Below are 57,671 nucleotides of genomic sequence, written 5' to 3' on the forward strand. Positions count from 1 at the left end.
TGGAAGTATTGACAGAAATAAAAAAAAGGGAAGTAATAAAAAACATTCCGATAATTATATTTTCAACCTCGATACCATTAGATATAAAAACCAAAATAAGAGATTTAGGAGCCATAGATTTTTATACTAAGCCTAATGATTTTAAAGTTCTGAAAAATCTACTGAAAAATTTGATATAAAAAAACCTGTACAAAAACAGGTTTTCTAAAATCTGTATGACAGATTACTGCGGAATTGAATCTTTTCCGGTTTTGGTTGTTTTCATTTTATGCTTTTTAGCCGGATTCGTTTTTGTTGAATCAGTTTTATAAGTTGATTTTTTTTCAACTTTCGATTTCGTGGTACGATTCACAATTGTATCAGGCTTAGATTTAGCTTTTTTTGTTGTTTTAGTGGTTTCCTGGGCAAAGCTAAATCCCATAACTGCTAACATGACGATTGTAATAAGCATATTTTTCATAGCATTGATTTTTAATTAATTATGAGTTTTAAAATCATTTAAAGCTCAAATTTTATAAATATCAAAACTTAAATTTTATATAATTTTACATGAATTTTATATGATTCCCATTTTGTAAACATTTATTATTATGAAAGACATTATAACTTTGATTCAAATAATAAAACACCATGAAACTAACTGACAATCAAGAACCTAAAAAGTCTAAACAGGATTTTCCTGTGGTTGGTATCGGCGCGTCTGCCGGTGGATTGGATGCTTTTAAAAAATTATTAAATGCCATACCAGTCGACTCCGGAATGGCGTATGTTCTGGTACAGCATTTATCGCCGGATCATCCCAGCAATTTGGTTGAAATTTTATCACCACATACTAAAATACCGGTACATGAAATTATCAATGATATTAATCTGGCTCCAAACCATGTTTATATCATACCGGAGAATACGAATTTAATTGCAGAAGACGGTATTCTGAAAATACATCCCAGAACCCGAAACGAACGAAAAAATGCTTCAATCGATATTTTCTTTGAATCATTAGCACAAGTTCATAAGAGTTTTGCGATTGGTATAATTCTTTCAGGAACTGCTTTTGACGGTACTTTTGGATTAAAAAAAATCAAAGAACTTGGCGGTGTCACAATTGCTCAGGATCCGGATACAGCTGCTTTTAAAGGAATGCCCCAAAGTGCTATTGAAGCTGATACAGTCGATCATATACTGGCGCCTGAGCTAATACCGCAGCAATTGATTCAGATTCAAAAAAGCTATAAAACTAATCATGCCTACAGTGAACAAGATCATTCGCTGAAGAATGAAGAGGAAATTCTAAACCTAATTACAAATCTCATTTTATTAAGGACCGGAAATGATTTCAGTAATTATAAACGTCCCACAATACGACGCCGCATTGCCAGAAGAATGGTTATCGCCCGCAAAGATACTTTAGAAGATTATTACTATTATCTTAGAAATGACAAAACAGAACAAGATTTACTTTTTAATGATTTTTTGATTCCGGTTACGTATTTTTTCCGGGATACGAGTGCTTTTGAGTCTTTGACCAATTTAGTTTTTCCGCAGCTGATTCAGAATATATCAAATAATAATTTACGTATTTGGGTTGCAGGATGTGCCACCGGTGAAGAAGCGTATTCTATTGCCATAAGCATTCATGAATTTCTTATCGAAAAAAATAATAAGGATATAAAGGTTCAGATTTTTGCTTCGGACGTTTCTGAAAAATTCATTTCAAAAGCCCGAACTGCTATTTATTCTGTACAGGATGTGCAACAGGTTTCGCCCGCAAGACTGCAAAATTATTTTACAAAACATGACGGATATTATCATGTTAATAAAGTAATACGGGAAATGTGCATTTTTGCGGTACATAACTTTATAAAAGATCCGCCTTTTGCCCGTATTAATTTAATATCCTGCAGAAATGTACTAATATATCTTAATCCGTTTTTGCAAAGTAAAGTATTGAACTCTTTTCATTATTCGCTAAAAGAAAAAGGGATTTTATTTCTTGGAAAATCAGAAACCGCAAACAGTGCGCATAGTTTATTTGAACCTATTGGCATAAACGAAAAAATATATGTTCGTAAATCTGCCTTTACACATTATGTGCCTGAAGCTTTTAAACCATTAAACTTAATTATAAACAGTGAAATCGAACCCTTTGAAAAAAAGAATTCGCCTGAAACTGATTTTAGAAAAATGGCGTATGATATTTTATTTTTACAATATACGCCGGCAAGTGTTATTATAAATGAACAGCTTGAAATTGTGCATTTTCATGGAGATACGAGTTTCTATTTATTGCCTTCGCCCGGAAAACCCAATTTTAATATTCTGAAAATGGCGCGTGAAGGGATAAGTTTTGAACTTCGTAATGCTATTTTGAAGATAAAAAAATATAAAAAAAATGTTTTCAAAGAGAATCTAATTGTTAAAAACCAGCCTTATACAGCTTCGTTTGAAATCGTTTCAATTCCTGATGACGAAGAGCATTTAATGATTCTTTTTTACAAAAAACCGCTTGCTAATTTAGACGGAGACAAAAACATCAGGAAAAGTTCTAATCAAAACCGAATTGTTGAACTTGAAAATGAATTGACCCAGCTTCGCGCAGATATCAAGCGTGTAACCGAAGAACAGCAAACGGCATTTGAAGAACTTCAATCTACAAATGAAGAATTGTTAAGCAGCAGTGAAGAGTTGCAGGCGATGAATGAGGAACTGGAAACCTCAACTGAAGAATTGCAATCTAATAATGAGGAATTAATGTGTGTCAATGACGAATTAGTAGATCGTCAGGAACAATTGATTTCGATGAGAAATTATTCAGAATCTATCTTTAAAACGATTCGGGAACCTTTATTGATTATCGACCGGGATTTTTTTGTAAAAAGTGCCAATCCTTCTTTTTACAAATACTTTCAAACCACAGAAAAAGAAACCGAAGGACATTCTTTTTTTGAAATTGGGGATTGCCAGTGGGATATTCCGGAATTTAAAGATCTAATCGTCAAAATGCTGGGAGACAGAGCATCTATTGAAGATTTTCAGGTTCATACGATGTGCAAAGGAATTGGCAAAAAAATCATGATGGTAAATGCCAGACGAATCCTAAATGCAAAACCTGCCGGAATGATTCTTTTGGCACTGGAAGATATCACTGATGTTGTTACGGCAAATGAACAGCTCACGATTAAAAATCTGGAATTACAGAAATATAACGAACAGCTCGAAACATTTAGCTCTGCTGCAAGTCATGATTTACAGGAACCGCTTCGTAAAATTCATATATTTTGCCAGCGAATTATCGACAACGAAAAAAACCTGTCAGAAACAAGCAGGCACAATCTTGACCGAATGTTATTTGCGGTAACTAATATGAGTCAGTTAATTGCTGATCTTATCGATTACACCCGAATAAACTTTGTAGAAAAAGAGTATAAAAAAACAGATCTGAATGTGCTCTTAAAGAAAACAATGTCTGATATTAAAGATGTTATTTTAGAAAAAAATGCTGTAATTGAGATTGCTGCATTTCCGCAACTAAAGGTAATACCCTATCAAATACAGCAGCTTTTTAGCAATTTGATTCTCAATGCTGTTAAATATACAAAAGAAGGTGTTGTACCTCAGATTAAAATTGAAACGCAAAAACCTTCAATTGATGAGATACTGGAAATTGGAGGGAACAAGGATATTAATTATATTAAAATTTCTATAACCGATAATGGTATTGGGTTTGATCAGGAATTTGATGCTAAAATTTTTGAACCTTTTTATCGCTTGCACAGCAACAACCAATATCACGGCAGTGGACTTGGATTGACTTTAGTAAAAAAAATTGTAGACAATCATCACGGATTTATTACAGTGAGAAGCAAGGTAAATGAAGGAACCGTATTTTATATTTATTTGCCTGTGCAGCTATAAAATAATCAACGTAAATGAAATCAAATGGAGAAAATAGAGACAAGCAATTTTAATAAACTTATTGGAATTTGGGTAACCAAAGGAACTGTTTCACCTGAAAATGAGGAACTAATAGGTATTGATACGTATGAATATATTTTGAACGGAAACTATATCCTGCACAAAGCTGATGTAAAAATGGGTAATGAAAGAAGCCAGACTTTCGAAATTATTTATTTGGGAAATTCTACAGAAAGGGCAAAAATGCAATACTATAATTCTAAAGGCGAAAATGGTTCTATGACGGGTTACCTGTCTAAAAATATTTTTAAAATTAGAAACAGCACTATGAGATTTGAAGGGAAATTTAATGAGGAGAGTACAGAATTAATTGGAAAATGGTTTATCAAAGAAAATGATAAATGGATCAACTTCATTGATCTTAAACTTAAAAAGCAAAAGGAATCTGTGTAGAAAAAATGCCTCAATTTATAAGGCAAAAAAATACACCTGACATACGTTTATATGCCAGATGTACTTACAAATCAACCTTCAATTAAATTCTTATTTTACGGTGTATACGATATGGTTTGCTTCACAAAGCCTGAAATACCCTAATGCAAAATTGTTCGTATCAGTAGTATTGATAATATTTCCTCTGATATTGCCCGGTACTGCGCCAAAAGGGTTCGAATTTGCTGCTTCTAAAATTAAATTCATATAATTATAAAAGTTTTTAGAAATACCACGATGTGTGATATCAAGAATTTTTCCTGGCTTTAGATCTGTATCCGTAAATTTTTCATTTATTTCATTTCCGTTAATAAATTCATCACTTGTCACGGTGTATTCCGGATAAGGCATAAAATCAGCTTTATAATCTGTCAAATAATAATTAGCCTGATCCGCGGGATCTTTATAATAAAATGTAACCACAAGAAGATCCGGTCCTGTTATATCAGCCATAAATTCCTGATCTATTTTTTCAATTGGCGTTACAGAAGTTAATTTTTCAGTGGCTGTTAAACTTTGTCCGTCTACATCTACAAATAATTTATATTCCATATTAAGTACAGGAACAAAATTAGTACAGACATATAAACCGGGCGCAGATTCATTAAATTTAAAAATATTCCCGTTACTATTTTCAACTCTTACCTGTGCTCCTGAAACTTTTGGTACTTCAGCACTGTAATAAGGGGCCATTCTGGTTATTTTTATCGTTTGTTCGCTGCCGTCAGTTCCTTTTTCCCAAATTATTTCAGCATCAATCACTATTTTAGGATCTCCAGCTTCTAAATCAAGCTCAACAAGCTTATCACAAGACAAAAAAAGCAAAACGAAAAGAAGACTGAATAAAGTAAATGCTTTACTTTTAAAATTGTATTTTTTTAATCTCAACATGGTATTAAAATTTAAAATTATAAGAAACTCCGGGAACTAATCCGTAAATAGAGAGTTGTCTGGACTCATTCGCTCCTGTATTATCATTTTGTGAAAACATCATCGATGCAGCATTTTGCCTGTTATAAAGGTTATAAATGCTAAATACCCAATAGCTTTGCCATCCTTTCTTTTTATCCGGTTTAGGTGTGTAGGTTGCACCAACATCTAAATGGTGATATGCAGGAAGTCTGTTAGAATTTCTTAAGGTATAGTTGGGTATATTTCTTCCGCCAAATTCATAATAACCATTTGGGTACGTTACTGGCTGGCCTGACTGCAAGGAGAAATTAGTATTAAAAGACCATTTAGGACTAAGTTCATAATTTGCGGTAATATTCAGGTTATGCAATTTATCATATCCTGATAAATACCATTCACCGTTTGCAATACCCGGTTCTTCGGCTGTTCTTCCCGGCGTTTTTTGTTCTGCTTTAGACAAGGTATAAGAAACCCAACCGGTAAAACGACCGGTATTTTTTCTAAATAATAATTCCATACCATATGATCTGGCTTTTCCGGTCAGGATATCCTGTTCAATATTATTGTTCCCCAACAAATTTGCACCATCAATATAATCGATACGGTTTTTAATGTTTTTATAAAATAATTCTCCTTCAAAGGAGTATTCACGTTCTTTAAAATTTTTGAAATATCCTACTGCATATTGATCCAGCATTTGAGGTTTTGTAAAAGGTCCGCTTGGTGTCCAGATAGTCATAGGTAACGGAGCACGCGTGTTAGACAGCATATGAATATATTGCGCCATCCTGTTGTAGCTTGCCTTTACAGAAGTTTCATCATTAAAAGCATATGATAATGCCAATCGTGGTTCAAAATTATTAAAACTGCTGATCGTTTTTCCTTTTCCATAATATTTGCTTCCGGTTGGTGTTGCTTCTTCATAAATATGATATAAGGGATTATATACTACTGCTTCTCCATTTTCATACGTACTGATCGTTTCGTTACCCAAACGATAAAATGTACTGTAACGAAGTCCGTAACGAAGATTCAGTTTTTCTGTAACCTGATTTTCAACATCCAGGTAGGCAGATGTTTCTAAAGCATATTTTTTATCTAATTGATTATAATTAAATTGAGAATCAACGCCATAAGGCTGTACAGTTCCCGGATTAAAATCATAATATAAACCATCAATACCATAGTTAAGTTTAAAATTGTCTGATATGGTGTGGTTCCAATTGTATTTTAAGCCATAATTACTGATTTTACTATCCCATTCAAATTTTTGAAATGGTATTTGCAGATTAAATTTATAATCACTGTAAAAAACAGAAAGATTCGTATTTAACTTGTCTGAAAATTTATGTTTCCAACTCACCGTTCCCATCGTATTACCGTATGTACTGGCAAAGAAATTATTGATATCAAATAAATCATTACCCATATATCCGGAAAAAGCGATTGTATTATTTGCTCCCAGACGGTAATTGAACTTCGCATTAATATCATAAAACATTACAGAACTCTTAATATCAGTAAGTTTTAAAAACAAATGCGCATAAGAAGCACGTCCGGCAATAATAAACGAACCTACATCTTTTTTTAAAGGGCCTTGCACTAAAAGTCGGCTTGAGATAAGACCAATACCACCATTTACTTTGTAATCCGTGAGATCTCCGGTTTGCTGGCTAACATCAAGAACGGAGGAAACGCGACCTCCAAATTTAGACGGAATCCCACCTTTGTATAAATCTAATCCGCTGACAACATCTGCATTAAAAATAGAGAAAAATCCAAACATATGAGAATCCCCGTATACCGGAGCACCATCTAAAAGAATTAAATTTTGATCAGCGGCACCACCACGAACATTAAAACCGGATGAAGCTTCACCTGCATTCGTAACACCAGGCAAAGTCAGTAATGATTTTAAAGGATCCGGTTCACCCATCGCTGTCGGCAGTCTTTTAATCTCAGCCATCGAAAGTTTATTAACACTCATTTGAGTATTCTTTACATCAACTGCCTTACTTGTGGTTATAATTACCTGCTCTAGTTCCTGACTGTCAGAATCCATGATAAAATTTACCCTTGCATCATCCGTAATTTCAATTTGCTTTTCTTTATTGTTTAGCCCAATATAACTAATCACAACAGTATAAGTTCCTTTATCCAATTCTAAAGAAAACATCCCGTTTTTGTCTGTTATAGTACCGGCGTCAGTTTCTTTGATGTAAACATTTGCACCAATAACAGCTTCTCTGTTGTCGTCCAGAACTTGTCCGGTTAACCTACTTTTTTTTTTAGTTGTAGTGGTTTTAGATGTTTTTTTCTTTACAAAAATATTATTGCCTACTATCGAAAACTGAATATTTGCAATTGTATTCAGGTCATTTATAAGATCTTCTATTTTGATATTTTTATAGCTATGTTTTTTTGTAAAGTATTTTTGATCTGTATTTATTTGATCTGTAAAAGCAAATTTAAAGTCGGTTTGATTTTCAATTTGCTTAAAAAACTCTTTTAATGTTAGCGTTTGATCTACCGTTACGGTAATGTTCTGGGAGAACACAGACAAACTGAATAAAAAAAAGCATGCTGAAATTATATGCTTCATGAAATTTTGTATTTTTGATTATTATTGAATGTGATAGTGTATACTATCCTGAATATGGGAAGGATGTTTAGTTTCGCGGCTAGGACATCCTTTTCTTTTCTATTGAAAAGTAATCTGTTTTAAATTTTCATTTACTTCATAGTTTAGGTTATACATTTCTGATATTAACTGGATTATCGTTTTTAAATCTTCTTTTTTATTTATTCTCATCGTAATTCTCTGGTGATAATATTCCTGAGGAATGGTCACATGATAGCCATAATTAGCCTCAATATAAGTGCTTACAACACTTAATTTTTCATTCTCAAAATCTATAAACCTATTAAAATCAGTTACTAAAGCAATTTTATTGTTATAGGTAAATTTTTCGCCCGGTTTTAATATCCATTTTTTGTTTTGATCTTTTACGCTCATCTGAACACTTCCTTCAAAAAGTTCCACTATTACACCTTTTTCATCTTGTCCTACTACAGAAAAAGAAGTCCCTAATACGGTAGTCGTAGTTTCGTTGCAAAAAACCTGAAATGGATGTTTTTTATCTTTTTTGACTTTAAAATAAGCTTCCCCTTCCATTTCAATTTTTCTGTGGATTTGAAAATTATTTGCATAAGCAATTTTAGAATGTGGGCTCAACTCTACCTTCGAACTGTCTGGCAAGAAAACTGTTTTTATTTTTGAAGTCTTATTTTCAATTACATTCGAAGCAAACTGAATTGCTTCATCTCCAGGAGTTCTGTTAAAGTAAAGTCCGGTTCCAACAAAAACAAAAATTAAAACTGTGGCTGCAGCTGCATAATGCCAAACCTTAAATTTCTTCTTTTTTGAAGGGAATGCTTTTGATTGAAATTCTTGCCATGAAAACTCCTTCTCATTATCTGAATGAGAAATGGGAGTTTCACCCCAGATTTTTTTTAACTCTTCTTCTATTTTCTTTTCGTCCATATCTTTTGAGGCTAAATTTTTTGACAATGAAATCCCTGTTTATTAAAAACACCATAAACCATTTCTTTAATATCCCTGTTGGTTTCGATTTTTAGAACACGATCGTTATTCTCTAAATCAAAATTCATGATACAATCAGAAATGATGAACTGCAGAAGCACTACAATAAATTTTGCATCTTCCTTTGTGGTAACATCAGTTTTATAAGACTCAATATGCATTTTATGTTTCCGTTTATTAGTATAACAAACGAGAACACAAAAGTTCCTAATGCTCTTCGATTTTTTTTCGAATAAATTTACTGGCAAGATAAATATGATTGGCAATTGTCTTTTCAGAAAGATCTGTTATTGCTGCAATCTCCTTATAGCTAAGGTTTTCCAGTTTATGTAAAGTAAATATTTTTTGCTGCTGTTCCGGAAGAAGATTGATGAAATTATGTAGTTTTTCTCTTCTCTCTTCAAAAATTATGGTATCTGTATCCTCAGGTTCCATTTTTTCGAACTCCGGATCAAGCTGAATTATTCTGTTTTCTCTGTTAACATGATTCAGAATGATATTCTTGCAGATAGTAAACAATTGTTTATCAAATAAAACCTCTTCGTTCAGTAATTCCCTTTTGTTGTAAAGTCTTAAAAAAGTTTCCTGAACAAAGTCCTGCGGAGTCAAAACAGTAAAATCAAATCGTTTGGCAATGTTTATCAGTTTATCGTAGTACTTGAGATACGCTTCCTTAAAAGCCGACTCATTACCTTTTTTTAAACTTAAAATAAACTTCTTGTTGTCCATAACGTCAATACGATGATTAGTCTTAACTTAAATTACCTAATAATATTGTATTTTAAATTGGTCGTTAAAACGTAGACTTAGTTACCTTTTTTTGATAAAACTTTAAGGCGCAAAGAACAGAAATTTTATTTAAAGATAACCGAACCTCAAAAATATTGTGCGAAAAAATCACATTTTTGCCTTTAACATTTACTTTAAAACAGGTTCATTTTTGATTTTTTTGGTACAAAAACTTAATTCTTTTTTTGCTATTTTTGATTCCTTAAAAAATCTAAAACCCATCAAAAATAGCCCGTTAAAGCCGGAAGCATTTTTTAAAAACCCGCAAATGAAACAAAAATTTCTACTATTAATTTTAACGGCACTTTTGGTTTCCTGCAAAGAAAGTTCAGGACAAGAAATTAATCCTGTAAAGCCTGACAACACAAAACAAGAAGCAAAAAATACAGTATCTAAAGTGGCAGATTCATTAGAAACAGCTGTTTATTTTATAAAATCAAAAAAGATAGCTGCTCCAGATGAACTTAGAAAATATATAAAAGAAAAAATCGAAAGTGTAGAAAGTATTGATTTTACAGGAGATAAAGTTGCTGATTATATTTGTAAAACTGCAATAGACACGTCTGGAATTGGAAATGAATACTGGATTTCATCCGAATACAAAACAATAAAAAAAGTAAAATATTACGGAGATGGTTTTCAGTATCGCTGGTTTATAAATTTAGATAATGACCCTGAACCTGAAATGTTTGAAACAAATGGTGACGAAGATGGTGCAGACTACACTATTACAGATCAAAATTTAGTAACAGGAAAAGACAAGACCTTGCTTTATATCAATCCGGTTATAATTGAAAACAATAAAAAATATTGGGGTTATTCGTGGGACGTAAAAAATATAATGGCACGAAAAAAAGGAAATAATATTGAGTTATTCTGCTCTTTAAGCCATCAAATAATCAGGGATGGAAATGAAGAATTTGATCCTGAATTCCAAAAAATAATGCCGGCACTGTTTTTTACCGGACATCACACGCAAGAAAGCGGAAACCTCGTTATTAAAGATGAAAAATGGTTAACATTACAGGAAATTATCAAACAAACCAAAAGATAATCTCATAACTATAAAATTCAAATCCCATTTATAACAAATGGGATTTTTTTTTGGTTCTTCTTCTTCTTCATTAAATCTGTATTTACAAAATACCGGACTTATCGTGTTTAGGATTATAAAGCATTGCTGTACACAAGCAGTTTTTTCTTTCTTTATTAATTAATATCGGGCAATTGATACACGACTCGCAATTCTCCCAGAAAAGTTCATCAGTCGTTAATTCAGAATAAGTTACGGGTTCAAAACCCAGTTCGTGATTCATTTTCATCACAGCCAGACCAGTAGTAAGGCTGAATATCGCTGCTTCAGGGTATTTTTGACGGCTTAATTCAAAAATTTTTCTCTTAATGTTTTTTGCAAGTCCAGTATGTCTGAATTGTGGCGCAACAATCAATCCGGAATTAGAAACATATTTACCGTTATCCCAGGAAGAGATAAAAGAAAAACCTGCCCAATCACCATCTGATGAAAAAGCAATAACAGCTTCACCATTTTTCATTTTTTCTTCAAGTAGTTCAGCAGGTCTTGCAGAAATACCTGTTCCGCGCGCTATAGCAGATGATAATGTTACATCGCAAATTTCTTTTAACCAGAAAACATGGTTGATATTAGCAATTTCAATTATAAAATCAATTGATTTGTCTACTATTTTATTTTGAATGGATAAGGTTGTTTTTTCTGAGAATGAATCCCGTATGTAAAAATCTTCAGTTAGTTGTTGGGTTTTCATATTGATTTACTGTATTTCCGTTTTTATTATTAGTAAATATCCAATCTGCGGCATACAAAAACATAATTTCCAAATTACATACCATACTACCATAACTATCAACTTATAAGTGCCAGAACCTATTCTACATGATTTTTTTGGGAATAATAATTATTTATCTCTCTTTATCTTCTTATCAAAATGATACGTTTTTATCATTTTGATGCAGTTTTCAAAATTCTATTTCAGAAAGAGAAACATGCTTTTTTGCTGAAATTTCAGGCATTACAATACTTATTTGACTTTATAATTTATAAACTTATCCAAAAATAAAAACCTGATAATGATAGTTTTACAACTTATACTGGTCATCATAAGAAACAATGAATGGTATTTTTGCATCGGTCTGATAAAAAGCTATTTACACAAGCAATTAATTAGACATCAATACATTAACTTTTGAAATATGATAAATAAAAAAATCACTCGCTACTTTTATATCTTGTTTTTAATTCCGTTTTTTTCACAGGCAGTCGCCCAAAACAAAGGAACCAAAGCAAAAGATAAAAGTAATGTTTACCTGGATTCTGTTAAAAAGACATTTGTCAAAAATAATATGACTGCACGTGTTGATAGTTTATGGATGAGTGAATTAACGAGTTTAAATAATTTTAATGCTCTTTCATCTGATATTGAAAATAGTATAACAGATAAAAAAGTTGACTTAGAATTACCTACCGAAGTGCTTAAAGCGAGGTTAGCTGCAATGAATTCTAAATCTCCGTTTAATATTGAATACAATCCACAACTTGAAAACGTTATAAAGTCGTTTCTTAAATACAGAAAAAAATCATTTGGACGATTAATGGCGATTTCTGAATATTATTTTCCGTTGTTTGAAGAAGCATTAACTAAAGAAAATATTCCGTTAGAGATAAAATATCTGGCTGTAGTTGAGTCTGCATTGAATCCAAAAGCAGTTTCAAAAATGGGAGCTACCGGACTTTGGCAATTTATGTTTCATACCGGAAAACAATACAAACTAAAGATTGATTCATATGTAGATGAGCGCCATGATCCTCTAAAATCAACTGAGGCTGCAGCAAAATATATGACGAGTATGTATAAAGCTTTTGGCGACTGGGACCTGGTTTTAGCCGCTTATAATTCAGGACCGGGAAATGTTTCTAAAGCAATTAACCGTTCCGGCGGACAAAAAAATTACTGGAACATCAGAAAACAGCTTCCTAAAGAAACACAAGGCTACATTCCTGCTTTTCTGGCTACTATGTATCTTTATGAATACCATGCAGAACATGGCATTAAGCCTGAAAAAGCATTGGTAAAACATTTTGCTACTGATACGATAATGATTAAAAAGAAAATGAGCTTTAAACAAATTTCTGATTTAATAGATATTCCAATTGCACAACTCGAATTGCTAAATCCATCTTATAAACTAAATGTTATTCCGGTTTATGACAATCAAAATCATTATTTGAGATTGCCTCAGGATAAAGTGGCGATTTTTACTTTAAATGAAGATAAAATCTACGCTTATGCAGCACATCAATCTGGTTTGCGTGAAAAACCAATTTATACTTCTACAGCAATTGCGGCAAAAAGTACAAGTTCTAAAAGCACCACAACATTTGAAAAAACAAAGTATTACACCATAAAAAAAGGAGATACACTGGGCAGTATTGCAAGAAAATATGCTGTTTCTGTCTCTGACTTAAAAAAGTGGAACAAGATAAACGGAGATCTGCTTGCGTTGGGTAAAAACCTAAAAGTAACAAAGTAGAGTAAAATACAGGAACCAACAATCCAATTTCTTTCCTTGTAAACTTTTCCCCAAAAGTTTCCCTGAATTTAAATCATAAGATTATAAAAAGTTCCATAAATAACCCGACAGTCCAATATATTTGGAATATACTGTCGGGTTTATTATTTTCTAAATGCGATACTGTGATTATTTTACGAGTACACTTCGGTATCTTGGTATATCTTTTAAGACAATACCGGTACCTCTAACTACAGCTCTCAAAGGATCTTCTGCAATATAAACGGGTAAATCTGTCTTTTGGGATATTCTTTTATCAAGACCACGCAGCATTGCTCCTCCTCCTGCAAGATAAAGTCCTGTATTATAAATATCTGCAGCAAGTTCCGGTGGTGTCATAGAAAGTGTTACCATAATAGCATCTTCAATTCGCAGTATTGATTTATCGAGTGCTCTTGCAATTTCCCTAAAATTAATCCGTACTTCTTTAGGTTTACCCGTAAGCAAATCCCTTCCGCGAACCATAATATCTTCCGGCGGATATTCCAGTTCTTCTGTAGCTGCGCCAACATCAATTTTTATCATCTCTGCAGAAGCATCCCCAATATATAAATTGTGTTGTGTACGCATGTAAAACAGAATGTCATTGGTAAAAACATCTCCGGCAATTTTTATAGATTTATCACAAATTATTCCTCCAAGGGCAATTACCGCAATTTCTGTAGTTCCGCCTCCAATATCTACGATGATATTTCCTTTTGGCAGCATCACATCAAGACCAATCCCAATAGCCGCGGCCATAGGTTCATGAATCAAAAATACTTCTTTCCCGTTTACACGTTCGCAAGATTCTTTTACAGCTCTCATTTCGACCTCAGTAATTCCACTCGGGATACATACAACCATTCGTAATGCGGGGGTGAAAAAATTTTTCTTTAGTTCCGGTATGTTTTTTATAAACCAGCTGATCATTTTTTCTGAGGCATCAAAATCTGCAATAACCCCGTCTTTAAGCGGTCTGATGGTTTTAATATTCTCGTGTGTTTTACCTTGCATTAAACTTGCCTCTTTACCTACGGCAATAATTTTTCCGTTTCTAATATCCCTGGCTACAATCGATGGACTGTCTACTACAATTTTTCCGTCATAAATTATTAAAGTATTCGCAGTTCCCAAATCCATAGCTATTTCCACTATCATAAAATCAAATAAGCCCATAATATAGTTTTGTTTAAGAACGTTGATTATTGTTGTTTTATTCTCTATAAATAACAATAATCGAATGTAGCCATAAAAAATTCTTATTTATCACAATATTTAAGTTATTGTATATCAGTACATAAATTCTATTAAATACTAACATTTTTGAATAAAAAAACAATCCTAAATTTTTCTTAAAGAAAAAATGAACTATTATATATCTTAATAAATATAAAATCATATAGTCAAAAAAAAGCCCTTTCAAATAGGATTGAAAGGGCTGATTTTTAAAAAACAGTAACTCGTTATTGCTTAATAAAAGATTTATTGACAATAGTATTTCCCGTTTGAATACGTAATAAATAGACTCCTTTTACCAGATGGCTGCAATTGTACGGAATATCAATTCTACCAATTTCATAAGTCTGATTTGCAATCACATTTAATTTGCGTCCGTTAATATCAAATAGCGAAATCGTCACCTTTTGCAGCTCAGTTTGCATAAACGAAATATTTATGTTTCCTGATGTTGGGTTTGGATAAATACTCAAATCAACTTGTGTATCCAGAATTGAGTTCACAGAACTTAATGTTGCTGTTGCCGTACAAACAGGTGTTGTACTAAAAGCCATTGTTGCTGCTGAGAAGTTTGTAAATGCAGGATTTATATCGACATTAGAAACATCATTAGCGCCTTTACCATCACATTCTGCCCTGCCATTTCTCCAGTAAGGAAACTGAAGATAAACACCAGCAGTAGAACAGCTTCCTATTTCTGCATCACCGCCCACAACAACTGATCCTCCAAAATTTCCGGCAAATAACATTGCATTACCTTTAATATTTGCTGTATTTGCTACAGAGCCGCCTTCCATCCAGGCATTTCCTTCTACAATAGCGTTACTTGATAAAGTAGCATTATAAACACACGCATTGTCCCTTACAATTGCGTTTCCGTTTATAGTTCCTCCATCAACCATTGCATATCCATCTATACGCGCATTTCCTGATATTGTACCACGTCTTACAATTGCATACGGTCCCACATAAACTGAGGCTGCAACACTGGCACTGTTAGATACCCATCCTCCGCCGTTACTATGAATACGTCCGTTTGTTTTAAGGAATTTTCTAAAATCTGCCGCCGGTTGAAAACCTTCAGGATTTGCATTTGCAATTTTTAGTTCATAAGGATATCTTCTTTGTTTAGGATAACCAACATCCATATTATAATTTACATGCACTTTTGGAGCTGAAAATACGACCAAAAAAATTTCTGATTCGGTAGTTGTATTAAGTTCAAATGATGCTTCTCCATCCGTATTATACATTGGGCTGTAACGTGATACGGTACCATCTGCTTTTGTCGTAACAAAACCATAACGCCATCCTGCCTGAGTTGGGTTCACCTCAGTATGACCTTTAAATTTTATACTTACTTTTTTTTGCGTTCCGGTACACGTTGGATATAACGGGATTATATTCATTCCGTAATCCTGAGGCGCCCAGTCATTATTCGTATAATATTGATCTGTTGTACCCGCTACTTTGGTAAGTAAAGTATATTGCCTGCTGGTATATCGAGGCATATTGTTTTTTATAAGTGTATGGGTATTTCGAATTGTTTTTCCAAAATTACTCGTTGCATTTATCTGCGAATTCCATTGAATCGGGTAATCAAATGCAGGTTGTCTTTGAGCATATCCCCAAAGATAATCGTTGAGTTGTTCCTGAGTAAATCCTTTAAGTCTTTTGATGGTTTCAAGAGGATGTTCCTGATTTTTAGATTCAGCCCACATTCTTCTCGTAAAATCAAAACCTTCTTTTTCCTGTACATAATACATCAAATGGAAGTTCGTGTAATGATGACGATTAGACGACCACATAAAATGTCTGGTTTGTATCCATCTGGTTAAGGTTCCGTCTATTTCTGCCCATTGCGGATAAGCCTGAGCACGCATAAAATTAGCATGTCCTTCATAAAATGGACTTGCCCAGTCATAACCGGCAAAAGCAGTTCCGTTACCCGGATTTTCCTGAATACTCATCATCATTTGAAGCGTATGGGCAAACTCATGCGATAATGCACCGCCATCTCTGGTTGCCTCAGGATGCACAAACATAGCACCAATAGTATTACTAAAAGAACTTGCCTGGGCAAAGGCCTCTAAACGCGGATCTGTAGAGTTCCAGGTATTCATCATCATGATAATGATTTTGTACTTGCCAAAATTTGTTGTTGCCGCATTATTGATAAATTTTAAATCGTTAATATATCTCTTAAAACTATGTTCAAGAGTATCTGCAACAGATTTAGGCGTAAATCTCAATGTTGCATCAGCATATGCAGCAGGATTAGTACCTACTTTATCGCCCCAATAGAGCACGAAATTTGTCGACTCGTACTTCCTGGTATTCGATACATTGTTATAAAATTCATTGTTGGGGTTACTCCATTCTGTAGGTGTGAACAGCGTTTTTTGTCCCATTGCAAAATAACTGCAAAGAAAAAGGACGACTTGTAATAAAAGTTTTTTCATATATTAATTTATTTGGGGGTTTAATTATTTATCAAAAAAAATCTTCTTTCATGCCTTAATTTAAAAACACTTTATAAAATCACATTCCTACTTTGCAAAACAATTTGCAAATACAATCTTCATTAAAATGCTCTTCAATTATTCTTTAAAATTTATAAAAATCACGTTTCAAAAGTTCCAATTAACCTTTAAATGTAAATGCAACATTTAAAAATAAAAGTTGCGAATATACGTATTAATATGAATAATAAAAGAAAAATAAATCGACTAAGTGCAAATTAATACGACAAAAGGTGATTATTCAAAAAAAACTGGAATCAAACCGAAGGATTTTTAAAATAAATTACCATTGCAAGAATGCATTTAAAAAGAAGAAAATTTTAAAACACATGGTATAAATACCTACTAATTATGCAACTCTAAATTATTTTTCTGTAATAAGAATGTGATAGTGCTGCGGTAAATTTGTAAAAAGCACATTTTAGAAAAAGTAATTTCATTCGTATTCCTCAAAGAAGAAAAGACTGATTACCGGATCTAAAAATAGAATTAACTAAAAAATAGCGTTATGGAAAAGCAAAACAACAACGAATATGGTCAGACAGACCCTGATTTTATTGATCAAAATACGCTAGTTGACGGAAATAATATTCAAAGCGAAGATCAATATACACACAAAGCTCCTACAGAACAAACAACTGAATTTGGAGAAAGCGATCCAGATTATATAGACCAGAATACACTGGTAGATACTGATAATTATGCCCGCGACGAAGATCCTTACCAATATAAAGAAGGATATATAGAAGATCTTAAAAATCTGGGAAATGATTTTGAGAACAATTCAAACATCAGTTCTGAAAAAACTGAAGATCAGCATAAAAACGTGTCTAAAGATTCAGTAACCAACACTGATAAAAAGAATAACAAACCTGACCAAACTCAGGAATAATCACATTATAATTGATTCAATATAAAAAAGGCATACGTTAAGTATGCCTTTTTTATATCTTAAAAGTCTCTAAAAAACGATACTATCAGTTATAGTTTCTATAATTTGTCTTTTTGTAAAACTCCTAAGAAACTTAAAATCCTTACATTTACGCCGTGGTCAACGAAATCATGTGCAAATAAGTAATTTAAGCACCGTAAAGCCAGTTAATTTTAAGCAGTCAAGATGGAAAAACATACTGTATCAGTAGCATCGTTACCCTTAGATGATAATACAATACCGAATAGTCAAATAAAAAAAGCTGATTTATTACCAGATCCGGAATCTCAGCTTGATTCTATGGAAATGAAAGAAAAACCCATCTTGGATTCGAGTATTCCGTTTAGAGATTTGACAAATGCTGCAACTAAAAAAGAAAGTTTTGGCCGATTAATTGATAAACTTGATGTTGAAAAAAACTTAAGATATCAAAGAACTGTAGAAGATACCTATTGCAACGTATACTCTTATGATTATTGCTATTTTTCTAAAGTATATCTCCCAACAGTTTGGTGGACACCGGAATCTCTGGAAAAAGTATTACAAGGAGAAGAAGTTGTACCTGTTTTTGAGCAAACCGTAGACCGCATTTATTCCAGTGCGATACACGATTGGTTCTTAGAATGGGGCGTTAGTTTTGGCTGGGAAAGAATGTTTACTGTAGATGAAATTCAAAATAAGGTAAATGAAAATGGCGGAGTTGGAATAATTTGTGCCAAAAGAAGAGAAAAAGGACTTTCCGGACATATCGTTCCCGTTGTTCCTGAAACAAATTTACATAAAGCATATCGCGAGAATGGTGTAGTCGTTTATCCCTTGCAATCACAGGCAGGAAAACTAAACTACAACTACTTTGCAGAGGTTAGAAAAGACTGGTGGAAAGACGAATTATATTCCTCATACGTCTTTTATTATCACGAATAAAAATACAATTATCCGAATTGCTGAAACATTCAAAAAAAAATATTGATTATCAACAAGTTAACTACTTGGAAATAACATAATAAAAAACTACTTTTGCAACTTAGAAAAAACAGAAATAGCAAAAGTGGTGATTTAGCTATTCTCGTGCTTAAATTATTGATACAAAAGTGATTAATAACGCTAGTAGTTTTATAAGCCTTTTATAAAATTTTACTTCTTAATTGAACTTTCAGTCGATAAAAGTGCAAAAAATCTAAAATATAAATTCCTATATTTTTAAAAGTAAACGAAAACTTTTATAATGGAGGCAACAATATGCTTAATCCGTTATAGGTTTCCTGTCTCTGATTTTAACAGATTGGATTTTGTATTTCCGAATAAAAATAACTTTAGAATTAAATAACCTTAAAAAAGAAAGTAAGTATAAATGAAAGACAATCAGACAAAAAAATATTATTGGGGAATAGGATTGGAAAACGAAACCTACATGCAATTTGAAGAATCCCTAATAGTTTCTGGTGAGTTTATACAAGAAAAAATTGGTTTTGAGAAATACAGTATTGATTATAGAAAGTGTTATAAACCGGAAAGCTTAGCTCCTATTTTGAAAAAAGCTTTTGATATAAACGAAAACTATAAAGTAAGCCGAATGATGAACAGTCATTCGCTTGAAAAACTGGATATCAATTATCAGCACAAAACAATTGCGCCAATAAAGCCATTAATCGATACTGAAACTGGTGAAGTAAGCGCGCAACCTACTGAAAATCCTGAATATTTAGGAAAATCTATCATGGAACTTTTCCTTGAAGATCAGCCTTATAATATTCAAAGCATGATTACCCAAAGAAATAAAACGATGGGTTCTGTACATTTTGATGGTGATTCTATCGAGTTTGTTACCAAATATTTTGAAAACAGAACAATCGCTGAATCCTGCAAAGAACTTAAGGCTACAAAAAAATTATTCCTTGATAAAATCAATGAATCGTCTGTTTTAAACGGAAAATTAAATTTTCCGGATTACAACAACGGGCTTAATATGTTCATGACAAATCAGGAAAACCTGGTTTTGTTTAATAACGGAACATATCATTTTCATATTACTTTACCATCATTAACAGAAGACAGCAGGATTGTAGATTATAATGAATTTGAAAAAACACATGCCAATGCTATTTATTTGCTGCAATGGTTTGAACCTTTCTTTATTGCAACTCTTGGTAGTCCGGATATTATGGGCGTAATAAGTGACAAATACAGTCTGGATAAAAAATTCACTCTTGGATCAATGCGTAACGCCATGTCACGTTATATAGGTGTAGGAACTTATAATAAGGCAATGCCAAAAGGTAAAATCCTGACTTATAATGTAGATGATTTTAGAAAATTACTAAAATTCGAAAAGGAAGAAAATATTTGGTGGCGTGATCAGATCGAAGCAGATATGGAGTATGAAATGCTTTCTGAATTAGGTCTTGACTTTAATCAGGAAAAAATGTACCAAAGTGGTTTTGAATTCAGAAGCTTTGATGAGTTTCCGGCAGAATACCTTAATGATGTACTTTTTTCTATTATCCTAATTTGTGAGCATTCTTTGAATCTTCCAGATGTACAATGGGCGCATGACAGCAAAGCCTGGAATAATCTTGTTTTTAAAACTTTAAAAATGGGATATTCAACAGAAATTAATGCGGAAGAAAAACAGGAAGTTTTAGATTTATTACAATTATTAAATCCGTCAGACGCTAATTACAATACACTTAAATCAGAATTTGAAGCGATGGTTTTATTAGATGAATTTTTCTTTAAAATCCTGGCCGTTTTACACGATATGTACAAAGACAACAACATTTGTCTGGATGCTATGTACGGACAAAAAACAAGTTCTCCTCCTAAATGGGACAACTTTAATAAATACCAAACCGAAAGACATTTACAGCAAATAGGTTCTTTCTGTGACAATTAGAAGTTTAAAAAAAATGTTATTATAAAACAAAACATCCCATAAAGAAAGGTTCTTTATGGGATGTTTTTATTTAAGAAATATATTAAGCTACCTCTTCTACTTTTAGGATTTCAAGTTTTAGATTTCCTTTTTTAGCTGGCCATTCTACAACATTACCTTCTTTATATCCTACCATTGCTATCCCTTCATCAGAAAGAATAGAAATTCTGTTTTTACTTACTTTATTTCTTTCAGGACCTACAAACACAACCGTTTTTTCTTCATTGGTTGTACAATCTTTATAAGTTACTTTTCGATTTACAGAAACAATATCTTCCGGTAAATCTCTTCTTAGTACCTGTGTGGCTTTTTTAAGTTCATGAAGCAATAATACTTCTTCTTCTACTGTTACTTTTTTTCTTCTTACGTGATCTTTAATTAAATCGTATATTCCTGTTGTTAAAATAATATTTTGTACTTGTGACATAACTTTCTGTTTGCTTCTCCTTTTTCATAGGTAAGATAATAACTCATCATTGCATCGTTTAGAGCTCTTTTGTGATTTTTGATTGCAATGATATCTTATCCCAATGAAAATTGAAGATTAAATAAATGAGCAGCGTGAATGAAAAAATCCCTGTCCAGAGTTTTGACAGGGCTTAATAAATAAACTCTTTAGAGCTTTTTAAGAAAGTATCGTCATGCAAATACAATAACGTGCCCATAAGGCGCATCAACTGATTATTTGTTAAATAAAAATTTGAAATCGTCATTATTATATTTGATTTTAATATTGCGCAAGATAGCCCTTTTTTATTGAAAGAAAACCCCCTAAAAAATACAAGCATAACATTATAAGACAAAATATAGTAGAGTTTATAAGTAGAAAAACAAAAAGAGCAGTTTTATAGCCGCCCTTTTTGTTTTTTTTAATTTCAAGTAGCAAGTTGTTGAAATTATCTCATTATCAAATTGCCTAATTATCTAATTAATTTCTCAAGGTATTATTTTATCATTCCTTAATTCAGTAAACAAATCAAAAAAAGAATCTTTGGTGTCTTTATAAGTCGTAAAACCCAATTTTCTGCTTCGCGACATATCTGTCATCACCTCTAAAGGTCGGCCTAAATCCAGATCTGTATGCCATGCAGATGCCAATTGTCCCAAATCACCTTCTATCAATTGATGTTCTTTTGCAATTGATTTCCAGATATAAGCTTTTTCATTTAATACGGTTTCAAGCGGTTTTATTGTTCCGTTATATCCTTCAAATTCAATTTCAAACCATTCTGCTATTTTTGGCCACAGCCATTTCCATCTAAAAACATCACCGTTTGTTATATTAAAAGCTTCGTTGTGCGCTTCAGGATTTGTTGCCGCCCAGATAATTTGTTCTGCTAGAACCTTAGCGTCAGTAACGTCAGATATCCCGTTCCATTGTGCCTCAGAACCCGGCCATATAAACGGAGTTCCCTCCTGCTTGCAGATACTGGCATAAACCGCCAATGTTGTCCCCATATTCATGGCGTTGCCAATAGTTTTACCAATTAATGTGTGCGGTCTGTGTATGCTCCAGGTAAAACCATCTCTGGCAGCAGCTTCATAAACTTCATCTTCTTGTGCGTAATAAAAATTAGGCAAGTCTAATCTGGGCTGTTCTTCTCTCAATGGAGTTTCCGGTAAAGTTCCGGTTGTAGCATAAGCATCAAAAGGTCCTAAATAATGCTTTAATCCTGTAACTAATGAGACATGTTTTACCGATTTTTTAGAGGATAATGCGTTTAGCAAATTTCGAATCAGGGCACTATTTATCCTTATATTTTCTTCTTCGGAATCATTTCGCATCCATGTTGTAAAAAAAACATGTGTGGGTGCAACATCGATTAAAGCTGCATCTAATGATTCACTGCTTAATAAATTGGCAGCAATAGGTTTCAAACCTTTTATATCATTTTTGGGATTACGGGAAAGTCCAAAAACAGTCCATCCGTTCTCCAAAAGTTTCAAGGCAAGATTACTTCCTGCAATACCGGTTGCGCCTACTACAAGGGCTATATTTCCGGCTGTTTCCTGTATTGGTAATTTTTGAGAATTCATACGTATTTTATTTTTTTCAAAATTACTTTACAAACCATGTTCAGAAAGATGATCTGAAACAAGAAATTCACTTGATCTAAGTCAATTATTTGGGATCAAAAATTAAATTCTTTTTAAGACGGCTGAGCGTTTCAGGTGAAAGTCCAAGATACGAAGCCAATAAATTTTGCGGTATTCGTTTCATCAAATCGGGATTATTTTCTAAAATATGCCTGTATTTTTCTTCGGCAGTGTGCGTATGTGAACTGATTAGTCTTCTCTCCTTTGTGATTAGGCTATTTTGAAAAAGCAGACGAAAATACCGGTCCATTACAGGAACTTGCAGCGTTAGATTTTCAAAATCTTGTCTCGTAATCAGTAAAACTTCTGAATCCTCCATGGCATCAATACTGTAAAAAGAAATTCCCCCGCTAAAAAAACTACTCATATCTGATGTCCACCATCCTTCAGGCGAAAACTGATTGATATGTTCATTGCCTTTATCATCCACATTATACGCTTTTAAAAGTCCTTTTGATACAAATGTCAGATAATTGCAAACATGACCTTCAACAACCACAAATTGTTTTTTCTTTACTTTTTTAGGCTTAAAAAAAGTTTTGATCAGTTCTTTTTCAACTTGTGTCAACGGGACTTTCTCTTCAAGATGTTTGAAAATTATATCGTACATTTTAAAATATTTACTTTATAAATTGTGAAGTATTACAAAGATATGTTATTTATTTTTCAACTTTCGTAATCCTTCAATTACAAATGGTTGCATACGATTTGGGTTCTATAATTAATTCCATAATTAATCCATACCAAAAGAAGATTCAATAATAAGGGAAGATCAGGTATAAATACTTATGCTGTATGTACAAAATATCCTTATTTTTATGCTATTTATACATTCTAACTCACACACGCTAAAATGAAAACATCTCCTGAGAATAAACCAGTAAAAGTATTGGTAAATGGCGAAATTTCAAGTAAAAATAAGATAAATAATGCAGGAATCGTAGTTCTAAATAGTTATATTACTTTACTATTTGAAAGACTTCAACTAACTCAGAATAATAAGTTTACCTGTTTAGAAAATCAAAAAAATGCGGTACAGTATTTACAATATATTGCAACCGGATCAACTGAAACTCAAGAGGAGAATTTACTGCTAAATAAAGTACTATGCGGTTTGTCTCTTACAGATAGTGTACCCGAAAAGATTGAACCATCAGATGAAAATAAAAGCCTTACAGAAGGATTAATAAGTGCCATGATTTCTCATTGGGAAGCAATTGGAAAATCTTCCATAAACGATTTTAGAGGCAGTTGGCTTATTAGGGACGGATTACTTTCAGAATTAGATGATAAATGGGAACTTGTAGTAGAACGCAGGGCTTATGATATGTTAATAAGCAGATCGCCATTTTCTTTTTCAGTTATAAAATATCCGTGGATGAATAAACCTTTGTATGTAAAATGGGTTTAATAAAAACTATAAACCAATAACAGTTATGCATTTGACTATTCTTGAAAAACTATGGAAACGCGCTTTGTTTCCCTCAGATCTTCCTGCCAAAAATGATACACAAAGCTGGAACGAAGAAATTAAGACCTTGTATTTATTAGGAATTGGTATGGAGGAAACGCTACAGTTTTTATACTTTGAAAAACCTGATTTTGAAACTTTTAAAACCTGGATCAATAGCAAACAAAAAAATAAGAATGTAACAACTGAAGATAGTTCAGATCAAGTGCTCTCAGAACAAGATCTCGAATTTTGGGCAAAAAACGGATATGTTATTATAAAAAATGCCATTTCTGAGGAAGATTGCAAAGGAACACAACAAGCCATTTGGGATTACCTGGAAATGGATCCTGACAAAAAAGAAACTTGGTACAAAAGACATCAGGATCAAAAAGGATTAATGCTCAATTTTTCTGATCATGGAACCTTAAATAAAAACAGGCTTTCGCCAAAGATAAAAAAAGCATATGAACAGCTTTACAATTCATCCCGGATATATAAAACGATAGATAAAGTAAGCTTCAATCCTCCTGAAAATAATGAATTTACTTTTTTAGGAAGTTCGCTTCATTGGGATACCAGTTTAAAACAACCTATGATTTTTGGACTTCAGGGACTACTCTATCTTACTGATTGTGGCACTGATGATGGCGCATTTCATTGTGTTCCGGGTTTTCATAACATTATAAATCATTGGCTCAATAGTCTTGAACCGGATGAAAATCCTAGAGATAAAGCCGTTAAAATGCTGAAACCTGAACCAATATTGGGTAATGCAGGAGATTTTATTATATGGGACAATAGATTACCGCATTGTGCGACACCAAACAAAGGTGAAAAACCAAGAATGGTTCAATACCTTACTTATTTGCCGGATGATTATAATACATCCGGTGAATGGCTTTGATTTTAGTATTTTTTTATTACATTTAAAATTCCTAAAAAACAGCATAATGCAATATGGCATAAGAAATATTTTCTCAAAAATAGTCATCATCATGATGCTGTTTCTTGTATGCCTGCCTTGTACCGCTAAAAGAGAAATTAAACTGGTTTTGGATATTCCGGTAAACGAATTAAAAAACAACCTAAATAGTGATTCGTCTGTTTGCCTTATAACAATAGATAAAAACACTAAAAAGGTTTCAGGTTTACTTCAGGATCACGATGTAAAAACTTATCCTTCTCGTTTCGCTGCTTTTCAGTACATTACTATTACTCTTACAACACCCATAACTTCTATTTGGGAAAAAAAGGCATTCAAAATTATTCCGGTTTATTTATTACATGAACAATATTTGATTTGATTTTTTAATGGTAATCCACATATACTTCAATATTATTTTATTGAGGTTTTTACGTATTTCTTATCCTTAAATTTTAAATCAAAATGAACAATCAAACCTATTTATATGGCGGAATGTTTACCACGGCATTGCGCTGGGTAGCCGGCTGGACTTATTTTTCTGCTTTCTGGAGAAGGCTTATATTAGAGAATAAATTAAATCCTGATGAAGCGGGATATATCGGAGAAAAATTCAATCATTTTCTTCCTAATGCATTGGGTATAAAACCTATTATAGAACATCTTGTTTCTAATCCGGAAAGTCTTTGGTGGGCAATGGTTTTATTTACTGTCATCGAAGGAATTGTTGGGTTACTGTTTCTGTTGGGGCTTTTTACCAGACTAATAAGTATAGGTGTTTTTAGTCTTGCATTAGGTATTTTGCTGGGTTCAGGATGGCTTGGAACTACATGTCTCGACGAATGGCAAATTGGTGTTCTGGGCGTAGCAGCAGGTTTTACGATCTTTATCTCCGGCGGAGGAAAATATTCTCTGGACGAATATTTTATGAGGAAAAACAAATCTTTTACTGCTAAAAAAGGATTCAGATTTCTGGGTTCCGGAGCTTTGCCTGTAAAAGAGCAAACTGCAAGCAGGCTTGTTCTGGCGGGTTCTGTATTTATTCTGGCATTAACCTTATTTACCAATCAATATTTTCATGGAGGCGTTTATGGTAAATTGCATAATCTTTCTGTAAAACCACATGTTACCATCAGCAATGCTTTTATCCAAAATAATACTTTAAGTTTTACTGTTTTCAGAGATCAGGGAGCAGATGTTTATGGTTCATTTCTTATTGGTATTAAATTAAAAGACCAACACGGAAACATCATTTTTGAGCAAAATCAGACACAACTTTCAAATCTGGCAAAAGAACAAATTAAAAACGATTATGTTGCACAAGTAAAACCCGGAAAACACAGTCTGATTTTACCTTTGGGCGCAAAAGCCAGATTAAATTTTAAAATTGCTACGATCAAAAATCCAACAGCTAAATATATTCTGGAACTAATTGATATTAGCGGTGAAAACTGGACACAAGAAGTTACTTTATAGAATTTATCTTACATATATAACTTTAAAATAAAATATTAAAGATGAAACATAAAAAGTGCTAAATAAAAGATTTAGCACTTTTTTGCGTTATACCATCTTTTATTATAATTTGAGTATATCGGTCATTCTGGCTTTTTTTACAACAAGTCAAATGTTGATTTTGAGTCTTTGATACTCTTTAATTTCAACTATAAAGCATACATTAAGAAGTAAAAAGTGAGCTAAAATTTTAAAAATAAAGTTTTTTTTAGTTAACAAAATCATTAACTTGTATAGAAATAGAGACAATATTCAATATTAATATTGTTTCAAACAGGTAGAATTTAATCCTTTTTTAACCTGAAATAACTTTTCTAAAAAACACAAAAAACGTACAAATTATGCGAGTATCAGTCATCCGTAAAAACATAAAATTCACACCAGATTCAAAAAGAGTTGTTGCACGATATTTTATGAATGGCGAAGAACGGACCCAACAAATGGTGGGCAGGATAATGATGCTGGACGAAAAGCAGGTATTAGAAACATTAGAGCAAACGCTTCGTGAATTTGCAAGACGCCATCGAAATATTTCGGCTATATTTTTCAGGCACTGCGAAAAAATCAGAGATGTAATTGAAGCCATGCAAATTGACTATGAAGCCATTTCGCTGGATCGAAAAATGCTGATAGGATCTTATTGCACTATGGAATATGCGATAGAATCTGCTGCCATTTTCAACCCTTCGATTGTAGAAGATTTTGATCAGTCCGGTCTTGAAGCAGGCGAAAAACGCGTAATCATTTCGTTTCGTGCAACCGGAGAAGGTCACATTTCCTCGATAGTTTTTAGAAGAGGTATTCTGGATAAAGACAACAACCTGCAGATAATGAAAATTGGTCATAATATAGATAAGGCCGAGATTGAACATAAAACCTTATTCAATAAAGAGCGTTTTTTATTGAAATTATCTGAAATGCACACGCAGGACAAATATATTGCCCAAATCATGCAGGACTTGCCGGAAGAATTTGAATTTGCCGTATTAAAAAGCATGGTTAGTACAGCCTTAAGTGATCCGTCAATACGTCAGGAAAGAAGAACTGCCCTAGAGGAAATAATCTGGCTGGCTGATTCTTTTTATGATTTGCAATTCAAACACGACTCAGATATTACGGAGCGTGTTATATTTCCGATATCAGAATCTGAAAGCCGCGGTATTGAAGATGCACGATTCGTACGTTTTATTGATGATGATGGTTCAAATCGTGTCATGGCGACTTACACTGCTTACAACGGACACACCATTTTGCCTAAACTAATTTCTACCGAAGATTTTTACACCTTTAGAGTAATGCCGCTTCATGGGATTGGTGCCCAAAATAAAAATCTGGCATTATTTCCTAGAAAAATAAAGGGCAAATATGCCATGCTGGCCAGGATCGATGGTGTAAACAATTATATTATGTACTCTGAAAGGGTTACACAATGGAACAATCCGATACTTTTACAGGAACCTCGTTATACTTGGGAACTGACCCAGATAGGAAACTGCGGATCGCCGCTCTGGACCACAGAAGGCTGGCTTGTAATTACCCACGGTGTAGGTACAATGCGACGTTATTGCATAGGCGCTTCATTATTTGATCTTGATGATCCGTCTAAAGAAATCGGAAGACTTAAAGAACCTTTGCTTTCGCCACTCGAAGATGAGCGTGAAGGATATGTACCCAATGTGGTGTATTCCTGCGGTGCAATTATTCATAACAACAGCCTTATATTGCCTTATGCCGTATCTGATTATTCGTCTACTTATGCCGTTGTAGATATGGTTGAACTGATCGATGCGCTGAAAAAAAGTAAATAAATAAAGTACTAAATAATCGTATAAAGTCTTAAAAAAACTTACTTTTTATCACTTGAATTCTGATAAAAATCTTTAAATTTATGTTCAAAAATCTTATTTTATGAAAAATTACATACTACTATTCGTTTCTGTTTTAACACTTTCTTTTAATTCCTGTACAACAATGAAAGACACTGCAAAAACTGATGATCTCTATAATACAACCTGGGAATTAGAATATATTTCTGGTCCGCGTATTGCTTTTGAAGGCTTGTATCCGGATAAAAAACCTTATATCAAGTTTGATAAAGAGAAAAGTGAAGTTTACGGAAATGCTGGCTGTAATGGTTACAGTGCGCCATTTACCCTAAAAGGAAATTCGCTTACTTTTGGAGAGCAAGGTCCGGCCACTTTGATGTTTTGTGAAGGCGGCGGAGAACAAACTTTTTTACAGATCATTAAAAAAATCGACAGCTACTCTATCAATAAAGACGGGAAACTTAATTTGAATATGAAAGACATCCCAATGATGCGATTTAAAAAAGTAACCAAATAAATAATAAAGTGATATTTTATCAGGATTAAACCCGGCATTCGCGAAGCTTCGAGATTGTCGGGTTTATTTTTAATACACAAATAATTCCCAATAAAGGCAATAAATCTTTTAATTAAATGTTTTATTAAGAGACGTTAATGCCTATTGTTTTAACGACTCATTTGTTTTATTAATATGAAAAAAAGTATGAAAAAAATATTGTTTCTGGTCACTATATTAAGCATCTCGCTACAAGGATATTCGCAAAAAGAACTTAAAGACAAATACAAACCAATTCCGGCTAAAAACTCTGAAATAAAAGAGCCTCTGCCACCAACCGAAACTCCGCCAAACGATCTGCCGCCTGTAAAAGAACCAACCGTTATAAAAATTAGTCCTGACGATCTTTATAAAAATAACAGCCTTTATAAAAAAGAAGCCAATGTTGAAGGCATTTTTTATCGAAGAAATGAATATCTGGGCGCTTTTGTAACCAATACAGCAGTTTCTACAGTTCGTTATCGTGATGCTGCGTTTGTAGATGGCGATAAAATAAGAGTGTTTCTAAATGATAAAGTTATCGAACCGGAAGTAAATCTCGTGGGAGAATTTCAGGGATTTAAAATAACATTGGTTCCCGGAATTAATAAAATCGATTTTGAAGCTTTAAACGAAGGTTCAGCTTCGCCTAATACAGCAGAATTTCAGGTTTATGATGATAAAGGTGCCGTTATAGAAGCCAGCCAATGGAATGTTGGTACGGGATATAAAGCCACTATTATTTTGTATAAAGAATAATTTAAACTTATAAAGCTAAAAACTAAAGTCTAATTCAGATTTGAATTGGACTTTTTTTATACCCGTATTTTATAAAAAAAAACTCCGTCCTGATCAGGGACGGAGTTTAAAGCGAGGATAATTCCTCTTATTGATTTCTGTATTACGTTTCTTCAACTCTTTAAAAAACAACAGATTCCAGAAATTCAATAACTTCTCCATTTGGGCTATATACCAGACTATTGCTAACTGTTACCGATTTTCTATGATCTTTAAGTTCTAAGGTTTCTTTTGCTGATAATGGTTTTGCGCCATTTTTTATTGCTTCATCATATGCTTTTTTGGCATCAATAACTGTAAAACAAATGTGCAAAAGTGCATTTTCGACATAAGGATCACCTTGTTTTCTTTTACGTCCCTGAGTGGGGAAATCAGCATTGTTATCGCATATTTCTATATAACAATCAAATGCTTTATTCTTTAGCATGACACATTTTTCTAAATTGAATTCCGGTAAACTCCAACCGTGTACAATTTCAAAATTAAGTGTTTCGTAAAATTGTACTGTTCTTTCAAAATCCTGTGCTTTAATAGCAAAATGATGAAAACCTATTATATTCTTATTCATTCTGATTCTTTTGTTGTAAAATGTTTATTAGATAAATTAATTAAGATATCGCTCCTCTGGAGCTTTGATAAAAACTAAGCCGGCTAAATTTATTCCAGCCAAAACCATTCCTTTACGTTTTGTTCTATATTTTCCTCTTTTAGAATATTTTCGTATTCATTTGTGGCAATATTATGCTGATAATCTTTTTGCCATTTTTTATGATTTAAAACTACTTGTTGTATGGCATCACAAATAAATAAAAGTTCTTCATTTGTCATTATCGGATGTAAAGATAAACGAACCCATCCCGGTTTATTGGTTTGGTTCTTCTGAAGCAGTTCATTTGTTATTTCTTGTGATTTAATCTTATCAATATCAAACAAATAATGTGCATAAGTACTCGCGCAGGACCATCCGCCACGAACCTGGATTCCGAAACGATCATTTAATAATCTCACTATTAAATTATAATGAATATCATCGATCAAAAAAGAAACACACCCTATTCGATCTGTTTCAAGATCACCTAAAATGGATAAACCCGGAATCTTTTGAAACTCGGCATAACAAAGATCCAGCAATTCTTTTTCTCTTTTATGAATGTTTCCAACTCCCATTTGATCTTTGAGTTTCAGGGATAAAGCTGTTCTTATTACTTGCAAAAAACCAGGAGTTCCGCCATCTTCCCTAACTTCAATATTATCACTGTAATGATATCCTCCCCACGGATTCGTGCTTTTTACATTTCCTCCGCCGGGATTATCAGGAAAATCAGATTTATACAACTTTTCATTAAAAATCAAAATACCACAAGTTCCGGGTCCGCCTAAAAATTTATGTGGCGAAAAGAAAATGGCGTCCAATTGTTCTTCCGGATTTTCCGGATGCATATCGATTTGAACATACGGTGCCGAAGCTGCAAAATCAACAAAGCAATACCCGCCATTTTGATGCATGATTTTAGCCAGTTCATGATACGGCGTTATAATCCCCGTAACATTTGAACAACCTGTAAACGAACCAATTTTCAGGGTTCTGTCTGCGTATTTTTCAAGTGCTTGTACAAGACTTTTAGGATCAACCAGATTATTTTTATCCGGTTGTAAAACCACAACATCGGCATTAGATTCGTACCACGAAACCTGATTAGAATGATGCTCCATATGCGTTATAAAAACTACCGGTTTGTCGTTCTCATTCGTATTATTGGCATGACGCAACCCAATAATGCGCTGCAGTTTTGATAAAGCGGCCGTCATTCCGGTTCCTGTTGCCACTAAAACATCCGATTCATTGGCATTTACATGTTTTTTGATTACTGCTCTTGCATGATTATACGCATAGGTAGAAGCCTTGCCTGTTTCGCTCGAAAAAGAATGCGTATTGGCAATCATTGGACCTATTTTATTGAGCATGATATCTTCTATTGGGACATACAATCTACCGCTCGCAACCCAATCTGCATACAGCAAATTCTGTTCGCCGTAAGCCGATTCGAATATATGATTTACTCCAATTGTATTTTTTCTGAACTTAGAAAAATACTGTTCTAACTGACCTGGTTTCGTTTTCTTATCTGTAGCATTCATTTCCGTATCATTTTTAAGTTAACTTGTTATTTTTGATTGAATCTTTCAAAGAATTCATAGGTGCGAAGTAGCTGATCTATTCTTTGGCGATTATCACCGCTTCTGGTAATTTCATGGCTTGCTCCGGGCTGTCTTACATATTCTACCGGTTTACCAAGCACTTTTAGACTTTTGTAAAGCATTTGACTTTGCGAAACGCCGGTACGATTGTCGTTATCGCCATGAATAATCAAAAACGGAATATTGATATTTTCTACGTAATTTATTGGCGATTCACGCTCCAGAATTGCTTTCGTTTTTTCTTCCCACGGATAACCGCCAAAATATCTTGGAATCATACGCCATACATTTGCTTCTCCAAAAAAAGTTCCAAAATCATAAACCCCACGCTGGCTTGAAGCAGCTCTAAATCGCTGATCGTGGCTAATAATCCACGTGGTTAAATATCCTGCATAAGATCCTCCGGTAATAAATAATCTATTGGTATCTGCCCAGTCTTGTGCAACAGTTTTATCTAATGCAGTAAGTACATCGCTTGCCGGTCCGGTTCCCCAATCGTTGATATTTGATCTCAGGAACTTTTCGCCATATCCTGACGAACCTCTTGGATTACTGTACAATACGCCATATCCCTGAGCACAAAAAAACTGATATTCCAGCCACATACTCACATCACCCGGACCAAACATAGAAGCAGGTCCACCGTGAATTTCAGTCAGTAAAGGATATTTTTTTCCTTGTTCGAAACGAGTGGGTTTCATGATCCAATATTCGATTTCGAGTCCTTTTTCGTTGATAAAAGTTCCTTTTTCAGGAAGACTAATTGCCTTGTTTTGCAACCAGCTTGTATTAAAATCTGAAACTAATCGTGGGGATTTTAGTTTTAAATCTGAAAAATATAACTCAGATGGATTTGCGACAGCAGTTTTGGCAAAAGCTACAATACCATTATTAACATCATAATCTGTTATTCCCTGATCTGGAGAACTTAATATTTCTGCTTTAAGTGTGTGAAGCGGAACGTTTACAAGAACATATCCGCCATTGCTAGATGAAGTAAAATAAAGTTGTTTTTCGTCTTTAGAAAACCTTACATTATTGTTGTTTCGGTCATAATCAATGATTTTACTTTTTGCAGCAGGATTTTCTAAATTAAAGATTTTTAGAACCGGAACAGATAAGGTATTAATGATACTTTCCTGATAGGCCAATTGTTTTCCTGATGGAGAAACTGCGAGAAGCTGAAACACGACGTTTTCTGCGCCAAGCAATTCAGTAACATTTGTTCCGTCTGTATTTATTGTGTAGATTTTGCTTTCCAGAACCCTGTCCGGGTGTCTGTTTTCATTGCTATTTCCGTTAAAAGCAATTTTAGTATTGTTTACGAAATAAGGATTTGAATACGAATAAAATCCTTTTGTAATGGCAGTTTCTTTTGCGTCGGGTTTGGCATCAATTATAAAAATATGCGTAAATCTAAGTTCGCTGCTAAGTCCTGTTTCGGTTTGAAACTGCAGCTTATCCATTACTTTTGCTTTCTTATCTTTTTCGTTAATTTCAAGATAAGCCCTGATCGCTTCAAGATTACCGTTTGGGTCCGCTTTTGTTTTGTTTACTTTCAGGTTTTCATTTGCTGCAAAACCGGGCTTTTCAAAACTCCACAATGGTAATTCTTTCTTTGGGTTTAAAACCGAATCCTTTACCAGTTCATTGAGTAAGATTGATGCCGTAAACAAAAGCTGTTTCCCGTCCGGACTCCATTTTGGGTTTCCAGCACCGTATTTCGAATCGGTAAGCTGAACTGCTTCTCCGCCCTGATTTATATTTAAAAGAAACAATTGCGATTTTCCTTTTACATTTCTTGTAAAAGCAATTTGTTTTCCGTCAGGACTAAAAACCGGAGAAGCGGATCCTTCTTTGCCAAAAGTTAATTGTCTTGGGGCACTTTTATCCGATGTTTTTACAGTCCAAAGCTGTGTATCGTAATCATAATCTAAAGCATTTTCAGGATTTTTGATGATACTTTTTACCGTAAAAACAGCATTTTCTCCGTCTTTGCTTAATTCTACATCACCAACTGTTCTAATTTTTAAAAGATCAGTAACCTGAATAGGTTCTTTTTTTTGCTGACTGAAACAACAGACTGATGCGATCAGCGCTAAAATAATGCAAATTTTATTTTTGATTTTATTCATCTCAGTATTCTTTTAGTTTTTCGTATTCTCTAGTATCAATTTCATGAATTCTTCTCCGGAAACTTCCCCTTTCTTTTTGATAAAATCCTTTGGTGTATTGTCACCAATTTCAAATACCAAGGCTTCTGTTTTATAGGTTTCAAACAAATAACTGAAGAGTGTAAAAGTGGGCGGTTTAAAATACAACGGTTTTATATGTGGCGTATAACCCGGAATTCCGTCTTTGACTTTGTTTAACCAATTGGGAACAAAACCCGGAATATTGCCTTTTAGTTCCGGATCTACGGTATAATAAATATCATCGTGGGTTGAATGAAAATCAATCGAAAACAGGAGTTTATTGGCGTCTTTGATTTCTGCTTTTAAAAAATCACGAACTGCTCTGGTTTCCGGCTGATTAAAGTCATTATAATCCCTGTTTAAATCGATTCCGCCAGAATTATGTCTCCAGAATCCGCCGTCTACTCCATCCGGATTTAGTAACGGAATCACATAAACTTCAAATTTCTTTCTGAACTTTTTTGCCAATGGCGTATCAGCTGTCAACGTTTCAACAAAAGCCTCAAGTGCATAATGTCCGGTAACTTCCGGCGGATGATTGCGTCCTGAAATCAGGATTTTATTTTTGGCAGACGGATTTCCAATACTAAAAACAGGAATTTTACGTCCTTCAGCAGTTAATCCGATAGAAGCTTCGGCGGTATTATTTTTGTTTTTTAATGTTGCTATCCAATCTTTTATATCTTTAGAAGTTTTGAGTTCCTGCGCGGCAATCCAGGTTGTGTCTTTACTCACTTTTACAGTCAAAACATAATTGGAATCTTTTTCTCTCTTTACAAAAGTGCCATTTTCAGAGGCGTTCCATTTTTTACCGTCACTGCTGATTTTCGCATTATAACGGTGTTTTACATTTGGCGGATAATCAAATCTGATCTTAATTTCTTTGTCTGTTTTTGACCAGACTTTAAAAGCATACCACGGACTTCCGTTAATTGGTGTGTTCTCCGGAGTAATCAAAACGCTAAAAGTATTCTCATCAATTTTGACAACGCCGTTTAATCTCGCTCCGGCAAAATCATTCCCAAAAAAAACTTCCTCGCCTGTTTTATCAAAAACCCCTTTCCATTGTTTCTCAACAGGACGCGTTACGGTCGAAACTGCCGTTATGGGTTCTTGTCCTTTAAAGCCGCCTTTTACCTGAGCATTTGTTGTAATGGCAAGTAAAACAGCTGTTGAAAGAATTAATTTCGTTTTCATTTTTATTTTTTTTTATTTATCAAGTTTGTCATTCCGAGGAACGAGGAATCGCATTGGAAATTATACATTAAATATCCTAATCTTTGTTGAGTTGCGAGTGTGATTTCTCGTTTCTCTTAATGACAAACAGTAACTAATTATTTGCGTTCAAAAGCGTTTTAAGCGTTGTTTGAAGTTCTTCGCCACGAAGGTTTCTTGCTACAATAATACCTTTTGAATCTACCAGATAATTGGCCGGAATTGCTCTGACTCCGTAAAGTTTAGCGATTTCGCTGTTCCAGTAAATTAGTTCAGATACTTGTAACCAGTCTAAGTGATCGTCCTGAATTCCTTTTATCCAGTTTTCTTTCTTTTTGTCTAAAGAAACTCCAAATACATTAAAACCTTTATCATGAAATTCTTTATAAGCTGCAACGATATTTGGGTTTTCTTTTCGGCAAGGCGCACACCATGAAGCCCAGAAATCTACTAATGTATATCCTTTAAGGTTTTCTGAAAGTCGAACTGATCTTCCTTCAGGATCTTTAGACACAAAATCCGGTGCTTTTTTACCTACTTGTAAGCCGTTTAAAACTTTTAGCAGTTCCTGAAGTTCTTTTACATAAGTTGTATTCTGCTGGCTTTTATCTAACAGTGCAATGTTTTGCGTAATTTGTTCCGGCGTTAATCTATACGACCAATTTCTATACAACACATATGCAGAAACTATAGAACTGGGGTGTTCTGTTATAAATTTACTTATATCAACATTTTGTGTTTTTCGGTATAAATCAAATAAATCCTGAGATGCAGAACCTTCTACAACAGATGTACTGTAGTATTTTACAGGGCTTAATTTTACGTTAATAGGCGTTTTTTCTAAAAAGATATACAACGGATTATTGGCTGTATTTACACTTATTCCGTACAATTCAGGAAGCTTTACTTTTGTTTTAAAGCTGAATTTTCCGTCGGTTACTTTTACCGAATCTATGGTGGTAAACATCTTATTGTGAAACTTTTGCAGGTAAACATATTTTGCCACAGTATCTGTAACGGTTCCTTTTAGCTGCACATTTGCTTCTTGTGCCTGAGTTGTTGCTGCACTAAGACATAAAACCAGAAATACTATTATTTTTTTCATTTTATTTGATTTTTAAGTTGATTTGAAAATGATGGATTGTTTTGTGTAATACTTGGACTAAGCTGTTGCATTTAGTACAATTTATTCGTTGCCAGTTCTGTATTTGCGGGCGGGAATATATAATTTACATCAGATGGTGTTACTGCCGGCGTTTGCAATTTACTATCGCCTTTTGCAGGAAGCGTCTGAAGATTTCTTAGTAAATCCGGTCCGCGGAAACCTTCTCCTAACAATTCGATTCGGCGTTCTTTCCAGATGGCATCAATTAATAAATTTGGATCTGAAAGTACCGTTGGGGCAAAAACATAAGAAGCATCTGAACGCTGGTGAACCGCTTTTAGCAAATTCGCAGAAAGTGTAAGGTTTCCGGTTTTTGCAGCTGCCTCGGCATAATTCAGTAAAACCTCTGAATATCTGATAACCGGAATGTAATCAAGAAATGGCGATGGTTTTGCATACTTTTTAAAGTATTGTTTTCCGGAAACAGTTCTCGTTAATTCGCGGCGTTTATCAGCAGTTCTCCATTGTGCATCGCCTAAAATACCTGTTGGGTTTAGATAATATTCTAAATTTGTATTGTAGATATAAGCAATAGAAGATTGTCCCGTATAAGAGTCTAAAGAACTCATAGGAATACTAAAAATAGATTCTACAGTACTATAATTTGACGAAAATATAACGGTAATATCCGGTTGTAAAGCATGTTTTACATCGCTTGCCGTGGTCGAAAAAGGAGCTTGTACCTGCGGCGCTAATTTTGCAGCTTCCTCAATTACTTTTGTCCAGTTATTCATAGTAAGATATACTCTTGTTTTTATGGCAATTGCAGTACTTACGTGTGCTCTGGTTGTGTTAAGATCTGTGGTTGCATAACTTTGAGGCAATGCTGTTTCGGCTTCATCTAAATCTTTCAGGATTTGTGCGTAAATCTCAGCGACAGAACTTCTTGCCAAATCATTATTAGCAGGACCGGTTTCTGCTTTTAATCGTAACGGAACTCCTTTTGATGCTCCTGCATCTTTATTATAAGGCTGTCCAAAACTTATAACCAGACTATAATAAGCCAATGCCCGTACTAATTTTGCTTCGCCAATGTATTGCTTTGCTTTTTCCTCTGTAATAACACCTTGATTTACAGCCAGACCTTCGATTAGGATATTGGCATTATTAATAGCTGAATAAGCGGCTGACCACAAATTATTAATATCATTTGATCCTGAACTGTACGAGTTGTTCCAGCTTTCATAACCTGTAAAATTATTTGCCGTTATATTTATAAAATCCTCACCACGCTGATCCTGATATAAAAGGAAACGTCCTCCGTATAAACTCGCACCTTTAAAAGCTTTATAAATTCCGTTTACCAAACCTTCGATTCTTGCCGGAGTTTTAAAAATATCCTTGTCAGAAACGGTGGTTTCCGGAGCGATGTTCAGGTCTTCGTTATTTTCACAAGAGGTAAATAATAGTCCGGAAAGCAGCAATACTGTTGCAATTGATTTTTTATGTGATTTAAAATATGTTTTCATTGTATTTTTTATTAGTTATTAAAAACCGACGTTTAGACCAAATGTGAACGTTCTTCCTTGTCCAACTGAATTTTTTTCGACTCCCATTGAAGTTGTCGAAGCTCCGTTTGAAGATGTTTCCGGATCTGATCCCGTATAAGAGGTAATCAGGAAAAGGTTCGTTGCCTGTGCATAGATTCTAACCGATGATAATTGTGCTTTTTCTAAAATGTTTTTTGGCAGGGAAAAACCAATTGCCAGTTGCTGTAATCTTAAGAAATCTGCTTTTTCTGCATTTTCAGAAATTGCAAAACCGCTTGATCCATTTGAGATAACATCGTTATAAACTAATTTCGGAATATCTGTTACTTGTCCCGGAGTAGTCCAGCGGTTCAAAATTTCTGTTGAGTTGTTATAAAAACGCTGGTCTAAAAGGGTTCCTCTGGTATTATTCATCACTTTATTTCCGCCTGAATAGGTAAAACCAACAGTAAAATCAAATGCTTTGTATTGAAAATTATTCGTTAAACCCCCGTACCAAACCGGCAAAGCATTCCCCAGAACCTGATAATCTGCCACTGTAATGGCCGCCGCAGTTGTTCCGTCCAGATAAGTCCAGTTGCTTTGTCCGGAAGGAACCGCCGCACTATATTGTACTTTTTCGCCATTTTTATTGATGAAAATCCTTCGTCCGTTATCCGGATTTACGCCGCCGCTAACCGCTCCGTAAAGACTTCCCGCAGAATATCCTACTCTGGTAATATTATTGGCTTCTGTTGTAACCTGCGTATAACCTATAATATCTGTATTTCCTTCGGCAAGAGCCGTAACCTTATTTTTTACATGGGTATAATTGAAAGAAGCTTTCCATTGAAAATCTTCAGAATTGGCTATCGTTGCGCTAAGTCCAAGTTCAACACCTCTATTGTACATTGACCCAACATTTGAAAGAATAGCATCTCCGGGAATTCCTTTTGATGGCGATTGCGGCGTACTTAAAATTAATCCGTTTACGTTGTTATTAAAGTAATCAGCCGTAAATTGCAATCTGTCTTTAAAGAAACCTGCCTCAAGACCGATGTTTGTCTGATCGCTGGTTTCCCATCCCAGATTTTCATTTCCTGCCTGAGAAATTGCCCATGTCGATGCTGAACCATAAATCGAAGCTCCGTAAAGATTTTGTGAAGCATAAGCCGATGAAAGGTTTCCGTTACCAACTCTTCCCCAGCTTCCTTTTAGTTTCAGTGAACTTACATATTCTATAATTGAGCTGTTTTTAAAGAAGGATTCTTCACTTAAAGACCATCCGGCAGATATACCGCCAAAATTTCCGTATTTATTATTTAATCCTAAAGCCGAGTTTCCATCTTTTCTAAAGTTTCCGGTAATAAAATATTTTCCTCCGTAATCATATGATAATCTAAAGAAAGACGAAAGAAAAAGTCTTTCAGATAAACTGTTTCCAGATGATCTGATGGTTCCCCAGGTTCCCTGATAATTTTCAAAAAAAGGATCAGAAACATTGGTTTGATTCGCGCCCCAAGAGGAGTTTTCATATTTTTGAACATCATATCCTGCCAATGCTGCAATATGATGATTAGCACCAAAATGCCTGTCGAAAGAAAAACTGTTTGTAAAATTGTAATTGTTTCTAAGCGCCGCAATATTTGTTGCAGAACCGCCTGTAGCATATGCCGAAGATCCTAAATTAGGACTTAAATAAGTTATATTCTCGGCTCTTAATCTGTCGATTCCGTAGTTACTGTCAAATTTAAATCCTTCAAAAAAGGTAATTGTAGCGTGAACGTTTCCAACAATGTGATCGTTTGAACTGGTATATTTACTGTTTTCAAACAATGCGCCGGGATGCCATAAGGTATTGGTAAACAAGTTATTTCCCGGACTTGCAGTTCCTGTAGCGCTTAAATTATAAGAACCATCTGCATTATAAGCGGCAACGTTTGGAGGCAGTGATAAAGCTAAACGTGCTGCGCCAATCAATAGTAATCCGCTGCTACTTAGTGATCCCGTATTTTGCGCCTGATTAAAAGTATTGTTGTAAGACAGGTTTCCGCCTAATTTTAACCAGCTGTTTACATCATGATCGATATTGAACCTTGCTCCTTTTCTTTCGAATTCATTATCCTTTGTAATTCCTTCTTGTTTAGAATAATTGCTGGAGAAAAAATATCTTGTTCGATCTGTTCCTCCTGAAATACTCAGGTTATGATTTTGAGAAACGGCATCACGATATACCTGATCTTTCCAGCTTGTATTCACTCGTGAACCATCGGCATTAAAAGACGGGAAAAAAAGTGCAGAAGCTACGGCAGCATTATTTTCGTTTCCGCTTAATATTTTACTGTTTAATACGGCTTCATTTTTAATATCTTCGTATTGTGTGTTATTTAAAAGATTTGGCAATCTGGTTGCTCTAGTGATTCCTACCCAGGAATCGTAGGTTACTTTTGCTTTTCCTGCTTTTCCTTTTTTAGTTGTAACCAAAATAACTCCACCCGCAGCACGGGAACCATAAATAGAAGTTGACGCCGCATCTTTCAGGATATCAATAGATTCAATATCAGATGGGTTAATATCTGATAACGGATTATTAGCCACTGAATTTGTTGTGGATACATCGCCTGAATTAACCGGAATTCCGTCAATAACAATTAATGGCGAAGTACTCAGGGAAATCGAATTGACACCACGAATCCTGATTACCGGCGGATCATTTAATACACCGCTTGGTGTAGAAACATTTACTCCTGAGGCTTTACCAATTAACGCCTGCTCAAAACTTTGTACGGGAATATCTTTGATTGTTTTAGAGGTTATTCTGGCGGCTGATCCTGTAAATTCTTTTTTACTCTGAGTTCCGTAACCTACTACCAAAACTTCTTTTAAAGCGGTATTAGAAGGATTAAGCCTAATATCGTTAAACGATGAACTGGCTCTTTTTTCGAGTGTTTCGTAGCCTACATAATTTATGGATATAGTATTGTCTTGCGGAGTTATCGAAAGAGAAAATTTTCCGTTGCCATCACTAATAGTCGATTTACCGCTTTCGGTCGCAATAATCGTAACTCCAGGCAAAGGTTCTCCGGTATCAGAACCTCTTACGGTTCCGCTAATCGTTCGTTCTTGTGCGTGTAACACACCGGAAAGTATGCTAAACAGAAAAATTAAGTTAAGTAAGATTTTTTTCATTTGGTTTGGTTGTTAAAAATTGGACATAGAAATTCCCGGACCATTATTAAATGGCCTGTCAGTAATCAATAAAACTGGGAGTGGTTTAAAAAAGTCTAAGTGTATTGCATTCGGAAAACCTTAAAGTAGTTTTCTTCTCTTAAAAATAAATGATGCTTTTTAGTATTGGCGTGTAATAATAATTCCGTTTTCATTCTAAAAAATAAATGATTTACTAATAATGATCTTATTCAGATTTACTAAAGAAATCTTTCTTATCTGTCCGCCGCAGCGGAAGGATTTAGCACCTTATTTGGCAACAGGTTGCTAAGACATCATTGGGCCTATTCCCTCAGTCTTTCTGGATAAGTTCACGTAGATTTTTTCTACTCTGCAAATATATACATAAATTCTATGTAATTAGTAGAGTTTAAATTTATTTTTTAAATTTTTATTCATTAAGTATCAGATTTACAATTTTAAAAAAGATAATATCAACAATATAACACGCTATTAAAACAAAGATTATCAAACAGTTAAATAAATTTAAAAACTAAAAAAACATTAAGAATATAAACTAAAATTTTATGCTTCTATTTTAAGCAATGGCAAACAAAGCAAAAAAAGATTACAAAAAATATGCCTTTTTTGCCAAATGGGAAGGATGAGTTTCTTCGATTTTTAAATTATAGCCCTTCCCTATTTTATAACTTTAGAAAAAAATATTTATCTTTAAGTTTTTATGAAGGATAATCAAAATGTAATTTCATATTATATAATCATCTTACTTCATGCAGTTTAGAATACGTTCTGGTTTATAATGCCTAACTTAAAGTACATTCAAAATGCAGAAATTTTTTCCCTTCATAATAGTTCTTTTCTGGTGTTCAGCCGCATGGACACAAACAAAATCAACAGACAGTATTACAACATCAAAAGCGGATAAAAATATTGATTTTAATATCCTGCCGTATCTAAATTACAACCGTACTCTCGATTTTATGTTTGGCGTTATCCCAATGATGATGTACAAAATAAACAAAGCAGATACCATTTCGCCTAAATCCTTATCTGGTTTATCCGGCGTTTACACCACCAATAAATCATATTTTATAGCCTCATTCAACAAATGGTATTTCAAGGAAGATTCCTGGCGCGCACAATTATTTTTAGTGACAGGAAACCAGAACGCACAGTTTTATGTAGATGATATCGACATGCCTGATTTTTATGATTATGCAACCAAGTCGAGTATGATAAATTTTAGCCTTCAGCGTAAAGTAATAAAGGCATTATATGCAGGACTGGGATATTCGTATGCTCATTATGACACAAAATACCTGGACAATATAGAACCATCAGCTGTGACGCAAACAAATGGTTTACAATTTAGTATGATGTATGATACGCGTGATGCTGTTTATTATCCTACCAAAGGGGATAAAATTAAATTAAGATGGCTTACTTATCCTACATGGTTTGGAAATGACGCAAATGCCAACAAAATCTTATCAGAATACAATAAATATTTTCCCATGAGAAACGGAACTGATGTATTGGCTGCCCGTTTTTCAGGCAAGTTTGGGTTGGGTAATATTGCTTTTGAACAGCAAACGACAATTGGAGGTGAAGATATAAGAGGATATTCTGAAGGAAAATATCGCGGTGACGGGCTTATGGCTTTACAGGCAGAATACAGATACAATTTTAATAAAAAAATGGGGCTTACAGGCTTTGCAGGTCTTGCTACTATTTACGGTTCTGATACGAGTGATTTCAACTGGGGACTGTATCCCGGAGCCGGTATAGGTTATCGTTACCGAGCATTTAAGCACGAAAAATTTAATATAGGCCTTGATGCAGCCGTAGGCAAAGGCGATTGGGGATTGTATTTCAGGATTGGTGAAGCTTTCTAATCTTATTCGTCTGCGATTATAAGCTGTGATTCTGTAAATTTTCCTGTCATGATATTTCCCATTTCATCTTCCCACTGGGTAATAATATTTTCGATTAACTCTGGCTCAAAATCAGTTACTTTCATGATCTGATTGCCAAATTCCTGTTTTACATTTTGTCCTTTCTTAAACATAATATCTGTTTTTTAAATTAATATAAATTAGCAGCAGTTCATTTCTTAGCTAACATAATAGCAAAATTAATAGTAGTTATAGTCCTGTATTTTATACAATTACAGAATCCTTTTATATTATTAAAATTTGATATTGCTTAAGTTGCATTCTTCAATGTTTCAATTATTTAATTTTTTTTTTGATTCTGAATTTTTGTTTTAAATTTTATAAAATCTGCAGTAGATTGTATAAAGTCGCCGCGCTGTAATCAGATAATTTTACAGGTTCAATAACTTCATTAAAACAGATAAAATTATGACTGATATAGCCCGTCGTTTTTCAGAAAATCCGGCATTCATGCAAACTCATTTAGGTACAAACAATAACGAACCCGAGGCAATAAAGGCTGTTGTGGACGAACTAATTATCAGTCAAATTTAAAACCATGAAAATATTTTACTCTTTTATTGCTGTAACTTTATTTTGCTTTTCTCCTAAAACTCTGGCACAACAAATACAAACTGACCGCCCTAATGAAACCGAAAGCCCAAATACTGTTCTGGCTAAACATTTACAAATAGAAAGCGGTTTTTCGTTTGAACAGGATCACAGTGAGAAAACTTTTGAAATTCCGGAACTTGTATTGCGATACGGAATCATTAAAAATTTTGAAGTTCGTGTAGAAACTGCTTTAAAAATATCTCATGAAGAAGATCGTAATCTTTACGGTATTCAACCTGTTGTAATAGGCGCTAAATATCATATAACAGATCACAAAGGCGCTATTCCGGATATTGGTGTTCTTGCCCGCGTAAGTATTCCGTGGATGGCGGATAATGCCTATCAGGAAAAATATTACAGCCCTGAAATTAGAGTGCTTGCCCAGCATGAACTATCAAAAGTTACGCGCTTGGGATATAATTTAGGCATTCACTGGTTGCCTGATTCTTTACAGCCTGAATATGTTTACACACTTTCTGCGGATCATTCTCTGACTAAAAAAATAAAAGTTTTTGTAGAATCCTATGGTTTTGCAGTACCTCAGCATCATGCAGAAAATACGGTAGATACGGGATTATTATTTATTGTAAATAAAAATATACAATTGGATTTTATAACAGGAACAGGAATTATGCATGCCAATTCAGAAAAATTTGCCGAAGTAGGGTTTTCTGTTCGAATATAATTCTCTATCAATAAATACTTTATAATAAAAAACCTGTAGCAATTGCTACAGGTTTTTTTGACATTAAACAAAGCTTCAGTTAATTATTTAATGCCTTATTTTATTTTGGCATAGCAAATATTTGATTTTGACTATAACCTTTCTTTATTTTTTAATTCTGAATATTTTACAAAGTTAAAGTACTGATTGTTAAATATTTTACATCATTCATTAAAACCTTTACACAATACATACCATCTTATATAGAATTACTTTTTTGGTAAATAAATATAAAATGTCGTTCCTTGTCCGGGTTCGCTGGTAAAGTTAATTGCTCCGTTATGATTTTCTATGATTCGTTTGCATAAAGCAAGACCAATTCCGTTACCGCCATATTGATCGCGCTGGTGCAATCTTTGAAACATATCAAATATTCGATCAGAATAATCACTGTCCATCCCAATACCATTATCAGCAATCGAGATCAGGTGGTATTCTTCAAACGGAATCAACTTACTGTCAGGAACAGAACTATTTGCAGAAAAAATTGTGGCAGAAATACTCACAGATGGCTGTTGTGCATTAAATTTAAGCGCATTATTAACCAGATTATAAAATAACTGACGAAGCTGTGTACTTAATCCTTTAACTTCCGGCAATGGGCTTATATGGATCAGGGCATTTTTTTCTTCAATAACCATGCTCAGGTCATTTAAGGTTTCTGTGATAATTTCGTTAAGATCAACCTGTGTAAGCTGATGTATTTTATTATCTATTCTGGAATAATTTAAAACATCTGAAATCAGATCAGATAATCTTCCGGCTGCAAGACTAATTCTGTCAAAATAATATTGTTTTCGCTGTTCTTCAGATAAATGTTCTCCTGCACGCGATAGCATAATCATAATTTTACGAAGTGGTTCTTGTAAATCATGACTGGCAATAAAGGCAAATTGCTCAAGTTCTTTATTTTTAAACAGTAATTTTGAATTTGCACTTTCTAATTCACGCTGAATCATTTTTAACTCAGAATTATCCTTAAGTGTTTCTACTACTGTTTTTTGAGCATTGATATCAACAAAATAAATAAGCCAGCTATTAAAAGAACCGTCTTCGGTCTTGTTGGGTACAATCGAAATAAGATGCCAGACATACACTGAATCTTTTTTGATCCTGGTTTCTCCAAAAAAGTCAGATCTTGTTCTTTTGGCTTTGCTCCACCCTTCGCCTATTGCTTCCAGATCGTCAGGATGAATAAAATTGCCCAACGCTTTTTTATCAAAAACAGTTAAAGGCAATTGCAAATAATTTTTGAGAGAATCATTGGTTACCAAAACATTATTTCGCTCATTGACAATACATATCAAAACAGGAAGCGTGTTGGCAAGCTGCCTGTATCTGTTCTCGCTTTCGCCCAGTTTTTCTGATAATGCTATAAGCTCAATATTCTTTTTTCTAATCTCGTCATAAGGTGACAAGGGAGGTTCGTATTTAAAATAATCTACTAAACTCTTTATTTTTATATCAGATAAAAGTCCAGGCGCTAATACCGGCTGGCTCAATTTGGTTACAGATTGATTGTTTGCAAATGTATACTCGATATCGCCTGATATTTTTGCAGCATATTCAAACGCTTCAGGACTGCATTTTTTCAGGTCTACAGTATCAGTAAGTATCGCCAGTATTTCTTTTTGGGTTGGTCTGATGACGTTTATGCCAATAACCAAAACCGAGTTTTTCCCTTTGGCAATAGAACATCTGGCCACTTCAGATACGGCTGTCGAAAATCTTGTCTGGGCTGATGATGGCATGCCACACATTTCGGCAATTTTCATTGCTCGCTTATGAGCAAGAATTAAGTCCATTTCGTTATCAAGATTAATTTTTACAATCTCCTTCATAGCACTTAAATTATTTTTCCAACAAGAACTGTTGCATCATCAGTACCTCTGATATTATCTTTATATAAAGATGAAGCGATTACACCCGGATTTTGCTTAATGATCGAAGTAAGATCATTTAAGTTCCATCTGGTGCGCAATCCGTCACTATGCATTACTATAACCTGATGTTTTTCATAAGGTACAACCGTACTGTTTAAGGTACGCGGAATGTTATGTCCTATAATCCCATTATACGGAGTATAGGTTTTATTTTCTAAACCACGATAAATACGGGTATTGATATTGCCCACACCACAAATGTTCCAGCTCTCAGATTTATAATCTACTGTTGCAATTGTAGCCACCAATCCTCTGCTTTTTTTTACTTTATCATGAATTTCTCTAAGGATAGCAGTAGGTTCATGCTCTGTCGTTTGTTTAAATACTTTTATAGCTTGTTGCACAGCTTCATGTGCATTTGCTCCATGACCTAAACCGTCTCCTACAAAAATGTAAAACCCTTTTTTTGAATATTTAATATAATATCCGTCACCGCAAACGCGTTCTCCTGGATAGTTGACACTAACAGCAGAAAAATTGAATCCGCTTGGCATTAATGGGACATTAAAATCTATCTTATCACAAATTTTTATATACTGTACCGTTCCCCAATTTCTCAGGGAATAGATTTGAAAATCGTTACTTAATCTTTTAATAGCACCTAATCCGTGTCCAAGTGTATTGGACGACGAATAACCATCGTTCATAATTTTGTTTACATTATCAATGCCAACTCCTTTATCCAGGCAATAAATTTCAATCTGGTTATGTCCATCAGCGTGGTGTGCCCTGTATAAGAGTTCACCGCCTTGTGCATATTTAATTAAATTAGAAGTTAGTTCAGCAACTATTATATCTGTTTCTGCCGCTCTGTGAGGTGTAAAACCCAGTTGAAGCGCCAAATTATGTATTTCTCGTTTTATAAAAGCAATCAGACTCCGATCGTCGATTTTATAACTCGAAAATGTATTATCCATTTTTCCATTTTGTTATGGTAACAGTTGTTCCGTTTCCCAGTTCTGTTTTAATATCAAACTCATTTACAAGTCTTTTTGTGCCCGGCAAGCCAAGACCCAAACTTTTTCCTGTACTATATCCGTCTTTCATGGCTAATGCAATATCTGGTATTCCAGGGCCATTATCAATAAAAGTAACACGAACACCATTGTCGCGTCCGTTGCTGACAGATTCTATAACGACTTTGCCGCCGCCTCCATATTTCAAAAGGTTACGGACAAGCTCACTTGTAGCAGTAATTAACTTGGTTTGATTTAAGATACTCATTCCAACTTTTACACCATAGTCACGCACGCGGTTACGCAATGGCACCACATCCTGTTCTTTTACGATAAGTATCTCTTCTTTATTATTCGCTGTCGTCGTCATAAGTCTGCTCCTGATTATCGCCATTGTACATTTTTGCGCGAAGCAGATCCATGCCTTTTTCAACATTCAGGGCACTTATAACACCATTTAAGGACAATCCAAGTTCTACAAGAGTAATAGCAACTGCAGGCTGCATTCCTACTACCACTGTTTGGGCATCCATAATTTTAGACATAACGGCAATATTCCCCAGGATACGCCCCATGAACGAATCTATTATAGAAACTGCAGATATATCAATTAATACACCTTTTGAACTGTATTTATTTATAGTATTTATTAAGTCTGATTCCAGGTTTTCTGCCAGTTGGTCATACAAATCTACTTGTATGGTAACCAGCAAAAAATCTCCCATCTTAAGTATAGGAATTCTTTCCATGTTCTAAGTCTTATTGAATTATTTTCTTTTTACCACAGTAAGCTGTAGCATATCAAATGCTGTTTGAAGCGCACTTGCAAGTGATGCTTTTGTGATAATACCGGTAAGATCAATTCCTAAGTGCACAACAGTCTGAGCAATTTCAGGACGAATACCACTAATAATACATTCTGCTCCCATTAATCGTGTAGCACTTACTGTTTTAATCAAATGCTGTGCGACTAAAGAATCTACAGCAGGTACTCCAGAAATATCAAGAATAGCAATAGAACTTCCTGTATCAACTATTTGCTGTAAAAGATTTTCCATTACAACCTGAGTTCTTGAACTATCAAGGGTTCCTATAATTGGTAAAGCAACAACACCGTCCCAAACTCTGATAACCGGAGTCGAAATCTCACTAATTTCGTCAATTTGTCTTGAAATTACATCTTCACGACCTTTCATGTAAGCTTCAAAAGTCATGATAGTCATGTTGTCTATAACAGCACCTAATTGTAAATTAGCATCATAAAGTTTTGCAGAATCAGTTTCTAATTCTGAAAGTATTTGCGAAGCTGCTTCTTTAAACGAAATAAGATATTGAGCATTTTCTCTTGGCGAAAAACCTCTTTTTGCTCTTGAACTAGAAATTCCGATAATTAAATCATGTACTTTCTCGAATTGTTCTGATTCCTGATTGTAGTTGTTTGAGATACTTAAAGCATCTAGTAAAAGAGAGGTAAATTCTTTTGACTCTTCTTCTTCTGTTAAACCGTCTGTGGATCCATTTTCAAGAAGAAGTTGAGACCATATGGTTAGTAATTTGTTTTCGTGCTCTTTTAAGCTGCTTAGGACATTATTTTGCATTTGTTTTAAATTTGGATTTGTATGGAACAATATATATTATGTGTGGATTTATTAAATTTAAAAAAAACGCTTTACACCTATTCAATACTACTTTTGAGGTATTATTTTTCGATTTAAATTATAGCAATCTCAAAATAAACAACTTAGTTTTTTTAATCCTTATTTTAAAAATTAAGCACTTAATGCTTCACTTTTAACAATTAGGTATTCAAAAAAAATATCTCAGATATTCTAAAATGCGTATCAAATGTATATTACACGATAATAATAATTTTATAAAATTATGACTTAATCTTACACTATTAACATGTTAGATTTAACCTAAAAATATTAAAATTAAAAAACCAAATCTACTAATAATTTTCTTGCTAAAAGTAAAAAAACCTGCGAATTAAAAAATTGCAGGTTTTTTTATTATAAAGGCCAAATCCTAAATTGATTTTACTCTTCTGTAGCATCAAAATTAATCGTGTTATAAGCTGCTTCAGTAAGAGTTACGTCAGCTTCTTTTTCTTCGTTTAAAGTCTGAACTAACAATTCTACTGCTTCGTCTTCTCCTAAAGTTTTTGCAAAAGCGGCAAGAGTTCCATAAGTAGCAATTTCATAATGCTCAATTTTTTGAGATGCTGCAATAATTCCGGCATCACGTACTGCTCCAACTTCTGTTTCTTCCATTATACCTTCGCCTTCTTTGATAAGACCTTCCATAGCATCGCATTTTTTTGCTGCTGCTTTTTCTCCAATCGATGCAAAAACCTGTTCTAATCTTGTTACCTGATTCTCTGTAACGGTAAGATGGTCGTTGATAGCATCAATTAAATTTTGAGAAGTTGCATTTTTTGCCATTTTAGGAAGCGCTTTTGTTAAAGCTTTCTCTGCCCAGTAAATATCTTTTAATGAATCTACGAATAAATCTCTTAATCCTTCTGCTGCAGATGATTTTGCTTTTACAACTCCTTTTGGTGTTGTAGTTTTTGATGTACTTGCAGTTTTAGATGCTGTTGTAGTTTTTGATGCAGTCGTTTTAGATGCAGTTGTTGCTTTTTTAGCCGGTGTTTTTGTGTTTGAATCTTTCATGATATTATTTCTTTAAAAATTTATAAGTCAAATGTATAACTGATATTTCTGACAATCTTATAGAATTAAAGTTCAATCTTACATCATTTAAATCATTACAAATCAAACACATAACAAGGCTTTAATTCTATAACAAACCACCATAATTATATAATTTTTAAACAGTGTGCTTCTTTTACATTTGAGTATAATATGAGTATCTACAAGTATTATCCATTTTTTGTTTTATTGCTTTGATTTAATACTACCTTCAAATAAAAATATTTTTAACACAACTCCTTATTATGACAGATTATACAACTACTAAAACACAAAACTTTTTCAGAATCCTTTTAGGGCTCTTTATGATAATGGCTGCAATTGGACATTTTACTTTTCAGCGACAAGATTTTCAGGCACAAGTACCTAACTGGGTTCCTCTTGATAAAGATCTTGTTGTTATACTGTCCGGTATCGTAGAGATCGCTCTGGGACTTGCAATGTTTTTTTTAACAAAACATAAAATACAAACAGGATTGGCATTGGCTCTTTTCTATGTTTTGGTTTTTCCGGGTAATATTGCCCAATATATGAATGGTACAGATGCCTTTGGTCTTGATACAGATCAGGCCAGATTAATCAGACTTGTTTTTCAGCCTGTTTTGATTTTTGTTACCTTATGGTCTACCGGTGCACTTGATTATATTAAAAGAAAATTGGCTCATGAATTATAGACCTGATTCTTTGTTATAAAACAAGAAAGTCCGCATTTCGATTCAATTGAAATGCGGACTTTCTCTTTATAAAAATTCTTTGCCTGACTATTTAAACAATATTTTTTTTAAAGGTTATAAGCCATAAAATACATTCTGATTATTAAAATTTCAATAACTTTGAATTCTAATATGCAGGCAAACCTTAGAGAACATATCGAAAAAATAATACCATTGACAGATGATGAATTTGCCTTTGTGTATTCTCACTTCACAACCAGGAAATTTAAAAAGCATCAATTTCTAATTCAGGAAGGTGATCCTGTAAAATATTCGTACTTTATAATTTCAGGGCTTTTAAAATTGGTTTACACAGATAATAAAGCTAAGGAACATATTGTTTCTTTTGCTTTAGAAGATTGGTGGGAAAGTGATTATTATGCCTTTTTTACCCAAACCGAAGCTACAATGTCATTAGAATGTATAGAAGATACTGAGGTTCTTTGCTGTACACTTGAAGATTATAAAAAACTTTGTGCTGGCCTTCAAAAAATGGAACGCTTTTTTCTGGATAAAGCTACTTTTGGTTTTCTAGGATCACAGCGCCGCATTATATCCTGGCAAACATCAAACTCAAAAGAGCGTTACGAACAGCTTTTAAGACAATATCCGTCACTTATCCAGCGTGTTCCTAAAAGTCTTATCGCTTCATATCTAGGCGTATCCCGTGAAACGCTAAGCAGATTATCTTCCTGATGTGACATACCTCACATTAAATTCGTGAGAAATGTCAAGACTCCATTCCAGCAGTTATTCTCAATTTTGCAGTATAAATTTTTAAACTGTAATCATGAAAAAAACAGCAAAACTTTTAGCATTATTATTATTAATTACGATGCCGATATTGGCACAATCTAAAAAAGTTAAACAAATGGAAAAAAGAGCCATTAATCCCTGGCAATGGCAGGACCAGCGCAGTTATGTACAAGCCGTTGAAGTAAAAAATCCTGAAGGAACACTTTATGTTTCAGGACAAACCGCTATTGATGCAAACGGAGTTTCAAGCAATGAAAATATCGAATCGCAGATTATACTTGCGCTAAAAAACCTGGAACAAGTAATCACAGAATCAGGTTATGAATGCAAAGGAATTGTGAGATTAAATATCTACACAACTAATACCAGCGAACTCTGGCCACATTTTAATATTATCCAGGATTGGGTTGCCAAACACGGCATGAAACAAGCCACTACTTTACTTGAAGTCAAAAGCCTTTTTGAAACTTTAAAAGTAGAATTAGAAGCTACTGTTGTAAAATAAACAGATCTCTTTTATTCGATTTTTTGATTGCTGGATTCTTACACTTTATTTTTTGACAGAGTTTTATTAATACTCATTTGTAATGATGTATTACAGGCATTTTATGCAGAATTTTTAATCTCTTCATCTCCCTAATTTTTTGTCTTTGCTCTTTCCTCTTTAAATCTAAAAGTCCAACAATCAAAAAATTGAATATTTTTTTACCGTAGATTTTTCTTATAAATAATAGTGTATCAATTTGTTAGAACAAAAAATTCTAAAATCTTACAAATATTTTTAATTTTTTGCATTATATTTCAAAACTAAAAAATCCATTATTACGTAATTACATGAAACGATAGTCTTGTAATAAGATAGATTCAATTCACTGTAACGTTTTTGGAAAAATATTGAATTTTATCTTATTCCTGATTATCGTTTATTTTTTATTAAATTAAAGAAAATTAAGTGTGGACAAAATTAATGTACTAAGATTAAAAAAGACTTTGGCTTACCTTGAAAGCAAACAACGGGAATTAAAAAGACATAAAGATAGTGATACCCGAAGTATTGAATCAATGATAAAATATCTTAAAAAAGATATGCTGGAGCAATTTAAATTAACAGATTATGATGTTTATATAAAAGGCGAACTCAATAATACCGAAACCTTTATTCAAAGTGTAAAAAGCATTATCGACAGTAACTCTATTTCATAAACTCACAATCTGTCCATAAACACTACTGTGCTATTTTATTATATTCATCAAATGCCTTATTAGGATCTGCGGTTGCATATTCATTTTCAGGTTCCGGAATAACGTGAATTTTTGAATCACTCAGCGATACTATTGCAGAACAAACATATACGCCAATTTTACCTTCGCTGTATTTATAGTCCAACAACGTTAGTTTGACGATATCATTAATCGAAAGCTCATAATAATTTCCGTAACGAATAATTTTAAAATAGATTTCTTTGTTTTCTACTATTTCGAATTGATTGGTCTGTATGTTTTCGAATACAAAATTATTTTTGACATCTTTTTCATTAAAGCCCCAAGCCCTGAACTGCACAAAACCATTTACAAAATCAATTGAGATATAATAAGCTGTTCCTTCGTCATCACATTCAATGACAAAACCTGTTTTTCCCATTCCTTCGACAGCCAATGTTCCTTCCCAGACAAAATTTTCTGAGGGTTTTTCGAAACAAAAAACTTCGTATCCGCTTCGACAGCCAATGCGCCATTTATTCTCATTTTCTATCTCAAAATTTGCTGACGGATTTCCTAAAATAGGAACCGGAATTGGTAAATTTCTTTGGTGAATGGTTCTTTGATAAAGCGTTCGCCAATGGTGATACGTTTTTAATAATAGTCGGCCATTACTATCAACATCCAACTGTTTTGGCGGCGGAATCACCCGAAGCGTGTTGACATTTCCGCCAACAAAATAAAAATTATAGATCAGATAATAGTCGCCTTCTTTTACAATTCTCGCGGCATAATTACCTTGCGGCATTAATACATTATTATGAAAGGCATGATATTCTCCTTTAAAATCAGGAGAAAACCAATATCGCACTTTTATATCTTCACGAATTGAGCCCAGTAAATAATGCATTCCTTTTATTTCTACCACGCACGGACATTCGATATCATCATATACATAAGCAACATGCAAAGGTTTTTGCAATACAAAACCTTTCTCCCCTCTTTTTGCAACACCAATACAACCTCTTCTATACGTTGGTCCTACAGCACTGCGGGCACAAATAAGTAAATAATCTTCTCCTTCGAATTCATATTTATAAGGATCCCTGAAACTGAGCCATTCGCGCGGGTTGTTATCACGGCTTTCATAATATGGGGCATCACTTCGCAAAGGCAAACCGTATTGATTGTCTTTTGTCCAGTGAATTAAATCCGGAGAAACTGCCCGCCCTACTTTTTGCGTAATTCCTTTGTCCTGACGTTTCAAGCCCGTATAATACATTTCGTAACCTTCTCCTGCTGAGTTTTTACTCACATGCATTGTCCACAACATATCATCATCCCACTCGCCGGGATCGCCTACAAACAAAGCATTTTTTACCCTTTTCCAAGAAAGACCGTCTTTTGATACTGCATGTGCAATATAATCGTGATTGGGAATAATAAGATGAAATAAATGATGAACTCCGTTTTCATCGATAAATACATCTACGTCTCCTATTTCCCAATTGCTAAATCCTGAACCTGAATACATACTAACCTATTTTATTATTTAACATATTGTGTCATTTTTGTCATCCTGAGCAAAGTCGAAGGATCGTAAACAAAATCGCCAATCTTTAATTTCCATATTTCAAGGAATTAAAATCCCTTGCTACAATATGAATCGTTCCTCCGGAACTTATTTATTTTATAATTTTATAATGTTTTAATCCTTCTAAAATACCGGACGAAGCTGAATCTTTGGCCACATAAATACTTTTTGTGGTTTCATAATTGGCTAGTTCTATGCTTCGGTTGCCTACGATGATTCCTTTTATAGAACCTCTGAACATATCGATGTCGTTTCCTGAATCTCCGGCTGCAATGACATTCGATAGCGGAATAGACCATTTGCGGCATAAAAATTTAATAGCATTTCCTTTTGAGGCTCTTTTTGGAATAAAATCAATAAATTCTCCGTGACTTGGTATAATGTTTACTTTATACCATCCTACGCCCAAAACAGCTATTAGTTCATCATAATCGTAATTTTCTTTCTCATAATAGTAAGATATTTTATAAGGATTTTGTGCTTCTTCTTCCTGCATACGCAACCACGGAATCTCTTTTAAGCGATTTACAATATCGTCTCTTTTCCAGCGGCCGGCTAAAAACTTAGCCCAGCCTTTATCTAATATATAGTCCTTTCCGTTTGTATAATAAATTTCAGTACCAACAGAGCAAATAATAAAATCCGGCAACGGAAATTGCTCTTCTTCAATAACTTGTTTAACCAAGGCTAAATTTCGTCCGGATGCCAGGGCAAATGCCATTTTATCTGTTCGGTTGACTAAATGTTCTTTTAATTCTATCAGCCCGGGATTGTTTAATTTTGGTTCTATTAATGTCCCGTCAATATCCGAAACAAATAAATGAGCAACTTTCCTTTTTAACCTTTCGATATTAATATTAGGATAATGCTGCTTTTTTATTCCTGAACCGGATGATGCTGATAAGTTTTCATTTACCAACTCAACATATTGATTAACATGGCTTAACCAGCTATAATGTTTCTGGATATTAATGGCTCCGTTATTCGAGTAATATTTCCATTGGTTTTCATTGGTCAGAATGTTTCGCAATGCTTTTTTGATTTCATTTTCATCCAGCGGATTTACCAGTTCTCCATTCTGGCATGTTGGAATAATTTCAGAAGGACCTCCGTTTTTAGTTACTACAACAGGCAAACCTGAACTTGCAGATTCAATTACGGTTAAACCAAAATTTTCATGCAAAGCCAAATTCACAAAAACACCTCTTTTTTCTGCCGCATAACGATAAATAATAGAAACTTCGTTTTCTACATCATGCTTTTTAGGAATTGCCATTTTTCCGTACAAATCATATTTATCCATTAACAACAACAGATCTGTAAGAACATCTTTTTCTGATTCCGGCATTTTCGAAATATCTTTTCTGATTCCGGCAAAAATCACCAGATTGGCAATACTCTGCAGTTCCTTGTCCTTGCCATAAACCTCGATAAGTGTATGAAGATTTTTATGGCGGTCAGGTCTTGAAAGTGCCAGAATAAAAGGTTTATGCGGATTGATTAAAAATTTAGAAATGGTTTCTGCAACCCAATATTTTCTTTGCTCCTCTTCCATTTGTTTGTCAGAGTCTTGTTCTCTATGATAATAAGGAACAAATTTGCTGGTATCGATTCCAGGAGAAATGGCGTGGTATTTGCCTAAATCAAAGTTTAAATAGGGTTTGTAAGTTTCAATTTCCTGCTCTGTAGAAGTAACTATAAATTCAGATAATTCAAGTGTTTTTTCCTCAGCAGCAATTCTTTGCTTAAACTTAAATTTCTTTTCAATTTCTTCTTCACTTATACCGCTTTCGAGTAGTTTTTTCTTTTTATGAAAACCCAGTGAATGTCCCGTATGCGCAAACGGAATATTTAATATTGTTGATAATTCACTGGCGACATATCCTGCGTCTCCGTAATGCGAGTGAATCCAGTTCGGGAATATATCATGAAGTTTGATATGCTGGACAATTCCGTTTACAAAAGTGTCTAAACCATCCCATAATTGTTCTTTTGGCTTGTACTTTTTTCCTAAAAAAGGAATACGCCTTATGTCTAATTTGTCATTAATGATTTCGATAGGTACAGCATATTCCGGCGAAAGATTGGGATCATCAATTAATCTTGTAAATACATGAACATGTTCTACATCTTCATGTTGTGATAAAAACTCAGCAAGTTCATATACATATTTTGTTTGTCCGCCATTATCAGCATCTCTACCAATCTCCAAACCTGAACCTTTTAGCAGTCCGTGAATGTTGATTAATGAAATTCGTAATTTTGTCATCATTGTACTTTATTTGTTAGAAATTTTAAGGTACGAAAAATCGAGCAGTTGAGCCTAAAATCATACAAAAAATAACAGGATTCTTAACATTTAATAACAAATATGTAAGAATGATAGTCCTGCAGAATCTTTTTTTAACAATTCTCAATATTGTATGATACTCTTTCAAAAGTATTCCCGAATGATTTTTTTTCAATTAAAAAAAAGTACAATAACGATGCTGCAAATCGACCTATTTTGATCTGTAATTGTTACATTTGGGTTTTGGATATTCTAACATTAAATACGGACTTATAGCTCAAAGAACCAGAATATTTTTTCTAAAAAAGGTAAACATTCCTGATTCAAAAAGAAGTTTTGTCAACAAACCATTTCACATTATTTGCTCAGTCCGAAAAAATTGAAGCTAAAATTTCAAAGTCTATTCAAAGCTTATCATAATACTTTTGATTTGTGATTTCAATTCTATTTAAGTTTAAATTTTTATATCGATACTAAATAACAAAACAATTATAATGCAACAGGATTTATTACTAATGGGTGCAAATGCTTTAAGAAAAGCAGCACTAAACGAACAAGCAAAAGAGTATATTCTCTCTAACGAAATTCTATTTAAAACTATTAAGAAAGCGGCAGACCGATATATTGGTGGGGAAACATTAGAAGAAACTATTGTTAAGGTTCAGGACCAAAACAAACAAGGTTTTAAAACCTCTATAGAATTCATGGGCGAAAATACGCTGACTGAAAAAGA

The 57,671-nt window shown here is 33.8% G+C and carries 51 protein-coding genes and 1 riboswitch (2 of these 52 running past the window's edge); of the genes, 23 read left to right on the forward strand and 28 right to left on the reverse strand.

The window, feature by feature from the left end; all coding sequences use genetic code 11:
• Positions 1 to 179, forward strand: the final stretch of a protein-coding gene (locus BXU01_RS00665) for a response regulator (protein WP_083691241.1). The gene continues 196 nt to the left of window position 1, outside the view; only the last 179 of its 375 coding nucleotides appear in the window; its start codon lies beyond the left edge, outside the window; its stop codon occupies positions 177 to 179.
• A 44-nt stretch (positions 180 to 223) separates the two neighbouring features.
• Here the strand turns inward: BXU01_RS00665 and BXU01_RS00670 are convergent, their stop codons facing one another.
• Positions 224 to 460, reverse strand: a complete 237-nt coding sequence (locus BXU01_RS00670; protein ID WP_083691242.1) for a hypothetical protein — start codon at positions 458 to 460, stop codon at positions 224 to 226.
• Between the two features lie 170 nt (positions 461 to 630).
• Here BXU01_RS00670 and BXU01_RS00675 point away from each other — a divergent pair, with 170 nt between their 5' ends.
• Together BXU01_RS00675 and BXU01_RS00680 are read left to right on the forward strand one after the other, a co-directional pair.
• Complete coding sequence (locus BXU01_RS00675; protein WP_083691243.1) at positions 631 to 3,915, forward strand: chemotaxis protein CheB; 3,285 nt, start codon at positions 631 to 633, stop codon at positions 3,913 to 3,915.
• Between the two features lie 24 nt (positions 3,916 to 3,939).
• Positions 3,940 to 4,368: a hypothetical protein gene (locus BXU01_RS00680; RefSeq protein WP_083691244.1), complete on the forward strand. Its 429-nt coding sequence runs from the start codon at positions 3,940 to 3,942 to the stop codon at positions 4,366 to 4,368.
• A 90-nt stretch (positions 4,369 to 4,458) separates the two neighbouring features.
• On the opposite strand, the gene BXU01_RS00685 is transcribed toward BXU01_RS00680, so the two are convergent.
• The 5 genes from BXU01_RS00685 to BXU01_RS00705 form a co-directional block, all read right to left on the reverse strand.
• On the reverse strand, positions 4,459 to 5,298 hold the full coding sequence (locus BXU01_RS00685; protein WP_083691245.1) for a DUF4249 domain-containing protein: 840 nt from the start codon (positions 5,296 to 5,298) through the stop codon (positions 4,459 to 4,461).
• A 4-nt stretch (positions 5,299 to 5,302) separates the two neighbouring features.
• On the reverse strand, positions 5,303 to 7,921 hold the full coding sequence (locus BXU01_RS00690; protein WP_083691246.1) for a TonB-dependent receptor domain-containing protein: 2,619 nt from the start codon (positions 7,919 to 7,921) through the stop codon (positions 5,303 to 5,305).
• Between the two features lie 99 nt (positions 7,922 to 8,020).
• Entirely contained in the window at positions 8,021 to 8,890 is an 870-nt protein-coding gene (locus tag BXU01_RS00695; protein ID WP_255373672.1) for a FecR family protein, read from the reverse strand.
• Positions 8,875 to 9,084 (reverse strand): hypothetical protein, encoded by a 210-nt coding sequence (locus tag BXU01_RS00700; RefSeq protein ID WP_083691247.1) that lies wholly within the window; start codon positions 9,082 to 9,084, stop codon positions 8,875 to 8,877. The genes BXU01_RS00695 and BXU01_RS00700 overlap by 16 nt, the downstream gene beginning before the upstream one ends.
• 46 nt (positions 9,085 to 9,130) lie before the next feature.
• On the reverse strand, positions 9,131 to 9,652 hold the full coding sequence (locus BXU01_RS00705; RefSeq protein ID WP_083691248.1) for an RNA polymerase sigma factor: 522 nt from the start codon (positions 9,650 to 9,652) through the stop codon (positions 9,131 to 9,133).
• 328 nt (positions 9,653 to 9,980) lie between these two features.
• On the opposite strand from BXU01_RS00705, the gene BXU01_RS00710 reads away from it, so the two are divergent.
• Positions 9,981 to 10,766, forward strand: a complete 786-nt coding sequence (locus BXU01_RS00710) for a hypothetical protein (RefSeq protein ID WP_123773901.1) — start codon at positions 9,981 to 9,983, stop codon at positions 10,764 to 10,766.
• An 82-nt stretch (positions 10,767 to 10,848) separates the two neighbouring features.
• Here the strand turns inward: BXU01_RS00710 and BXU01_RS00715 are convergent, their stop codons facing one another.
• On the reverse strand, positions 10,849 to 11,496 hold the full coding sequence (locus BXU01_RS00715) for a GNAT family N-acetyltransferase (RefSeq protein ID WP_255373673.1): 648 nt from the start codon (positions 11,494 to 11,496) through the stop codon (positions 10,849 to 10,851).
• 445 nt (positions 11,497 to 11,941) lie between these two features.
• On the opposite strand from BXU01_RS00715, the gene BXU01_RS00720 reads away from it, so the two are divergent.
• The gene (locus BXU01_RS00720) at positions 11,942 to 13,279 is read left to right on the forward strand and encodes a lytic transglycosylase domain-containing protein (protein ID WP_083691250.1); all 1,338 of its coding nucleotides are present in this window, start codon (positions 11,942 to 11,944) and stop codon (positions 13,277 to 13,279) included.
• 168 nt (positions 13,280 to 13,447) lie between these two features.
• Here the strand turns inward: BXU01_RS00720 and BXU01_RS00725 are convergent, their stop codons facing one another.
• Both BXU01_RS00725 and BXU01_RS00730 read right to left on the reverse strand, forming a co-directional pair.
• A complete protein-coding gene (locus BXU01_RS00725) occupies positions 13,448 to 14,476 on the reverse strand; it encodes a rod shape-determining protein (protein ID WP_083691251.1) in 1,029 nt (342 codons plus the stop codon).
• Between the two features lie 287 nt (positions 14,477 to 14,763).
• Positions 14,764 to 16,998, reverse strand: coding sequence for a DUF6055 domain-containing protein (locus BXU01_RS00730; protein ID WP_083691252.1), 2,235 nt, complete (start codon positions 16,996 to 16,998; stop codon positions 14,764 to 14,766).
• A 568-nt stretch (positions 16,999 to 17,566) separates the two neighbouring features.
• Between BXU01_RS00730 and BXU01_RS00735 the strand changes: the two genes are divergently transcribed.
• The 3 genes from BXU01_RS00735 to BXU01_RS00745 all read left to right on the forward strand — a co-directional run bounded on the left by BXU01_RS00735 (position 17,567) and on the right by BXU01_RS00745 (position 20,882).
• On the forward strand, positions 17,567 to 17,950 hold the full coding sequence (locus tag BXU01_RS00735; RefSeq protein ID WP_083691253.1) for a hypothetical protein: 384 nt from the start codon (positions 17,567 to 17,569) through the stop codon (positions 17,948 to 17,950).
• Positions 17,951 to 18,175: 225 nt separating this feature from the next.
• Positions 18,176 to 18,913, forward strand: coding sequence for a hypothetical protein (locus BXU01_RS00740; RefSeq protein WP_083691254.1), 738 nt, complete (start codon positions 18,176 to 18,178; stop codon positions 18,911 to 18,913).
• A 427-nt stretch (positions 18,914 to 19,340) separates the two neighbouring features.
• A complete protein-coding gene (locus BXU01_RS00745; RefSeq protein WP_083691255.1) occupies positions 19,341 to 20,882 on the forward strand; it encodes a hypothetical protein in 1,542 nt (513 codons plus the stop codon).
• An 82-nt stretch (positions 20,883 to 20,964) separates the two neighbouring features.
• Here the strand turns inward: BXU01_RS00745 and BXU01_RS00750 are convergent, their stop codons facing one another.
• From BXU01_RS00750 to BXU01_RS00760, 3 genes are all read right to left on the reverse strand, one after another.
• Positions 20,965 to 21,348 (reverse strand): GreA/GreB family elongation factor, encoded by a 384-nt coding sequence (locus BXU01_RS00750; protein WP_083691256.1) that lies wholly within the window; start codon positions 21,346 to 21,348, stop codon positions 20,965 to 20,967.
• A gap of 509 nt (positions 21,349 to 21,857) precedes the next feature.
• A complete protein-coding gene (locus BXU01_RS00755; protein WP_083691257.1) occupies positions 21,858 to 22,958 on the reverse strand; it encodes an SDR family oxidoreductase in 1,101 nt (366 codons plus the stop codon).
• Between the two features lie 85 nt (positions 22,959 to 23,043).
• Positions 23,044 to 23,628 carry a Crp/Fnr family transcriptional regulator gene (locus BXU01_RS00760; protein WP_083691258.1) on the reverse strand — a complete coding sequence of 195 codons (585 nt, stop codon included), beginning with the start codon at positions 23,626 to 23,628 and terminating at the stop codon, positions 23,044 to 23,046.
• A 243-nt stretch (positions 23,629 to 23,871) separates the two neighbouring features.
• Between BXU01_RS00760 and BXU01_RS00765 the strand changes: the two genes are divergently transcribed.
• From BXU01_RS00765 to BXU01_RS00795, 7 genes are all read left to right on the forward strand, one after another.
• Positions 23,872 to 24,429, forward strand: coding sequence for a contractile injection system tape measure protein (locus BXU01_RS00765; RefSeq protein ID WP_083691259.1), 558 nt, complete (start codon positions 23,872 to 23,874; stop codon positions 24,427 to 24,429).
• 25 nt (positions 24,430 to 24,454) lie between these two features.
• Entirely contained in the window at positions 24,455 to 25,375 is a 921-nt protein-coding gene (locus BXU01_RS00770; RefSeq protein WP_083691260.1) for a phytanoyl-CoA dioxygenase family protein, read from the forward strand.
• 91 nt (positions 25,376 to 25,466) lie between these two features.
• Positions 25,467 to 25,775: a hypothetical protein gene (locus tag BXU01_RS00775; RefSeq protein ID WP_083691261.1), complete on the forward strand. Its 309-nt coding sequence runs from the start codon at positions 25,467 to 25,469 to the stop codon at positions 25,773 to 25,775.
• 83 nt (positions 25,776 to 25,858) lie between these two features.
• Positions 25,859 to 26,869, forward strand: a complete 1,011-nt coding sequence (locus tag BXU01_RS00780; RefSeq protein WP_369819509.1) for a TQO small subunit DoxD — start codon at positions 25,859 to 25,861, stop codon at positions 26,867 to 26,869.
• A gap of 380 nt (positions 26,870 to 27,249) precedes the next feature.
• Positions 27,250 to 28,716: a glycoside hydrolase family 130 protein gene (locus BXU01_RS00785; protein ID WP_083691263.1), complete on the forward strand. Its 1,467-nt coding sequence runs from the start codon at positions 27,250 to 27,252 to the stop codon at positions 28,714 to 28,716.
• A 100-nt stretch (positions 28,717 to 28,816) separates the two neighbouring features.
• Positions 28,817 to 29,251: an META domain-containing protein gene (locus BXU01_RS00790; protein ID WP_083691264.1), complete on the forward strand. Its 435-nt coding sequence runs from the start codon at positions 28,817 to 28,819 to the stop codon at positions 29,249 to 29,251.
• Between the two features lie 186 nt (positions 29,252 to 29,437).
• A complete protein-coding gene (locus BXU01_RS00795) occupies positions 29,438 to 30,028 on the forward strand; it encodes a hypothetical protein (RefSeq protein WP_083691850.1) in 591 nt (196 codons plus the stop codon).
• Positions 30,029 to 30,188: 160 nt separating this feature from the next.
• Here the strand turns inward: BXU01_RS00795 and BXU01_RS00800 are convergent, their stop codons facing one another.
• The 7 genes from BXU01_RS00800 to BXU01_RS00830 form a co-directional block, all read right to left on the reverse strand.
• Entirely contained in the window at positions 30,189 to 30,635 is a 447-nt protein-coding gene (locus tag BXU01_RS00800) for a VOC family protein (RefSeq protein WP_255373674.1), read from the reverse strand.
• Positions 30,636 to 30,724: 89 nt separating this feature from the next.
• Positions 30,725 to 32,206, reverse strand: coding sequence for an aminotransferase class V-fold PLP-dependent enzyme (locus BXU01_RS00805; protein ID WP_083691266.1), 1,482 nt, complete (start codon positions 32,204 to 32,206; stop codon positions 30,725 to 30,727).
• Between the two features lie 26 nt (positions 32,207 to 32,232).
• Complete coding sequence (locus BXU01_RS00810; protein WP_083691267.1) at positions 32,233 to 34,401, reverse strand: S9 family peptidase; 2,169 nt, start codon at positions 34,399 to 34,401, stop codon at positions 32,233 to 32,235.
• Positions 34,402 to 34,413: 12 nt separating this feature from the next.
• A complete protein-coding gene (locus tag BXU01_RS00815; protein ID WP_083691268.1) occupies positions 34,414 to 35,658 on the reverse strand; it encodes a M14 family metallopeptidase in 1,245 nt (414 codons plus the stop codon).
• A 133-nt stretch (positions 35,659 to 35,791) separates the two neighbouring features.
• Complete coding sequence (locus BXU01_RS00820; RefSeq protein WP_083691269.1) at positions 35,792 to 36,781, reverse strand: TlpA disulfide reductase family protein; 990 nt, start codon at positions 36,779 to 36,781, stop codon at positions 35,792 to 35,794.
• 71 nt (positions 36,782 to 36,852) lie between these two features.
• Entirely contained in the window at positions 36,853 to 38,310 is a 1,458-nt protein-coding gene (locus BXU01_RS00825) for a RagB/SusD family nutrient uptake outer membrane protein (RefSeq protein ID WP_083691270.1), read from the reverse strand.
• An 18-nt stretch (positions 38,311 to 38,328) separates the two neighbouring features.
• On the reverse strand, positions 38,329 to 41,499 hold the full coding sequence (locus BXU01_RS00830) for a SusC/RagA family TonB-linked outer membrane protein (RefSeq protein ID WP_083691271.1): 3,171 nt from the start codon (positions 41,497 to 41,499) through the stop codon (positions 38,329 to 38,331).
• 251 nt (positions 41,500 to 41,750) lie between these two features.
• Positions 41,751 to 41,850, reverse strand: a riboswitch (SAM riboswitch).
• A gap of 473 nt (positions 41,851 to 42,323) precedes the next feature.
• Between BXU01_RS00830 and BXU01_RS00835 the strand changes: the two genes are divergently transcribed.
• Entirely contained in the window at positions 42,324 to 43,394 is a 1,071-nt protein-coding gene (locus BXU01_RS00835) for a BamA/TamA family outer membrane protein (protein WP_083691272.1), read from the forward strand.
• A gap of 2 nt (positions 43,395 to 43,396) precedes the next feature.
• Here BXU01_RS00835 and BXU01_RS23585 read toward each other — a convergent pair whose 3' ends face one another.
• Entirely contained in the window at positions 43,397 to 43,567 is a 171-nt protein-coding gene (locus tag BXU01_RS23585) for a hypothetical protein (RefSeq protein ID WP_165689743.1), read from the reverse strand.
• Between the two features lie 295 nt (positions 43,568 to 43,862).
• Here BXU01_RS23585 and BXU01_RS23780 point away from each other — a divergent pair, with 295 nt between their 5' ends.
• Together BXU01_RS23780 and BXU01_RS00840 are read left to right on the forward strand one after the other, a co-directional pair.
• Complete coding sequence (locus BXU01_RS23780) at positions 43,863 to 43,988, forward strand: hypothetical protein (RefSeq protein ID WP_255373675.1); 126 nt, start codon at positions 43,863 to 43,865, stop codon at positions 43,986 to 43,988.
• A gap of 4 nt (positions 43,989 to 43,992) precedes the next feature.
• Positions 43,993 to 44,733, forward strand: a complete 741-nt coding sequence (locus BXU01_RS00840; RefSeq protein ID WP_083691273.1) for a transporter — start codon at positions 43,993 to 43,995, stop codon at positions 44,731 to 44,733.
• Positions 44,734 to 44,981: 248 nt separating this feature from the next.
• Here BXU01_RS00840 and BXU01_RS00845 read toward each other — a convergent pair whose 3' ends face one another.
• The 6 genes from BXU01_RS00845 to BXU01_RS00870 all read right to left on the reverse strand — a co-directional run bounded on the left by BXU01_RS00845 (position 44,982) and on the right by BXU01_RS00870 (position 50,346).
• Complete coding sequence (locus BXU01_RS00845; RefSeq protein WP_083691274.1) at positions 44,982 to 46,613, reverse strand: ATP-binding protein; 1,632 nt, start codon at positions 46,611 to 46,613, stop codon at positions 44,982 to 44,984.
• Between the two features lie 5 nt (positions 46,614 to 46,618).
• A complete protein-coding gene (locus tag BXU01_RS00850; RefSeq protein WP_083691275.1) occupies positions 46,619 to 47,632 on the reverse strand; it encodes a SpoIIE family protein phosphatase in 1,014 nt (337 codons plus the stop codon).
• Positions 47,625 to 48,041, reverse strand: a complete 417-nt coding sequence (locus tag BXU01_RS00855; RefSeq protein WP_083691276.1) for an anti-sigma regulatory factor — start codon at positions 48,039 to 48,041, stop codon at positions 47,625 to 47,627. Before BXU01_RS00855 ends, BXU01_RS00850 begins: the two co-directional genes overlap by 8 nt.
• Positions 48,022 to 48,420 carry an STAS domain-containing protein gene (locus BXU01_RS00860; protein ID WP_083691277.1) on the reverse strand — a complete coding sequence of 133 codons (399 nt, stop codon included), beginning with the start codon at positions 48,418 to 48,420 and terminating at the stop codon, positions 48,022 to 48,024. Before BXU01_RS00860 ends, BXU01_RS00855 begins: the two co-directional genes overlap by 20 nt.
• An 18-nt stretch (positions 48,421 to 48,438) precedes the next feature.
• Positions 48,439 to 49,269: an STAS domain-containing protein gene (locus tag BXU01_RS00865; RefSeq protein ID WP_083691851.1), complete on the reverse strand. Its 831-nt coding sequence runs from the start codon at positions 49,267 to 49,269 to the stop codon at positions 48,439 to 48,441.
• A 441-nt stretch (positions 49,270 to 49,710) separates the two neighbouring features.
• Positions 49,711 to 50,346 (reverse strand): ferritin-like domain-containing protein, encoded by a 636-nt coding sequence (locus BXU01_RS00870; RefSeq protein WP_083691278.1) that lies wholly within the window; start codon positions 50,344 to 50,346, stop codon positions 49,711 to 49,713.
• 284 nt (positions 50,347 to 50,630) lie between these two features.
• Between BXU01_RS00870 and BXU01_RS00875 the strand changes: the two genes are divergently transcribed.
• The 4 genes from BXU01_RS00875 to BXU01_RS00890 all read left to right on the forward strand — a co-directional run bounded on the left by BXU01_RS00875 (position 50,631) and on the right by BXU01_RS00890 (position 53,057).
• Positions 50,631 to 51,059: a hypothetical protein gene (locus BXU01_RS00875; protein WP_206196595.1), complete on the forward strand. Its 429-nt coding sequence runs from the start codon at positions 50,631 to 50,633 to the stop codon at positions 51,057 to 51,059.
• A 171-nt stretch (positions 51,060 to 51,230) separates the two neighbouring features.
• Complete coding sequence (locus BXU01_RS00880; RefSeq protein WP_083691280.1) at positions 51,231 to 51,794, forward strand: Crp/Fnr family transcriptional regulator; 564 nt, start codon at positions 51,231 to 51,233, stop codon at positions 51,792 to 51,794.
• A 175-nt stretch (positions 51,795 to 51,969) separates the two neighbouring features.
• A complete protein-coding gene (locus BXU01_RS00885; protein ID WP_083691852.1) occupies positions 51,970 to 52,359 on the forward strand; it encodes a RidA family protein in 390 nt (129 codons plus the stop codon).
• 449 nt (positions 52,360 to 52,808) lie between these two features.
• Positions 52,809 to 53,057: a hypothetical protein gene (locus tag BXU01_RS00890; RefSeq protein ID WP_083691281.1), complete on the forward strand. Its 249-nt coding sequence runs from the start codon at positions 52,809 to 52,811 to the stop codon at positions 53,055 to 53,057.
• 22 nt (positions 53,058 to 53,079) lie between these two features.
• On the opposite strand, the gene BXU01_RS00895 is transcribed toward BXU01_RS00890, so the two are convergent.
• Together BXU01_RS00895 and BXU01_RS00900 are read right to left on the reverse strand one after the other, a co-directional pair.
• Entirely contained in the window at positions 53,080 to 54,588 is a 1,509-nt protein-coding gene (locus tag BXU01_RS00895) for a glycosyl hydrolase family 32 (RefSeq protein ID WP_083691282.1), read from the reverse strand.
• A 151-nt stretch (positions 54,589 to 54,739) separates the two neighbouring features.
• On the reverse strand, positions 54,740 to 56,920 hold the full coding sequence (locus BXU01_RS00900) for an HAD-IIB family hydrolase (protein WP_083691283.1): 2,181 nt from the start codon (positions 56,918 to 56,920) through the stop codon (positions 54,740 to 54,742).
• Positions 56,921 to 57,432: 512 nt separating this feature from the next.
• On the opposite strand from BXU01_RS00900, the gene BXU01_RS00905 reads away from it, so the two are divergent.
• Positions 57,433 to 57,671: the 5' end (the start) of a proline dehydrogenase family protein gene (locus BXU01_RS00905; protein WP_165689744.1), read on the forward strand. 703 nt of this gene lie beyond the right edge of the window; 239 of the gene's 942 nt are visible here — the first part of the coding sequence; it begins with the start codon at positions 57,433 to 57,435; its stop codon lies beyond the right edge, outside the window.

It is taken from the genome of [Flexibacter] sp. ATCC 35103 (genome assembly GCF_001975985.1).
Lineage (GTDB): Bacteria > Bacteroidota > Bacteroidia > Flavobacteriales > Flavobacteriaceae > Flavobacterium.

Bases quoted from the DNA above. Each gene is read 5' to 3' on its own strand.
- BXU01_RS00670 (WP_083691242.1), bottom strand. From the start codon at position 460: ATGAAAAATATGCTTATTACAATCGTCATGTTAGCAGTTATGGGATTT.
- BXU01_RS00675 (WP_083691243.1), top strand. From the start codon at position 631: ATGAAACTAACTGACAATCAAGAACCTAAAAAGTCTAAACAGGATTTT.
- BXU01_RS00680 (WP_083691244.1), top strand. From the start codon at position 3,940: ATGGAGAAAATAGAGACAAGCAATTTTAATAAACTTATTGGAATTTGG.
- BXU01_RS00685 (WP_083691245.1), bottom strand. From the start codon at position 5,298: ATGTTGAGATTAAAAAAATACAATTTTAAAAGTAAAGCATTTACTTTA.
- BXU01_RS00690 (WP_083691246.1), bottom strand. From the start codon at position 7,921: ATGAAGCATATAATTTCAGCATGCTTTTTTTTATTCAGTTTGTCTGTG.
- BXU01_RS00700 (WP_083691247.1), bottom strand. From the start codon at position 9,084: ATGCATATTGAGTCTTATAAAACTGATGTTACCACAAAGGAAGATGCA.
- BXU01_RS00705 (WP_083691248.1), bottom strand. From the start codon at position 9,652: ATGGACAACAAGAAGTTTATTTTAAGTTTAAAAAAAGGTAATGAGTCG.
- BXU01_RS00710 (WP_123773901.1), top strand. From the start codon at position 9,981: ATGAAACAAAAATTTCTACTATTAATTTTAACGGCACTTTTGGTTTCC.
- BXU01_RS00715 (WP_255373673.1), bottom strand. From the start codon at position 11,496: ATGAAAACCCAACAACTAACTGAAGATTTTTACATACGGGATTCATTC.
- BXU01_RS00720 (WP_083691250.1), top strand. From the start codon at position 11,942: ATGATAAATAAAAAAATCACTCGCTACTTTTATATCTTGTTTTTAATT.
- BXU01_RS00725 (WP_083691251.1), bottom strand. From the start codon at position 14,476: ATGGGCTTATTTGATTTTATGATAGTGGAAATAGCTATGGATTTGGGA.
- BXU01_RS00730 (WP_083691252.1), bottom strand. From the start codon at position 16,998: ATGAAAAAACTTTTATTACAAGTCGTCCTTTTTCTTTGCAGTTATTTT.
- BXU01_RS00735 (WP_083691253.1), top strand. From the start codon at position 17,567: ATGGAAAAGCAAAACAACAACGAATATGGTCAGACAGACCCTGATTTT.
- BXU01_RS00740 (WP_083691254.1), top strand. From the start codon at position 18,176: ATGGAAAAACATACTGTATCAGTAGCATCGTTACCCTTAGATGATAAT.
- BXU01_RS00745 (WP_083691255.1), top strand. From the start codon at position 19,341: ATGAAAGACAATCAGACAAAAAAATATTATTGGGGAATAGGATTGGAA.
- BXU01_RS00750 (WP_083691256.1), bottom strand. From the start codon at position 21,348: ATGTCACAAGTACAAAATATTATTTTAACAACAGGAATATACGATTTA.
- BXU01_RS00755 (WP_083691257.1), bottom strand. From the start codon at position 22,958: ATGAATTCTCAAAAATTACCAATACAGGAAACAGCCGGAAATATAGCC.
- BXU01_RS00760 (WP_083691258.1), bottom strand. From the start codon at position 23,628: ATGTACGATATAATTTTCAAACATCTTGAAGAGAAAGTCCCGTTGACA.
- BXU01_RS00765 (WP_083691259.1), top strand. From the start codon at position 23,872: ATGAAAACATCTCCTGAGAATAAACCAGTAAAAGTATTGGTAAATGGC.
- BXU01_RS00770 (WP_083691260.1), top strand. From the start codon at position 24,455: ATGCATTTGACTATTCTTGAAAAACTATGGAAACGCGCTTTGTTTCCC.
- BXU01_RS00775 (WP_083691261.1), top strand. From the start codon at position 25,467: ATGATGCTGTTTCTTGTATGCCTGCCTTGTACCGCTAAAAGAGAAATT.
- BXU01_RS00780 (WP_369819509.1), top strand. From the start codon at position 25,859: ATGAACAATCAAACCTATTTATATGGCGGAATGTTTACCACGGCATTG.
- BXU01_RS00785 (WP_083691263.1), top strand. From the start codon at position 27,250: ATGCGAGTATCAGTCATCCGTAAAAACATAAAATTCACACCAGATTCA.
- BXU01_RS00790 (WP_083691264.1), top strand. From the start codon at position 28,817: ATGAAAAATTACATACTACTATTCGTTTCTGTTTTAACACTTTCTTTT.
- BXU01_RS00795 (WP_083691850.1), top strand. From the start codon at position 29,438: ATGAAAAAAATATTGTTTCTGGTCACTATATTAAGCATCTCGCTACAA.
- BXU01_RS00800 (WP_255373674.1), bottom strand. From the start codon at position 30,635: ATGAATAAGAATATAATAGGTTTTCATCATTTTGCTATTAAAGCACAG.
- BXU01_RS00805 (WP_083691266.1), bottom strand. From the start codon at position 32,206: ATGAATGCTACAGATAAGAAAACGAAACCAGGTCAGTTAGAACAGTAT.
- BXU01_RS00810 (WP_083691267.1), bottom strand. From the start codon at position 34,401: ATGAATAAAATCAAAAATAAAATTTGCATTATTTTAGCGCTGATCGCA.
- BXU01_RS00815 (WP_083691268.1), bottom strand. From the start codon at position 35,658: ATGAAAACGAAATTAATTCTTTCAACAGCTGTTTTACTTGCCATTACA.
- BXU01_RS00820 (WP_083691269.1), bottom strand. From the start codon at position 36,781: ATGAAAAAAATAATAGTATTTCTGGTTTTATGTCTTAGTGCAGCAACA.
- BXU01_RS00825 (WP_083691270.1), bottom strand. From the start codon at position 38,310: ATGAAAACATATTTTAAATCACATAAAAAATCAATTGCAACAGTATTG.
- BXU01_RS00830 (WP_083691271.1), bottom strand. From the start codon at position 41,499: ATGAAAAAAATCTTACTTAACTTAATTTTTCTGTTTAGCATACTTTCC.
- BXU01_RS00835 (WP_083691272.1), top strand. From the start codon at position 42,324: ATGCAGAAATTTTTTCCCTTCATAATAGTTCTTTTCTGGTGTTCAGCC.
- BXU01_RS23585 (WP_165689743.1), bottom strand. From the start codon at position 43,567: ATGTTTAAGAAAGGACAAAATGTAAAACAGGAATTTGGCAATCAGATC.
- BXU01_RS23780 (WP_255373675.1), top strand. From the start codon at position 43,863: ATGACTGATATAGCCCGTCGTTTTTCAGAAAATCCGGCATTCATGCAA.
- BXU01_RS00840 (WP_083691273.1), top strand. From the start codon at position 43,993: ATGAAAATATTTTACTCTTTTATTGCTGTAACTTTATTTTGCTTTTCT.
- BXU01_RS00845 (WP_083691274.1), bottom strand. From the start codon at position 46,613: ATGAAGGAGATTGTAAAAATTAATCTTGATAACGAAATGGACTTAATT.
- BXU01_RS00850 (WP_083691275.1), bottom strand. From the start codon at position 47,632: ATGGATAATACATTTTCGAGTTATAAAATCGACGATCGGAGTCTGATT.
- BXU01_RS00855 (WP_083691276.1), bottom strand. From the start codon at position 48,041: ATGACGACGACAGCGAATAATAAAGAAGAGATACTTATCGTAAAAGAA.
- BXU01_RS00860 (WP_083691277.1), bottom strand. From the start codon at position 48,420: ATGGAAAGAATTCCTATACTTAAGATGGGAGATTTTTTGCTGGTTACC.
- BXU01_RS00865 (WP_083691851.1), bottom strand. From the start codon at position 49,269: ATGCAAAATAATGTCCTAAGCAGCTTAAAAGAGCACGAAAACAAATTA.
- BXU01_RS00870 (WP_083691278.1), bottom strand. From the start codon at position 50,346: ATGAAAGATTCAAACACAAAAACACCGGCTAAAAAAGCAACAACTGCA.
- BXU01_RS00875 (WP_206196595.1), top strand. From the start codon at position 50,631: ATGACAGATTATACAACTACTAAAACACAAAACTTTTTCAGAATCCTT.
- BXU01_RS00880 (WP_083691280.1), top strand. From the start codon at position 51,231: ATGCAGGCAAACCTTAGAGAACATATCGAAAAAATAATACCATTGACA.
- BXU01_RS00885 (WP_083691852.1), top strand. From the start codon at position 51,970: ATGGAAAAAAGAGCCATTAATCCCTGGCAATGGCAGGACCAGCGCAGT.
- BXU01_RS00895 (WP_083691282.1), bottom strand. From the start codon at position 54,588: ATGTATTCAGGTTCAGGATTTAGCAATTGGGAAATAGGAGACGTAGAT.
- BXU01_RS00900 (WP_083691283.1), bottom strand. From the start codon at position 56,920: ATGATGACAAAATTACGAATTTCATTAATCAACATTCACGGACTGCTA.